The 42,357-nt window shown below is 65.7% G+C and carries 38 protein-coding genes and 4 tRNA genes (1 of these 42 running past the window's edge); 22 read left to right on the top strand and 20 right to left on the bottom strand.

The features are described from left to right. Positions 1-91: 91 nt before the first annotated feature. From PKE80_RS01955 to PKE80_RS01935, 5 genes are all read right to left on the bottom strand, one after another. Positions 92-901 carry an inositol monophosphatase family protein gene (locus PKE80_RS01955; RefSeq protein WP_271181054.1) on the bottom strand — a complete coding sequence of 270 codons (810 nt, stop codon included), beginning with the start codon at positions 899-901 and terminating at the stop codon, positions 92-94. After that, entirely contained in the window at positions 898-1,536 is a 639-nt protein-coding gene (locus PKE80_RS01950; protein ID WP_271181053.1) for a glutathione S-transferase family protein, read from the bottom strand. Before PKE80_RS01950 ends, PKE80_RS01955 begins: the two co-directional genes overlap by 4 nt. 2 nt (positions 1,537-1,538) lie before the next feature. Further along, positions 1,539-2,765, bottom strand: a complete 1,227-nt coding sequence (gene argJ, locus PKE80_RS01945; protein WP_271181052.1) for a bifunctional glutamate N-acetyltransferase/amino-acid acetyltransferase ArgJ — start codon at positions 2,763-2,765, stop codon at positions 1,539-1,541. A 247-nt stretch (positions 2,766-3,012) separates the two neighbouring features. Continuing rightward, positions 3,013-3,537 carry a hypothetical protein gene (locus PKE80_RS01940; protein WP_271181051.1) on the bottom strand — a complete coding sequence of 175 codons (525 nt, stop codon included), beginning with the start codon at positions 3,535-3,537 and terminating at the stop codon, positions 3,013-3,015. 135 nt (positions 3,538-3,672) lie between these two features. Beyond that, entirely contained in the window at positions 3,673-4,644 is a 972-nt protein-coding gene (locus PKE80_RS01935; RefSeq protein ID WP_271181050.1) for a phosphatase PAP2 family protein, read from the bottom strand. A 149-nt stretch (positions 4,645-4,793) separates the two neighbouring features. Here PKE80_RS01935 and PKE80_RS01930 point away from each other — a divergent pair, with 149 nt between their 5' ends. The 5 genes from PKE80_RS01930 (at position 4,794) to PKE80_RS01910 (ending at position 13,059) form a co-directional block, all read left to right on the top strand. Then, positions 4,794-5,108 carry a hypothetical protein gene (locus PKE80_RS01930; protein ID WP_271181049.1) on the top strand — a complete coding sequence of 105 codons (315 nt, stop codon included), beginning with the start codon at positions 4,794-4,796 and terminating at the stop codon, positions 5,106-5,108. Positions 5,109-5,237: 129 nt separating this feature from the next. Continuing rightward, positions 5,238-7,988 (top strand): preprotein translocase subunit SecA, encoded by a 2,751-nt coding sequence (gene secA / locus PKE80_RS01925; RefSeq protein ID WP_271181048.1) that lies wholly within the window; start codon positions 5,238-5,240, stop codon positions 7,986-7,988. Between the two features lie 233 nt (positions 7,989-8,221). After that, positions 8,222-10,954: an autotransporter family protein gene (locus PKE80_RS01920; protein WP_271181047.1), complete on the top strand. Its 2,733-nt coding sequence runs from the start codon at positions 8,222-8,224 to the stop codon at positions 10,952-10,954. Between the two features lie 183 nt (positions 10,955-11,137). Beyond that, positions 11,138-11,719, top strand: coding sequence for a hypothetical protein (locus PKE80_RS01915; protein WP_271181046.1), 582 nt, complete (start codon positions 11,138-11,140; stop codon positions 11,717-11,719). Further along, a complete protein-coding gene (locus tag PKE80_RS01910; RefSeq protein WP_271181045.1) occupies positions 11,716-13,059 on the top strand; it encodes a PepSY-associated TM helix domain-containing protein in 1,344 nt (447 codons plus the stop codon). The genes PKE80_RS01915 and PKE80_RS01910 overlap by 4 nt, the downstream gene beginning before the upstream one ends. Positions 13,060-13,063: 4 nt before the next feature. On the opposite strand, the gene PKE80_RS01905 is transcribed toward PKE80_RS01910, so the two are convergent. Further along, the gene (locus tag PKE80_RS01905; RefSeq protein ID WP_271181044.1) at positions 13,064-14,182 is read right to left on the bottom strand and encodes a GGDEF domain-containing protein; all 1,119 of its coding nucleotides are present in this window, start codon (positions 14,180-14,182) and stop codon (positions 13,064-13,066) included. A 90-nt stretch (positions 14,183-14,272) separates the two neighbouring features. Then, the gene (locus PKE80_RS01900) at positions 14,273-15,592 is read right to left on the bottom strand and encodes a M20/M25/M40 family metallo-hydrolase (protein WP_271181043.1); all 1,320 of its coding nucleotides are present in this window, start codon (positions 15,590-15,592) and stop codon (positions 14,273-14,275) included. Between the two features lie 101 nt (positions 15,593-15,693). Here PKE80_RS01900 and PKE80_RS01895 point away from each other — a divergent pair, with 101 nt between their 5' ends. Then, the gene (locus tag PKE80_RS01895; RefSeq protein ID WP_271181042.1) at positions 15,694-16,704 is read left to right on the top strand and encodes a 2-hydroxyacid dehydrogenase; all 1,011 of its coding nucleotides are present in this window, start codon (positions 15,694-15,696) and stop codon (positions 16,702-16,704) included. Between the two features lie 85 nt (positions 16,705-16,789). On the opposite strand, the gene PKE80_RS01890 is transcribed toward PKE80_RS01895, so the two are convergent. Together PKE80_RS01890 and PKE80_RS01885 are read right to left on the bottom strand one after the other, a co-directional pair. Beyond that, a tRNA-Asn gene (locus tag PKE80_RS01890) sits at positions 16,790-16,864 on the bottom strand. A gap of 110 nt (positions 16,865-16,974) precedes the next feature. Further along, the gene (locus PKE80_RS01885; RefSeq protein WP_271181041.1) at positions 16,975-17,760 is read right to left on the bottom strand and encodes an NAD kinase; all 786 of its coding nucleotides are present in this window, start codon (positions 17,758-17,760) and stop codon (positions 16,975-16,977) included. Positions 17,761-17,867: 107 nt separating this feature from the next. Here PKE80_RS01885 and PKE80_RS01880 point away from each other — a divergent pair, with 107 nt between their 5' ends. Then, entirely contained in the window at positions 17,868-19,208 is a 1,341-nt protein-coding gene (locus tag PKE80_RS01880; RefSeq protein ID WP_271181040.1) for a GGDEF domain-containing phosphodiesterase, read from the top strand. A 355-nt stretch (positions 19,209-19,563) separates the two neighbouring features. Here PKE80_RS01880 and PKE80_RS01875 read toward each other — a convergent pair whose 3' ends face one another. The 3 genes from PKE80_RS01875 to mfd are packed head-to-tail and all read right to left on the bottom strand — an operon-like array spanning position 19,564 to position 23,669. Beyond that, entirely contained in the window at positions 19,564-19,938 is a 375-nt protein-coding gene (locus PKE80_RS01875; protein ID WP_271181039.1) for a type II toxin-antitoxin system HicB family antitoxin, read from the bottom strand. Positions 19,939-19,951: 13 nt separating this feature from the next. Beyond that, complete coding sequence (locus tag PKE80_RS01870) at positions 19,952-20,134, bottom strand: type II toxin-antitoxin system HicA family toxin (RefSeq protein WP_271181038.1); 183 nt, start codon at positions 20,132-20,134, stop codon at positions 19,952-19,954. Between the two features lie 40 nt (positions 20,135-20,174). Further along, positions 20,175-23,669, bottom strand: a complete 3,495-nt coding sequence (gene mfd, locus PKE80_RS01865) for a transcription-repair coupling factor (protein ID WP_271181037.1) — start codon at positions 23,667-23,669, stop codon at positions 20,175-20,177. 198 nt (positions 23,670-23,867) lie between these two features. On the opposite strand from mfd, the gene PKE80_RS01860 reads away from it, so the two are divergent. Next, the gene (locus tag PKE80_RS01860; protein ID WP_271181036.1) at positions 23,868-24,602 is read left to right on the top strand and encodes an SDR family oxidoreductase; all 735 of its coding nucleotides are present in this window, start codon (positions 23,868-23,870) and stop codon (positions 24,600-24,602) included. A gap of 58 nt (positions 24,603-24,660) precedes the next feature. Here the strand turns inward: PKE80_RS01860 and PKE80_RS01855 are convergent, their stop codons facing one another. Together PKE80_RS01855 and PKE80_RS01850 are read right to left on the bottom strand one after the other, a co-directional pair. Further along, positions 24,661-24,933: an FAD assembly factor SdhE gene (locus PKE80_RS01855; protein WP_271181035.1), complete on the bottom strand. Its 273-nt coding sequence runs from the start codon at positions 24,931-24,933 to the stop codon at positions 24,661-24,663. A 45-nt stretch (positions 24,934-24,978) separates the two neighbouring features. Next, positions 24,979-25,401, bottom strand: coding sequence for a baeRF12 domain-containing protein (locus PKE80_RS01850; protein ID WP_008832325.1), 423 nt, complete (start codon positions 25,399-25,401; stop codon positions 24,979-24,981). A gap of 103 nt (positions 25,402-25,504) precedes the next feature. Between PKE80_RS01850 and recG the strand changes: the two genes are divergently transcribed. Together recG and PKE80_RS01840 are read left to right on the top strand one after the other, a co-directional pair. Then, positions 25,505-27,562, top strand: coding sequence for an ATP-dependent DNA helicase RecG (gene recG / locus PKE80_RS01845; protein WP_271181034.1), 2,058 nt, complete (start codon positions 25,505-25,507; stop codon positions 27,560-27,562). Between the two features lie 120 nt (positions 27,563-27,682). Further along, on the top strand, positions 27,683-28,438 hold the full coding sequence (locus PKE80_RS01840; RefSeq protein ID WP_271181033.1) for a FadR/GntR family transcriptional regulator: 756 nt from the start codon (positions 27,683-27,685) through the stop codon (positions 28,436-28,438). Between the two features lie 67 nt (positions 28,439-28,505). On the opposite strand, the gene PKE80_RS01835 is transcribed toward PKE80_RS01840, so the two are convergent. Next, positions 28,506-28,582, bottom strand: a tRNA-Pro gene (locus PKE80_RS01835). Positions 28,583-28,761: 179 nt separating this feature from the next. Here PKE80_RS01835 and thyA point away from each other — a divergent pair. The 5 genes from thyA (at position 28,762) to PKE80_RS01810 (ending at position 34,132) form a co-directional block, all read left to right on the top strand. Next, entirely contained in the window at positions 28,762-29,718 is a 957-nt protein-coding gene (thyA, locus tag PKE80_RS01830) for a thymidylate synthase (protein WP_271181032.1), read from the top strand. A gap of 104 nt (positions 29,719-29,822) precedes the next feature. Further along, positions 29,823-31,133, top strand: coding sequence for a 3-methyl-2-oxobutanoate dehydrogenase (2-methylpropanoyl-transferring) subunit alpha (locus PKE80_RS01825; protein ID WP_008832329.1), 1,311 nt, complete (start codon positions 29,823-29,825; stop codon positions 31,131-31,133). Further along, positions 31,130-32,182 (top strand): alpha-ketoacid dehydrogenase subunit beta, encoded by a 1,053-nt coding sequence (locus PKE80_RS01820; RefSeq protein ID WP_271181031.1) that lies wholly within the window; start codon positions 31,130-31,132, stop codon positions 32,180-32,182. Before PKE80_RS01825 ends, PKE80_RS01820 begins: the two co-directional genes overlap by 4 nt. 5 nt (positions 32,183-32,187) lie before the next feature. After that, complete coding sequence (locus PKE80_RS01815) at positions 32,188-33,543, top strand: dihydrolipoamide acetyltransferase family protein (RefSeq protein ID WP_271181030.1); 1,356 nt, start codon at positions 32,188-32,190, stop codon at positions 33,541-33,543. A gap of 10 nt (positions 33,544-33,553) precedes the next feature. Further along, positions 33,554-34,132, top strand: a complete 579-nt coding sequence (locus tag PKE80_RS01810) for a YdeI/OmpD-associated family protein (protein WP_271181029.1) — start codon at positions 33,554-33,556, stop codon at positions 34,130-34,132. 128 nt (positions 34,133-34,260) lie between these two features. Here the strand turns inward: PKE80_RS01810 and PKE80_RS01805 are convergent, their stop codons facing one another. Next, positions 34,261-34,722, bottom strand: a complete 462-nt coding sequence (locus tag PKE80_RS01805) for a hypothetical protein (protein WP_069707639.1) — start codon at positions 34,720-34,722, stop codon at positions 34,261-34,263. A 178-nt stretch (positions 34,723-34,900) separates the two neighbouring features. Here PKE80_RS01805 and PKE80_RS01800 point away from each other — a divergent pair. Next, positions 34,901-34,977: transfer RNA gene (locus PKE80_RS01800), tRNA-Asp, on the top strand. 64 nt (positions 34,978-35,041) lie between these two features. Continuing rightward, positions 35,042-35,118: transfer RNA gene (locus PKE80_RS01795), tRNA-Asp, on the top strand. Positions 35,119-35,301: 183 nt separating this feature from the next. Here PKE80_RS01795 and PKE80_RS01790 read toward each other — a convergent pair. The 4 genes from PKE80_RS01790 to PKE80_RS01775 all read right to left on the bottom strand — a co-directional run bounded on the left by PKE80_RS01790 (position 35,302) and on the right by PKE80_RS01775 (position 36,890). Next, entirely contained in the window at positions 35,302-35,541 is a 240-nt protein-coding gene (locus PKE80_RS01790; RefSeq protein WP_271181028.1) for a DUF2842 domain-containing protein, read from the bottom strand. Positions 35,542-35,553: 12 nt separating this feature from the next. Beyond that, entirely contained in the window at positions 35,554-36,153 is a 600-nt protein-coding gene (locus tag PKE80_RS01785) for a 5-formyltetrahydrofolate cyclo-ligase (protein ID WP_271181027.1), read from the bottom strand. 153 nt (positions 36,154-36,306) lie between these two features. Continuing rightward, entirely contained in the window at positions 36,307-36,639 is a 333-nt protein-coding gene (locus PKE80_RS01780) for a cell division protein ZapA (RefSeq protein WP_271181026.1), read from the bottom strand. Then, positions 36,639-36,890 (bottom strand): hypothetical protein, encoded by a 252-nt coding sequence (locus PKE80_RS01775; RefSeq protein WP_271181025.1) that lies wholly within the window; start codon positions 36,888-36,890, stop codon positions 36,639-36,641. The genes PKE80_RS01780 and PKE80_RS01775 overlap by 1 nt, the downstream gene beginning before the upstream one ends. Positions 36,891-37,128: 238 nt before the next feature. Here PKE80_RS01775 and tkt point away from each other — a divergent pair, with 238 nt between their 5' ends. The 5 genes from tkt to PKE80_RS01750 all read left to right on the top strand — a co-directional run. Continuing rightward, entirely contained in the window at positions 37,129-39,117 is a 1,989-nt protein-coding gene (gene tkt, locus PKE80_RS01770) for a transketolase (RefSeq protein ID WP_271181024.1), read from the top strand. A 28-nt stretch (positions 39,118-39,145) separates the two neighbouring features. Next, positions 39,146-40,153, top strand: a complete 1,008-nt coding sequence (gap, locus tag PKE80_RS01765) for a type I glyceraldehyde-3-phosphate dehydrogenase (protein ID WP_008829032.1) — start codon at positions 39,146-39,148, stop codon at positions 40,151-40,153. Positions 40,154-40,214: 61 nt separating this feature from the next. After that, positions 40,215-40,646, top strand: a complete 432-nt coding sequence (locus PKE80_RS01760) for an MOSC domain-containing protein (RefSeq protein WP_271181023.1) — start codon at positions 40,215-40,217, stop codon at positions 40,644-40,646. After that, positions 40,643-41,842: a phosphoglycerate kinase gene (locus PKE80_RS01755; protein ID WP_271181022.1), complete on the top strand. Its 1,200-nt coding sequence runs from the start codon at positions 40,643-40,645 to the stop codon at positions 41,840-41,842. The genes PKE80_RS01760 and PKE80_RS01755 overlap by 4 nt, the downstream gene beginning before the upstream one ends. Before the next feature lie 142 nt (positions 41,843-41,984). Next, positions 41,985-42,357, top strand: the 5' end (the start) of a protein-coding gene (locus tag PKE80_RS01750) for an acyltransferase family protein (protein ID WP_271181021.1). 710 nt of this gene lie beyond the right edge of the window; 373 of the gene's 1,083 nt are visible here — the first part of the coding sequence; it begins with the start codon at positions 41,985-41,987; its stop codon lies off the right edge, out of view.

Genomic DNA, 42,357 nt, shown 5'->3' with positions numbered 1-42,357 from the left:
AACCCCGCTCAGGCTGAGCTTGTCGAAGCCCCCGCCGAAAGCACCACCTAAAGACAGCCACCGGTCCCGGAGCAAGTCCGGGGACGACGATTTACGCCAGCCTTGCCACCACTTCCGCAAACGCATCCCAGAGCGCCGGGCTGGAGGCGCCGATCAGGTCGCGGCGCTCGTATTCGTCCACTCGGTAGGCGCTGCCGTCCGGCCTTGCCGCCTTGCCGCCCGCCTCGTTGAGGAACAGGACGCCCGCCGCGTGGTCCCACGGCAGGGTGCGGTTGAACACCGAGATGTCATTCGTGCCGTCCACGAGGCGGGGATACTGCTCGGCCGCGCAGCGCGGAATGTCGACGAGGGTGTAGTGCGGCGCGATGTGCGTCAGTACCTTCTCGCGCGCGCCGTCATCGAGGAAGATCGTCGAGATCGCGGCGACCGGCGGCTCGGCCCCGGTGGTGCGCGCGGTGATCCGTTCCCCGTCGATCCAGGCGCCGCCGCCGAGGTCGGTGCGGCAGAAGCGGCCGGTCAGGCAGTCGAGGATCCAGCCGCCGATCGTCTCGCCCTTGTCCGCCAGAGCGACGAGGACGCCGAAGGGCGGCTTGCCGGCGGCGAAGTTGTTAGTGCCGTCGAGCGGATCGACGATCCAGCACAGGCGGTCCTTGAGGCGCTCCATCACCGAGGCATCGGCGAAGACCGCTTCCTCGCCCACCACGTCGGCTTCCGGCAGCAGCATGGAGAGCCGCTCGGTCAGCAGCGCTTCGGCCTGCTTGTCGGCCACGGTGACGACGTCGTCCGGGGCCTTGGCGTCGATCTGGCTGGCGGCGAGCTTCTGGTAGTGCGGGAGGATCGCGTGCTCGCTCGCCTCGCGCATGATCGTCTCGACGGCGGCGTGGAGGGCGGGCGTCATCATGTCAGGGGGATCATCACCTGCTCGGCGAAGCCGGGGCGCTTGACGATGCGCGCGTACCAGTCGGCAATGGCAGGGAACTCCGGCTGCTCGATCCCGAAGGCGTCGAACTTCAGGTTGAACCAGGTGTAGGCGTAGACCCCCATGGGAATGTCGCCGATGCCGAACTGCGCGCCCGAGAGCCAGGGCTTGCCGGTGAGGTACGTGTCCATGATCGCCAACTGCTTCGCGCAGTCGGCGATGCCCTTGGCGATGGCGGCATGGTTCCATTGATCCGGCGACTGGCGCGCCGTGGCGAGGAATGGCGCGCGCTGCGCGTCGGCATAGGTGAACTGCCAGTCCATCCAGCGGTCGGCGAGGGCGCGGTCGATGGGATCGGCGGCGAACCACGCAGCCCCGCCGTATTCGGCCGCCATGTAGCGCAGGATCGCGTTCGATTCCCACAGCACCACCTTGCCGTCCTCGATCGTGGGGATCAGGCGGTTGGGGTTCTTGGCGAGGTATTCATCGGTGAAGCCGAACTTTCCGCCGATGTCATGGCGCTGGTACTTGAGGCCGAGTTCCTCGGCGAACCAGGCCACCTTCTTGACGTTGTGCGAGTTCAGGCGGCCCCAGATCGTGAAGAACGGCGTGCTCATGCTCAGCTCCGGTAGTCCGCGTTGATCGAGATGTAGCCGTGCGTCAGGTCGCAGGTCCACACCGTCGCGGTGCCTTCGCCGAGGCCGAGGTCGACCTCGATCGAGATGTCCTGACCCTTGAGATGCGCGGAGACGGGCGCCTCGTCGTAGTCCGCCAGCGGCAGGCCCTGCTGCGCGGCCCAGGTGCCACCGAAGCCGATCGAGAGCTTGTCGCGGTCGGCGGGCTCGCCCGCCTTGCCCACGGCCATGACGACGCGGCCCCAGTTGGCGTCCTCGCCGGCGATGGCGGTCTTGACCAGCGGGGAGTTGGCGATCGCCATGCCGACCTTGCGGGCGCTCTCGTCCGACACCGCACCGCTGACCGAGACGGCGATGAACTTCTGCGCGCCTTCACCGTCACGCACGACGAGGTGGGCGAGCTGGCGGCAGACGTCATGGATCGCGGCGGCGAAGGCGTGGGCGCCGGGGCTGTCGAAGCCGGTGATCGGTGCATTGCCCGCCTTGCCGGTGGCGAAGGCGAGGACGGTGTCGCTGGTCGAGGTGTCCGAATCGACGGTGATGCACGAGAATGTGCGCAAGTTCGCGGCCGAGAGGCAGGCCTGCAGGAAGCCCGGCTCCACGGCGGCGTCGGTGAACAGGTAGCCCAGCATCGTCGCCATGTCGGGCGCGATCATGCCAGAGCCCTTGATGATGGCGCTGATCGTCACCCTGGTGTCGCCGACCATGGCGGTGGCGGTGGCGCCCTTCGCGAAAGTGTCGGTGGTGGCGATGGTGTTCGCCGCGTCTTCCCAATTGCAGGGCTCGGCGGTGAGCGCCTTGTCGACGCCCTCGCGCGCCTTGTCCTTGGGCAGCGGCACGCCGATCACGCCGGTGGAGGAGACGAAGACCTGCTCCTTCGGGCAGCCGATGTGCGCGGCGACCTGCTCCATGATCTGCTCCACCGCCTCGCGGCCGCGATAGCCGGTGAAGGCGTTGGAATTGCCCGCATTCACCACCAGCGCGCGGGCACGGCCGAGCTTCACGTTCTCGCGGCCGAGATCGACCTCGGACGAGCAGCACACGTTCTTGGTGAAAACGCCCGCGACAGCGGTGCCTTCTTCCAGCGTGACGTACGTGAGGTCGCACCGCCCCCAGTCCTTGTAGCCGGCGCGCACGACATGCGGGGTGACGCCCGCGATCTCGGGCAGGGCGGGGAAGGGCGAGGCGAGCGGGGAAACGGGGTAGGCCATGGCGGGTTGCCTAGCGCGTGGGTGTTGCAGGTCAAGGGCGGTTCGGCGGCCGCGCAAGGTGACGCAGGTTTACACGGTTGACACGGTCCAGAGGGAAAAGGCGTCACCTTAGGCCCGGAAGTGTCACCTTGGCCGCATAAGGTGACACATTTTGCACGCGATGTGTCACCTTGCGAGGGGGAGGTGTCACCTTGTGACGTAACCTTGTGCGGCCCGGGGCGATCGAAAATGGCATGGCTGCAATCACCTAGCGGCGGCGCAGGCGAATGATCAGACCGCCGTCACCCTTGACGATCCGCTCCTGACCTCGCTCGAGGAAAAGGTTTTCCGTGATCCCCGCCGTTCGGGCATTCGCCCCCTGGCAGGTGTCGCCTTCTCCCGGACGCTCCCACGTAACGCGCATCTGCACGCCGCCTTCATCCCGCCCGGCGCGATACCTGTTCAGGTTTATCGAGAGTGATGACCGTTCTCCCTGCCCATACGAGGTCTGCCCGCGGGCGCATGATGATGTGGAAGCATTCGACTGCTGCCGGGTAAAACTCGCACCCTGACGCCCGGAAACACGCATTTCACCGGCCCACAACAATTCGTTTCCGCTTCTCGCATCGACGTCGAAGATCGCGGTTTCCTGGCTGTTGTCGAAACTGTCGGGATTTTCAGTGATGCTAACAGGCGGTGCGGCGGCCGCTCTCGGTACGGTCTGTATGACGGGTGGTTGAGCCGGAGCAGCCGATACGGTCTGTGCGGCAGCAAGCATGATCATCGACAGCATTGGAGCGCCCCCAGCGGTATTATGACCTTCGAATACCCGCCATTTCATGGGGCACCAAGAGTATTCAAAATTTTAACGAGGGGTCGCCGCATGGCTGGCATCCTATCGGACTGCGCAAAGTGTAGGAAAGCGGCGCTATGCAGGCAGGGCTTCTCCCACGCCTGCCAGAATGCGCGCATCGGTGAGCGAGGCCCTATCGCGGCGACAGGTCAGTTCCGCCAGAGCCATCGCCATGGCCCAGATCACCGTGCCGCCTAGGACATCGGTGACGTAGTGCGAGCCCATCGGGATCGTCGCCACGATCGTCGCCACGCCGAAGATCGCGCCTGCCAGATGGAAGCGGGTGCCGCGCAGCCCGGTGGCGATCACCAGTCCCATGATCGTGTGGAACGAGGGAAAGACGCCGACGCCGGAGATATGCCTGTTGCCCGCAATCTGCGCCGTGCCGTGATAGTAATAGTGAAAGGCGTCGAGGTGATAGGTGCCCGCGCCGTAAGGCAGGCCGTGACCCTGAAGGTCGAAGAGTTGCGAGTACGCGATGTTGCCCATGGCAGGCGTGACGACGGAAATGATCGCGGCCGCCAGCAGTCCTCCGGAATAAGCTACGAACGGCCGCCAGTCCGGGTCCGGCAACAGGCACCGGCCCAGCACGACCGCGATGGCGGCCCAGTTCGATTGCGTATAAGCGATGCCTAGCCATTCCGTGATGCGCGGGTTTTGGGCAAAGGCGCGTACCAGCAGGGCGGGATCGAAGCCGAGCAGGTGATCGAAGGCGACCAGTCCTTCGTCGATCAGCGGCATGTGCAGGCGAAGGCCGACATTCATCGACAGGGTGTTGCAGACCGTCGCGCCCGACATCACCGCGACGACCAGCAGGAGATTGGCGACGCGCGGCGTCCCTCCGGCCAGTTTCATGGCTATCCCGGCGACCAGCGCCGCGACGCTGAAGGCGATGCAGATACCCAGCCCGGACCAGTCCAGCGTCATGCCTGAGGTCAGGATGATCGTCGCCAGCAGGGCGAAGCTGGCCAGCAGGAGAAAGGCGGAGATCGCGCACGGCGCGTCCAGTCGGCGCAAGCGCCGTTGCAGTCGATCAGTCGCAGTCATGTCGTCCTTCCGCCAAAGGCCGATCACTTCATGCCCTGAAATGGTTAACGACCCGCTGTGTGATTTGGCGGGAAGGCCGGGAAATCGAAGATCGCCAGACAGGGCAGGGTACGTTTCCGGGGCGCAATACCCTTTCGCCGCAAACGCATGTGGACACATCCCGTCATCGACCCTATCTGACGTTTCCTATGGCCCATCGCCTGATCCTGACCCTGCTTGCCCTGCTTACGGGGCTCGCCGCACAAGTCGGCCCGGCCGAGGCCTGTGTGTCGCAGGTGTCGGCGGTGCAGGTTCTGGCCGCCCATGAGGTCGCCGCCAAGGCGCCGCGTGCGCCGGTCGCCCTTGCACGGCTGCCCGAACCGGGCCTGCGCAATACGCGGCTTCATGCGCCGCAGCAGCCGGTCGCCTTCGCGCCGGTCGCCGTGCCGGCCGTGCTCACCGGAATAGACCGCGCGCGTCAATAAGCGCGCCGCCCGGCAACTTTCGCATCCTCGCGAGCTTATTCACGCGCCCGGCCGTTCGGCCGCCTCCTTGTGAGCTTGGGCCGCGTACACCGACCATATGTAATTCACGAAAAACAGGGGTTCACCGCCATGCTCGGCGCACTCGTCAAGTCCATCTTCGGCTCGTCCAACGAGCGTTACGTCAAGTCGCTCGACAAGATCGTCGCCCAGATCAACGCCTTCGAGCCTGCCATGGAGGCCATGAGCGACGAGGAACTCGCCGCCCAGACCCCCAAGTTTCGCGAGATGCTGGCCAGCGGCTCCACGCTCGACGACATTCTCCCCGAAGCCTACGCCACGGTGCGCGAAGCCTCCAAGCGCGTGTACGGCATGCGCCACTTCGACGTGCAGATGATCGGCGGCATGGTGCTCCACCGCGGCGAGATCGCGGAAATGCGCACGGGTGAGGGCAAGACCCTCGTGGCGACCGCGCCGACCTACCTGAACGCGCTGGAAGGCAAGGGCGTCCACGTCGTCACCGTCAACGACTACCTCGCCCGCCGCGACGCCGAGCAGATGGAGAAGCTGCACGGCTTCCTCGGCCTGACCGTCGGCGTGATCGTGCCTAACCTCAACGAGTGGGAACGCCGCGAGGCCTACGGCGCCGACATCACGTACGGCACCAACAACGAATTCGGCTTCGACTACTTGCGCGACAACATGAAGCACGAGCGCAGCCAGATGGTGCAGCGCCCCTTCAACTTTGCGATCGTCGACGAAGTCGACTCGATCCTGATCGACGAGGCGCGCACGCCGCTGATCATCTCCGGCCCGACCGACGACAAGAGCGAGCTTTACGTCCAGGTCGACGCGATCGTGAAGCAGCTGCTTGCCGAAGACTACGAGGCGGACGAGAAGACCAAGAACATCAGCCTCACCGAGGACGGCGTCGAGAAGGCCGAGCGCATGCTCGAGGCCGCCGGACTGCTCGAAGGCTCGAACCTCTACGATGTCGAGAACACGCAGGTCGTCCACCATCTCGACCAGGCCCTCAAGGCCGTGATGATGTTCAAGCGCGACACCGACTACATCGTCAAGGACGAGAAGGTCGTCATCATCGACGAGTTCACCGGCCGCATGATGGACGGCCGCCGCTGGTCGAATGGTCTGCACCAGGCGGTCGAGGCCAAGGAAGGCGTCAAGATCGAGCCGGAGAACCAGACGCTCGCCTCGATCACCTTCCAGAACTACTTCCGCATGTATCCCAAGCTCTCGGGCATGACCGGCACCGCCGCGACCGAAGCGCCGGAATTCTACGACATCTACAAGATGAACGTCGTCACCATCCCGACCAACGTGCCGGTGCAGCGCGTGGACGAGGAGGACGAGTTCTACAAGAACACGCTCGACAAGTTCGCCGCCATCGCCAAGCTGATCCGCGAGAAGTACGAGACCGGTCAGCCGGTCCTCGTCGGCACCGTGTCGATCGAGAAGTCGGAGCTGCTCTCGGACTTCCTCAACAAGGAAGGCGTCAAGCACTCGGTCCTGAACGCGCGTTTCCACGAGATGGAAGCGCACATCGTCGCGCAGGCGGGTTCGCTGGGCGCGGTCACCATCGCCACCAACATGGCGGGCCGCGGCACCGACATCCAGCTCGGCGGCAACGTCGAGTTCCGCGTCGAGGACGAACTGCGCGACATGCCCGAGGGGCCTGAGCGCGACGCCGCGATCGCGAAGATCAAGGCCGAAGTGGGCGAGCAGAAGCGCCTCGTCCTCGAAGCCGGCGGCCTGTGCGTCATCGGCACCGAGCGCCACGAAAGCCGCCGCATCGACAACCAGCTGCGCGGCCGTTCGGGCCGTCAGGGCGATCCGGGCCTGTCGAAGTTCTACCTCTGCCTCGAAGACGACCTGCTGCGCATCTTCGGCCCCGACACGCTGTTCTCCAAGATGATGAACAGCAATCTGGCCGACGGCGAGGCGATCGGTTCCAAGTGGCTGTCGAAGGCGATCGAGACCGCGCAGAAGAAGGTCGAGGCGCGCAACTACGAAGTGCGCAAGCAGGTCGTCGAATACGACGACGTGATGAACGACCAGCGCAAGGTGATATACGAGCAGCGCTCCGACATCATGGATGCCGAGGCGGTGGACGATGTCGTGGTGGACATGCGCCATGACACCATCAACTCGCTCGTCGCCGATGCCTGCCCGGCAGGTTCCTACCCCGAGCACTGGAACATCGCGGTCCTCAAGGAGAAGGTGCAGGACATCCTCGCCATCGACGCCCCGATCGAGGCGTGGATCGAGGAGGACGGCCTCGAGCCCGAGGACATCGAACAGCGCATCACCGAGCTGGCCGATGCCCACATGGCCGCGAAGATGGCGCAGGACGACCCGGCAATCTGGCGCCAGGTCGAGAAGTCGATCCTGCTCGACCGGCTCGATCATTACTGGAAGGAACACCTCGCCACGCTCGACGCGCTGCGCCAGGTGGTGTTCCTGCGCGCCTATGCCCAGAAGCAGCCGATCAACGAGTACAAGCAGGAAGCCTTCGGTCTGTTCGAGCGCATGCTCGACGGCATCCGCGAAGACGTGACGCGGATCATCTCGGTCAGCGAACTGCGCATGCCCGAGCAGACGCAGCTGCCTGAACTGCCCGACTTCCTGACCGGCCACATCGATCCGTTCACCGGTCTCGACAATTCGGCGGACGGCGATGGTTCGGCGCAGATGGCGCAACTGTTCGGCAACCTCGCGGGCAGCCCCGAGGGTGTCGTGCAAGGTGCTCCGGCAGGTGCTGGCGGCGAGGGCAACCCCTGGGCCGATCTCCAGATCAGCCGTAACGCGCCGTGCCCTTGCGGTTCGGGCAACAAGTACAAGCATTGCCACGGCGTACTGGCCTGAGGCGTCCGCAGGGTTTGAAAAGGGCGTCGCCGGTCTCCGGCGGCGCCCTTTTCATATGTATTTTAGAGGCTTATTATATTGAGTGTGCAGAAGTAATCATAAGTAAATATCGACTTGTTAATAATATAACTAGCCTTGTAATGTTCCTGACAGGGTTGATTACTGTTCGCCCGTATTTGGGTGGGTTAGTCCCTGTGCAGAGGCATCTTTCGCCTCTTCATGAGGGGGATATCATGTTTGGTAGTGCGACACCCAACACGCTTGCCGTGAACCCGAAGCGTGCCCGTATGGCGGTGAGCGCCATGGCACTGACCGCATCTCTGGCGCTGGCGGCGCCGGTCTGGGGGCAGGCCGTGGTCAATCCGGGCTTCGAGACCGGCGACACTTCCGGCTGGGTGCTGACCGGGGGCAGCTGGACCAGCACGGCGCAATGGCCGCCTGCGGACTCCACTTGGTCCGGAGCGCCCAATTCCTACACCATCACCAATGCCGGGGAACTCGATCCCACTACTGGTACGCCGACCGTCTTCGCGGGCAACCACGCCGTTCGGCTGAACGACATGAATCCCAACTACGGCGTCACCGCGCTTTCGCAGTCGGTCGCCAACTATACCGGCAACAAGCTCTACTACGCCTGGAACGCGGTGCTGGAGCCGTCGCACGGGGCGACGGACAGTCCTTCGTTCATCATCAAGGTGGTGGACAAGACGACCGGCAAGATCATCAACAACATCGCCTACAGCGCCTATACCGCACAGAATACAACGATCTTCCGTCAGGCCGGTTACTATGTGACCAGCGACTGGAAGGTCGAGGACATCGACATGGTCTCGGGCCATGATTACGATCTGTTGTTCGTGGCGCTTGACTGTCCTTACGGCGCGCATGTCGGCTACGTCTATGTCGATGGCTTCGGCAATGCCGTCCCCGCTGCCAACGCCAACGTGGACTTCGACCCGACTACGGACATCACGCGAGGCTCGGACGTGCTGATCCCGATCGGCGGCGATATTCCCGACATCGATCTCGCAAAAGCTTTCTACACGACGCAGGAGGTCAACGACGGGGACGTCAATCCGAACTTCGTCGGCGGTACGCTGCAGTTCGCCTCGGGCGGTGATGTGGCCACGGCTTTCACCGTCCAGAGCCAGGGCGGCACGATCGACAGCAATGGCTTCGACGTCGGGTTGACCGGCGGGCTCACCGGCGTCGGCGGCATGACCAAGACCGGCGCGGCCACGCTGACGCTTTCGAGCGCGATCAGCACTCTCAACGAAGGTTTCACCGTCGATGGCGGAGCGCTGCTGGTCAACTCGGCACTCTCGGCCGCGAGCGTCACCGTCAACGACGGAGCGCGGCTGGGCGGCAGCGGCACCATCGTGGCGGACGTCACGGTCAATTCAGGCGGCACGCTGGCCCCGGGCAACAGCCCCGGAACGCTGGTGGTCGCGGCAGGCGAGGTGACGCTGGCCGACGATGCCACTTTCGAAGTCGAGATCGACGGCCGCACCTACAACCCGGCAGGCGGCGCGGGCACTTACGATCGCCTTGCGCTGACTACCGGGGCGACGTTCCAGCCCAACGGTATTCTCGCGCCGACACTGCGCGGGATCGCCGGCGGCAACAACACCTTCACGCCGGTGGTGGGTGATACGTTCGTCATCGTCGATGGCGGCGCGGTCGGTTCGGGAGCCTTCGATTCGGTGACGCAGCCGACCTCGGGCCTCGCCGCCAACACCCGCTTCGACGTGATCTATCGCCCGACGCAGGTTCTTGCGGCCGTAACCCCCGTCAGCTTCGCGACTTTCGGGGCGGCCAATGGATGGAAGCGCAACGCCGTATGGGCGGCGGCGGGGCTCGATCCGCTTCGTCCGGCTGCCGGAGTGCGCAGCGGTACCTATTACGCGCTGTTCAATGGCCTCTATGGCTACGATGGCGATGAACTGGGCTACGCTTTCTCGCAGGTCAGCGGCGAGATCCACGCCGACACCATGCAGATGGCGCTGAACTCGGCACGTGACATCAGCCAGACGGCGCTGAGCGCGGCGCAAGAGCCTTGGGGCTGCCCTCCGGCCGTGCAATCGCCCGGCCAGTTCACCGACCCGCCGCCCCAGGGTGCCGAAGACGGGTGCGGCGTGGAATCGACCCGGAAGGGCGCTACCGCCTGGGGCCGCTACATCGGCCAGTCCACCGAAGTGGGCGAGGACGGCATCGCCTATGGCTATGACCGCAAGTCCCACGGCGTGATCGCGGGCGTGAACGCCGTCAATATCGACGGCACCCGGATCGGCGTCGGCGGCAGCTATACCGATGGCGACATGTTCAACGACGTCGGCAGTTCGGCGGACATCGAGACCTGGTCTGCCTTCGTCTATGGCGCGCATCGCTTCGGCGCTCTCTCGCTTGGCCTCGTGGCAGGCTACAACGAGGCGAGCGTGGATACGGTCCGCAATGTCGGCCTGACTACTGGCAACCTGCAGGCGACTGACAGCTACAAGATCAAGACGTTGACGGCGGCCCTGGAGGCCAAGTTGGATGTGAAGTTCGGTGATCGCTCGGTGATCCGGCCTGTGGCGGGGATCGAGATCGCGCGCAGCAAGGCCGGCTCGGTGTCCGAATCCGGCTCAACCGTTGTCGGTCTCACCATGCCGAGCGAGAAGTGGACGAGCGCGCGCACCAAACTCGGCGCGGAACTGGCGATCGGGGTCGGCAATCCGGTCGAGGTCGGCGTGTTCGGCAGTTGGCGCCACGAGTTGAAGGACGCGACCGCTGTGCGCACCGCCGAACTGGGCGCCGCAGACTGGCTGGTATCGAGCGTCGATGCCAACAAGGACTCGTTCGAGGCCGGCGGGCAATTGGGCATCAAGCTGACGAACGGCATCAAGATGCGCATCGAATACGCGATCGCGCGCCAAGGCGATTACCATACCGATCGCATGGCAGCGGGCGTCTCGATCAAGTTCTGATTGGCGGAGGAGAAGGGCGGGGCGAAAGTCGCGCCCTTCTTCGGCGTATGCTCGTTGTAATGGCCTTTGCCGCAGCGGATCGCGGCGCTTGCTTGATATTGAAAATTGCTCGCATTAGTTGCTCGGTGAGCAATTAGAGGGCCAGATGCGCGCGTTTCGATTCTTACGCCAGAGCGGCCGGCCATGACAGGTCACGATGTGCTGCTTGCCTTCGCCTCCGCGGCGGGCGTAACCGGGGTTGTAACCTTGCGGCTCGCATGGGCGCAGGCCCGGCGATCGATGCCGTTGAATGCGGCCGGCTGGGCGCTCTTGCTTATAGCGATCGTAGTCGGCTGGCTGGCCGATGGCGCCTGGGGCACATCCGTCGCAGTGCTCTGGACGATGGGCGCCGCTTTCGTGTTGTTGGCCTGGGCCGGCCTGAGGTCTGAACCCGGCAGGGCTGGCGCTTCCAACCGCCGTGCCGGGATGCTGCCGGAAAGCGGTGAGCCGCTTCGCCTTGGCGGACGCCTGCTGACGTTCACATTGGTCGGCATAGTCCCGGTACTGCCTTCAGCAGGCGGGGGGCTGGCTCTTGCTGCGCTGGGGCGGATGCTGGGCTGGAGCGAGGCCAATGCATTGGCGCTGGCCTTTTTCGCGATGCCGATCCTATGGATGCTCATCGCCTACGCCGTTCTGATGCAGCCCGTACGACGCGGACAGGTCAAGGTGCTGGCCATCGCCAGCCTGCCGACATGGCCGACGCTGGCGGCAGGATTGCTCTCATGACGACCGCTCCCGATGCTTCGACCGTCAAACGCGCGCTATGGGCGCACGCTGCGATGGGGCTTGTCGCCGGCGCCTTGCTTTACATCGTCAGCCTGACAGGGACGATCGCGGTCTTCTACGCCGAACTCCAGCGCGTCGAGCAGGACAAAGCGCCTGAGATGACCGCCATTGCGCCCGGCGCGGTCCAGCGCGCGGTAGAGGCGGCGCTGAACGCCGAGCGCGGCGGCTCGACCACCACGCACCTCTACGTGCACATGCCCGTGGAAGAATTGCCGCGCACAACGGTCACCACTGATACCCGCGCCACTCATGTCGAGTCCGACGGGCGCCTGGCCAATGCCGAGGAGATCGGCTGGTCCGATTTCCTGGTGGAGCTTCATTACACGCTGAACCTGCCCGCGCTGGTGGGCATTTCCGTGGTCGGCGTTCTTGGGGTGATGATGCTGGCCCTTTCACTCACCGGCGTCATCGCCCATCCGCGCATCTTCCGCGATGCCTTCCTGCTGCGGGCGCGCAACCAGACCGGACCCGGGCTTGCGGACTGGCACAACCGGATGAGCGTGTGGTCGCTGCCTTTCACCGTGGCGGTGGCACTGACCGGCGCGGTGATCGGGCTTGGCTCGATCACGGCCTATGCCATCGCGTCGCTGGACTATGGCGGCGATATCGAGGCGGTCTACCAGCCCCTGTTCGGAGAGGAGGGCAAGCCCGACAAGCGGCATGCTCCGGCGCCGAACGTGGCGGCAGCGCTTGAATACATGGCGCGCCGCTACCCGAAGGTGACGATTACTTACGTGACGCTCCACGATCCGCTGACGCGCGGACAGGAAATCCAGGTTTCCGCCTTACACGCAAGGCGCCTGATTTTCGGCGAGACCTATAGGTTCGATGCGGAAGGGCGCTTCCTTGGCGTTGCCGGGCTGGCAGACGGTGAACTGGGGCAGCAGGCGGCGGCATCCAATTACCAACTCCACTTCGGTAGTTTCGGCGGATTGCCGGTGAAGCTGGCCTATGTCCTGTTCGGCATGGCACTGACTGCGATCTGCGCGACAGGTACGTATATCTGGCTCGGCAAACGACGGCGGCGCGGGCACGATGAACCGCGGCTGCTCAAGGCCTGGGACGCGGTCGTCTGGGGAAGTCCCATGGCGCTCGCGCTGACGCTGGTGGCGCGTTTTGTCATAGGTAACGGAGCGCCCTTCGCGGCTGTTTTCTGGATCGGAACCTTGCTGGTCCTCACCATCGCCTTTGCGCCGATCGCACCTTCGCGCTTTCGCCGCGTTCTGCAATTCGCGCTGGTCGTATCCTGTGTCGGCGCCGGAGGATTGGCGCTGGCTTGAGATTTCAGAGGACAGGCAGGAGAGGGCGCCGGGCTGCCTTGGCCTGATAGAGCGCCGCGTCGGCCCGTTTCACCGCATCGTCCAGAGTGGTGTCCTCGGCCGCGACTTGCGCCATGCCGATGCTCACGCCCCATCCCGATCCGGCGCCGTGATCGGCAAGGAAGGCTTTCAACGCCTGCGCAAAGACTTCGGCATCCTGTGCGGGCGGCAGGAGGACGAGAAACTCGTCTCCGCCATGGCGGACGACCTGGCCCGCCGATTTCTCGGCCAGTTGCCGGGCTTCCCGTCCGATCGTCGCAAGTACTTCGTCTCCGGCGGCATGGCCGAAGCGGTCGTTGATCGACTTGAAATGATCCACGTCGAGCGCGACGATCCCTGCGCCCGCGACCAGGAATTGCGGCGAGACATGTTCCAGCCCGGCACGGTTCCATGCGCCCGTCAGCATGTCACGCAAGGCAGCGTCGCGCAGGCGGCTTTGCACCAGTTCCACCGGGATCGCCAGCAGGCCGAGGTTGAGCACGCCGAGCAGGATCTGGTCGGACAGCATGGCCAGCAGCGCCACCCACTCGTCTCCGGGCATCGCCCAAACCGTCGCGACGATCGACAGCATGTAGCCCGGCAGGTAGGCCAGCATCGACAGCCCCGCCATGCGCCGCCCGGACGATTGCGCCGCGTTGCCGGTGAAGGCCAGGATGTACCCGGAAAGCCCCATCGAGATCGACAGGCCCAGCGCATCGCCTATCGTCTGCCAGATGCCGTAGGGCTGAACGAGCCCCGCGGCGCCCAACACAAGCGGCAGGCCATGGCCCATGGCCGCGCTGGCGATGGGAATGATCATCCAGCGTACGAAGGCGCTGCGTCCCTCCAGCAGGCGAGCCCCGGCCACCGGCAGCACGTTGGTCATTCCCAGCACTGCATAGAGCAGGGTGACGATGACAGGGGTGCGCAGCGGCGCGAACGAAAAGGCGAGGATCGCGCCGCTGTAGAGCAGCGAGGACATGCCCCAGCACAGGAAGTGCCGCTCGCTGCGGGCGCGCAGGAACAGCACCGTGAAGACGATGCCGAACGCCATCGAGGCGAGGATGCTGCACAGGCGCAGCGTATCGACGTCCGGAAAGCTCATTTGCGGCCCCTTATGGCCGGGGCCGTCTGGCAGCAAATGGTTAATTTACGATGGCGCGGATCAGGGCATGCATCATGACGGAAAACGCTGTCAGCGCCCGGCAGGCTCACGGCTCAGGCGCGTCATGAGCAGGGCGGCGCGCTTGATCTGGCGTGGGAAGCTGGAAAGGTCGACGCGCTCCTCGGGTGTATGATCGCCGCTGCTCGACGGGCCGAGCCCTGCCAGTCCATCGACGTACTGTGCGACGAAGCTGATGTCGCCCGCACCGCGCTTCAGCGGGTCGAGCGCGGGCATGGCCTTCAAACCGAGGTCGGCGTTGATCGTGTTGAGCCGGTCGAGCAGCGCCTGGTTGCCGGGTGTCGGTGCCATCGGCGGATAGCTGTCCTTGAAACGGATGGCCGCGTCGGTACGCGGCAGGTGACGGGCGACGATGGCCTGCATCCTGGCCTTGACCCGCTCGACCTGCTCGGGCGTCAGAGCGCGGTAGTCGCCCTTGGCGATCGCGACGGGCGGGATGATGTTGGTCTTGCCGGTGGCGGTGACTTGCGCCTCGTCCCCGCTGAGCGCTGCCGTGGCGCCGCCGCCGACGAGGCCGATGTTGAAGGTCAGGTTGGGCTCGGGTAATTCCTCGCGGAAGGCGGTGATGATGCGTGCGAGTTCGAAGACGGCGCCGTCGCCTACCTCCGGCGAGAAGATGCCGCTCGAATGCGCGGTGATCCCGCTGGCGGTGATCGTGTAATCCCCCGCCGAGCGCCGCGCGACCGAGCCGTAGTCCTGTCCGTCGACGATCACCAGCCCCTCGAAATCGAGCGCGACGTCGGCCCGCTTGCCCGCAGCGATCAGGTCGGCGCGGGCCAGGCTGACGGGCTCGCCCGCTGCCTCTTCGTCGCCGGTGAGGACGACCTCGATGTTGGCGCCCGCCAGCGTGCCCGCCGCCTTCATCGCCTTGAGTGCGGCGAGCATCACCACGACGCCGCCCTTGTCGTCCGCCGCGCCGGGGCCGTGCAGCATGGTGCCTTCGCGCCGGGCGGTCTGGAAAGGGGAGCCTGGCTCGAACACGGTATCGAGATGGCCGATCAGCAGCATCCGGGTCGTCCCGCGCTTGCCCTTGTGCGTGGCGATGAGGTGCCCGGCGCGGCCCACCGCATCCATCGGCACCCAGCGCGTCTCGAAGCCCAGCGCCGCGAATTCGGGCGCGACCATGGCGTTCACCTTGCGCACGCCGTCAAGATTACGGGTGCCGCTGTTCTGCGCGACGAGCTTTTCGAGCAGGGCGATATCGCTTTCCGTGCCCGCATCGGCGGTGGTCACGATCTGGCGTTCGGCAGGCGACAGGGCTGCGAGGGCCGGCGCCGCGCCGAAGATCATGGGAAGCAGGGCGGAGAGGGTGGCGATGCGGATGTGAGACATGGCCTTACGATAGCCCCGATGCGGTCCGGCGCAAGGCCGCGGTGGACAGGACCTGCCGGGGCGGGCATCGTCGCGCCGGTCCATTCGAACGAGGTCGAACGATGCGCATCGCCGTCTATGGCACCCGTAGCTACGACCGCACGTTTCTGTCAGCTGCCAATGCGGATCATGGTTTCGACCTGCAGTTCCTCGATGCTCCCCTGACGCTCTCGACCGCCCGGCTCGCCGAAGGGCACGAGGCGGTCTGCGTCTTCGTCAACGACAAGGCCGACCGGGCCGTGCTCGAAGCGCTCGCGAGTGCAGGCGTGCGGCTGCTGGCGCTGCGGTGCGCGGGGTACAACAACGTGGATCTTGCCGCCGCCGACCGGCTCGGAATCGCGGTGGTGCGGGTGCCCGCCTATTCGCCCCATGCCGTAGCGGAATTCACCGTCGGGCTGCTGCTCTCGCTCGACCGCAAGATCCACCGCGCGTGGTCGCGGGTGCGGGAGAACAACTTCGCGCTGGACGGGCTTGTCGGCCGCAATCTCCGTGGCCGGGTGGCGGGCGTCGTCGGCACCGGCCAGATCGGCGCTCTCGTCGCCCGCACGCTGCGCGCCGGGTTCGGCTGCGACGTGCTGGCGAGCGATCCGGTGGTCGATGAGGGGCTGGTCGAAATCGGCGTGCGCTACGTCGAGCGCGAGGCTTTGCTGCGCGAATCGGAGATCGTCACGCTGCACTGTCCCCTGACGCCGGATACGTATCACCTGATCGATGCCGCCGTGCTTGCAGCGGCGCGGCCGGGTCTTGTCGTGGTCAACACCAGTCGCGGCGCCCTGATCGACACCGCCGCGCTGATTGAGGCGCTCAAGCAGCGCCGCGTCGGCGGCGTCGCCCTCGATGTCTACGAGCAGGAGGCGGGGGTCTTCTTCGACGACCTGTCCAGCGAGATCATCGACGACGACCTGCTGCAGCGGCTTCTGACGTTCCCCAACGTGCTGATGACCGGCCACCAGGCATTCCTCACCGAAGAAGCACTGGACGCGATCGCGCGGACCACACTGCAGAGCGTAAGCGACTTCGCAGCCGGCCGCGGGCTGCCGAACCGGATTCGATCGGAGACGGTAAGAAGCTGATCTTTGGAAGTATTATCCGCTGTCGCGCGCCCGTTTGGGGGCGAGCGGTCATCATCCTGGGATCATGATCTGGAGCGGAAGAAGTTGGCTCCCCGAGTAGGATTCGAACCTACGGCCATTCGATTAACAGTCGAATGCTCTACCGCTGAGCTATCGGGGAGCAGCCTGTCAGTGTTACCACCGCCGGGCAGGGGTGCGCCAATAACAGCTTCATCGGCCTTGGCAACCCCGTGATGCAGAAAATCTGATCTATTTTCGAAATTTCTTCCTTCAGACCTGGAACTGCTCGGCGAAGATCCGCTCCTCCAGCGTGAAGCCGGGGTCGAACAGCAGGGTCAGCTCCTTTTCCGCCGTCGCGCTGATCCGCACGATGGCGACATCGCGCACTTCCTTGTGGTCGGCGACGGCGGCGACGGGGCGCTTGCCGGGCTCGAGGATGCGCAGCTCCACGCTCGCGCTTTCCGGCAGGATCGCGCCCTTCCAGCGGCGGGGGCGGAACGGGTTGAGCGGCGTCATCGCCACCATGCGCGAACCCAGCGGCAGAATCGGGCCATGGGCCGAGAGGTTGTATGCGGTGGAGCCCACCGGCGTTGCCAGCAGGATGCCGTCGCCCGCCAGTTCCTCCATGCGTACCCGGCCGTTGATGCGGACTTCGATCTTCGCGGTCTGGCGCGTCTCGCGCAGCAGGGAGACTTCGTTGAAGGCATAGTAGCTGAAGCGTTCGCCGCTCTGCGTCACCGCGTTCATGCACAGCGGGCGCACGGGGACCGGGTGCGCTTCGGCCACGCGCCGGGCAATGGTCTCGCCATCCTCGAGCGGGCCGTTCATCAGGAATCCCAGCGTGCCCAGGTTCATGCCGTAGACCGGCTTGATCGAATCATGGTCCAGCAATTCGTGCAACACGTGCAGCAGGAAGCCGTCTCCGCCCAGCACGACCAGCACGTCGGCCTCCTGCGAGGACACCCATGGATGCGAATCGCGCAGGAGCATGGCCCCGGCCTGGGCCTTGGCGCTGTCGGAGACGATGAGCGCCAGCTTCACGTCTTTCCCCATCATGTTTTCCGAAGGTCCCATTCCGGGACCGGGGCTCGCGAATTTTGAAGGGTTTTGCAAGGGGTTTGGGTTATGGCGGCGTGATGGGCGTTAAACTGAACGATGCAGGCATGAAAGATCGGGTCCGCAATCCTGCGAAGCGGATCGAGGATCGTCTGTCAGGCATTCCCGGGCTCGACGCAGTCCACGATCGCATCGCCGCGTGGCGCGAAGACCCGGCGCTGATGCCGCACCTGGCGCATGTCCACGCCATGCTGCTCAGCCTGCGCCGCCTCGATGCGATCAACATGGCTTATGGCGAGGCCGCGGGCGACGGCGCGCTGGAGGAAGTCGCCGCGCGCATCGGCCACTTCGCGGAACAGGAACTCGACGGCCCCTGGCTGCTGGCGCGCGCAGGCGGCGGCAGCTTCCTTCTCGTCGCCAACGAGGCCTGCAGCCGCGAGCGCTGGCAGCTTGTGGCGGACCAGCTGGCCGACATGATCGCACGGCCGATCCCGGTCAGCACCGGCATGCTGCGCCTTTCCCCCCGTGTCGCGCTGATCCGCGCGCTGACCGGCGAGAGCGTCGAATCGATGCTCGACCGTCTCGGTCACGCGCTGGGCGAGGCCTACGAGCAGGCCGGAACCCGCCTCGCCTGGGCCGATGGCGAGGTGACCCCGCCCGGCCGCTCGGCGCAGCAGCTGGAGGCCGACCTCCTCGTCGCCATCGACCGCGACGAGATCGAGGTGCTGTTCCAGCCCCAGTTCAACCTTGCCGACGACCGGCTGACCGGCGCCGAGGCGCTCGCCCGCTGGAACCACCCGGAACTCGGCCGTATCGGCGCCGGTGCGCTGTTCGCCATCGCCGAGCGCGCCGACCACATCGGGCCGCTTTCCCGCCATATCGCCCGCAAGGCGATGTTCGCCGCGCGGGCATGGCCGGGCCAGCTGCGGCTCTCGATCAACGTGACGCCCGCCGACCTCGCCTTCGCCAGCTACACCCGGCAGATGTTCGAGCTGATCCGCGAGACCGGCTTCCCGCTGCGGCAGCTGACGCTGGAGATCACCGAGCAGGCGCTGATCGCCGATATCGAGATGGTCGCGCAGACAATGGCGGAATTCTCGGCGCAAGGCATCCGCATCGCGCTCGATGACTTCGGGGCTGGGTTCTGCAACTTCCGCTACCTGAAGGTGCTGCCGATCCACTACCTGAAGCTTGACCGCTCGATGATCGACGGCGTGACCACCGACCGCCGCGACGTTGCGGTACTGCGCGCGATCGTGGCGATGGCGAAGGCGCTGGACCTCGAAGTGATCGCCGAAGGGATCGAGGAAGAAGGCCAGCGTGAGGTCGCCGCGCGCGAGGGTTGCGCGTATTTCCAGGGGTTCCTGCGGGCGCAGCCCATGAGTGCGGCGATGTTTGCTAAGTTGGCCCGGGCTGAAGGGAAGAAAGAGGAAAGCAGGGGAGCATAGCCCCCCTGCACCCCCGATATCTGTCGGCGTGGCGCGTGCAGCGGGGTGCGCATTGCGGGCTGATTTGTGGCCTGCGGCGCTTTTTTTCGCTGTTTCCCTCGTCACCCTGAACTTGTTTCAGGGTCCATCGCGCCGTGTAACTCTGCCGTAGCGCAAGCAAACCGAGGGGGCAGCTCTGCGGCACTACCTTCCGGCTAAGTCTGCCTAATGGACCCTGAAACAAGTTCAGGGTGACAGGGCCTCAAAAGCGCCGCTGCCTATCTGTTCTAAACATCACAGTGAGAGCACGACGCTCCTTCGCGCGCAACCTCTGACATTTCACGGGAAGCAGGGGTGCTAAACCCCTGCATGCACCTCAATGCGCGCCCTGTATCTCGTTACGCGCGGCCTGCGCGATGAAAGCGCTGCGCGTCAGGCTGCGTTCGGCCGCGGCTTTGTCGATCGCGTCGAGTATACCGCGTTCGATCGACAGGTTTACCCGCGCCACGCGATGATCGTTGACGATCCAGGGGACCGCGATCAGCGTGCCTCCATCTTCGCTTTCGATCCCGTCGAGCGGTGTAGGTTCGCGCCAGGGCTGGTCCTCGAACCACAGTTCGAGGGCTTCGCAGGCTTTCGGCAGAATGTCCTCGGCGCGATCGGCGGCGGCGAAGCAGCCGGGCAGGTCGGGGAAGGTCAGGCCGTAGGCACTGTCCTCGTCCTTGTGCATGATGGCGTAGAAGTATTTCACGGCAATCGTCCTGTCATAGCCAACCTGCCATTTTCGCGATCGAACGCGCGGTGCCGATCGGCAAATCCTTCTTCGGATGCGGTACGATCAGTGTGCGGTCGTCCTTGCGGTACTTGGCATGTGAGCCTCGGGTCGAGACATGCTGCCATCCTTCGGCCTCAAGCCGTTTGATGATGGCTTTGCTGTCACGATGCATGTGTAAATAAATACACACTGATTGCGGTCAGGACAAGGGGTCACCCCTTGCGCGCCACTGCACTCAGCCCCTTGGTCAGCTGCAGCAAACCGTTGAGCCTGCTTTTTGGATCGCCCCATGCGCGCTGCAGCACCAGCTTGTTGTCCGGCCGCAGCTTTACCGCGCCGTTCAGCCGCTCGGCATAGGCGATCAACCCAACCGGGTTCGGGAAGCTGTCGTTGTGGAAGCTCACCAAAGTCCCGCGCGGGCCCACGTCGATCTTGGCGATGTGCGCCTCGATCGCCTGCCGCTTGATCTGGATAAGCTGGACGAGGTTCGCGGTCGGCTGGGGCAGGGGGCCGAAGCGGTCGATCATCTCGGCGGAGAGCGATTCGATCTCGGCGCGCGAATCCGCATCGTTCAGGCGGCGGTAGAGCGCCATGCGGACGGCGAGGTCTGGTACGTACTCTTCCGGGATCATGATCGGCGCTTCGACGGTGATCTGCGGGGACAGGCCCGAGGTGTCCTTCTCCAGCCCGACACCGCCCGCGCGCGCGGCGAGGATCGCGTCCTCCAACATCGACTGGTAGAGTTCGAAGCCGACTTCGCGGATGTGGCCGGACTGCTCGTCACCAAGGAGATTGCCCGCGCCGCGAATATCGAGGTCGTGGCTGGCGAGCTGGAAGCCCGCGCCCAGCGAATCGAGATCGCCCAGCACCTTGAGGCGCTTTTCGGCCACTTCGGACAGCGCGCGGTCGGGCGGCGTTGTCAGGTAGGCATAGGCGCGCAGCTTGGAGCGGCCCACGCGGCCGCGCAGCTGGTAGAGCTGGGCGAGGCCGAAGCGGTCGGCGCGGTGGATGATGATCGTGTTGGCGCGCGGGATGTCGATGCCGCTTTCCACGATCGTGGTGGAGAGCAGCACCTCGTACTTGCCCTCGTAGAAGGCGCTCATGCGCTCTTCCACGTCGCCCGCGCTCATCTGGCCGTGGGCGGAGATGTACTTCACCTCGGGCACGTTCTTGTGCAGCCAGTCCTCGATCTCGGGCATGTCGGAGATGCGGGGGACGACGATGAAGCTCTGGCCGCCGCGGTGGTGTTCGCGCAGCAGGGCCTCGCGCATCACCATCTCGTCCCATTCCATCACGTACGTGCGCACCGCAAGGCGGTCGACCGGCGGAGTCTGGATGGTGGAGAGTTCGCGCAGGCCCGACATGGCCATCTGCAAGGTGCGCGGGATCGGCGTGGCGGTGAGCGTCAGCACGTGCACGTCGGCGCGAAGCTGCTTGAGCTTCTCCTTGTGGTTCACGCCGAAACGCTGTTCCTCGTCGACGATGACGAGGCCAAGGCGCTTGAAGCTGACCGTCTTGGAGAGGATCGCGTGGGTGCCGCAGACCACATCCATCGTGCCGTCGGCCAGACCGTCGCGGGTGGCCTTGGCCTCCTTCTCGGGCACGAGGCGCGAGAGGCGGCCGACGTTGAGCGGGAAGCCCGCGAACCGGTCCGCGAAGCCGGAGAAGTGCTGGCGCGCCAGCAACGTGGTCGGCGCGACGACAGCGACCTGCTGGCCCGCCATCGCCGCGACGAAGGCGGCGCGCAGGGCCACTTCGGTCTTGCCGAAGCCAACGTCGCCGCAGACGAGGCGGTCCATCGGGCGGCCGCTGGAGAGGTCTTCCAGCGTATCGGCGATGGCGGCTTCCTGGTCCTCGGTTTCTTGCCAGGGGAAGCGGTCGACGAACTGGTTGAAGCTCGATTCCTCGGCGACGAGCGCGGGCGCCTCGCGCAGCGCGCGTTCGGCGGCGGTCTTCATCAGTTCGCCCGCGATCTCGCGGATGCGCTCCTTCAGGCGGGCGCGGCGCTTCTGCCAAGCCTCGCCGCCCAGCTTGTCGAGCGCGACGCCTTCCGCCTCGCTGCCGTAGCGGGAGAGGACGTCGAGGTTCTCGACCGGGATATAGAGCTTGTCGCCGCCGGAGTAGGTCAGCATCACGCAGTCGTGCGGGCTCTTGCCGACCGGGATCGACTGCAGGCCTTCGTACCGGCCGATGCCGTGGTCCATGTGGACGACGAGATCGCCCGGCGTCAGCGCCGCCAGTTCGGCGAGGAAGGCGTCGGAATCCTTCTTCTTTTTCTTCCGGCGGACAAGGCGGTCGCCCAGAATGTCCTGCTCGGTGATGACTTCGACGGAATCGTTGGAGAAGCCGGTCTCCAGCGGCAGCACCAGCGCGGCGGAGCGGCCCTGCACGGCAAGGCCCAGCGCTTCCTGCCAGGTCTCCGCGACGCGCGGCTCTGGGCCTTTCGCTTCGCCGAGTATCGAGACGAGGCGGGCGCGGCTGCCGGGCGAGTAGGCGGCGAGGATCGCCTTGCGGCCCGACTTGGCGATGGCGTGGAGGTGCTTGGCGGCCGCCTCGTAGGCATTGTCTCCGCGGGCGCGCTCGGGGGCGAAATCGCGCGCGTTGCCGAAGCCGAAGTCGATCACCTTGCCGCTTTCCGGCTGGGCGAAGGGATCGGCGCGGTGGACCGGGTGGGCGGCGATCAGTTCGTCCAGCTCGTCCTTGCCGAGATAGAGCGAATCGGTTGCCAGCGGGCGGTAGGAGCCGGCCTTCTGGCCCGAGGTTTCGAGGCGGGCCTTGTGATAGTCCGCGATATCGGTGACGCGCTCGTCCACGGCGCCGATCGCGGCGGTGTCCATCACGATCAGGTCATCGGGGCCGAGGTGGTCGAACAGGGTGACCAGCCGGTCCTCGAACAGCGGCAGCCAGTGCTCCATGCCCGCAAGGCGGCGGCCGTCGCTGACCGCCTGATAGAGCGGATCGGCCGTGGCGTTGGTGCCGAACATCTCGCGGTAGCGGGTGCGGAAGCGCTTGACGGTATCCTCGTCCATCAGAGCTTCGCTGGCGGGCAGCAGTAGGTGGTCGGGCACGGTGCCGCTGGAGCGCTGGGTGCCGGTGTCGAACAGGCGCAGCGTTTCCAGCTCGTCCCCGAAGAAGTCGAGGCGCAGGCCGCCCCCCGATCCTTCTCCGGCATTTAGGCCCGAGGGCACGATGTCGAAGATCGAGCCGCGCACCGCGAACTCGCCCGCGTCGATCGCGGTGTCGGTGCGCTGGTAACCCTGGCGGCGCAGCAGGCCGATCAGGCTTTCGTGGCCGATCTCCATGCCGGGCTTGAGCAGGCGCACCGATTCGCGGATTCGGAACGGGGTGAGCACGCGCTGGAGCAGGGCATTGGTGGTGGTGACGAGAAGCTGCGGCCCCTGTCGCTTCAACTGCAACGCATGGAGCGCGGCGAGGCGGCGGGCGCTGACCGACAGCGCGGGGCTGGCGCGGTCGTAGGGCAGGCAGTCCCACGCGGGGAACTCGATGACCTCCAGTTCGGGCGCGAAGAACTGCGCGGCGCTGGCGACGGCGCTCATCGCCTGGTCGTTGTCCGCGACGAAGACGGCGCGGCCTTTCGGAGCAATGGCGCGGGCAAGGTCGGCCATGACCAGCGGCTGCGAACCGCGAGTGACCGAAGCGAGGGTCAACGGCGCCGAGGCCGTGATGATGCGGGAGAAATCAGTCATGACAGGGGTGATTGGCGGGATATGCGGGGCGAAGGGGAAATACAATCATCTTCCCGCGCAAGGTGTCATGTCTGCGGATCGCTCCCACTCTCGTCATTGCGAGCGTAGCGCAGCAATCCAGGGCAGTGTTACGCTGGCCCTGGATTGCTGCGCTACGCTCGCAATGACGAACGGTAGCTGCGAGAAATGGAGAGCATCATGACCACCCTCGAAGGCAAGCGCGTACTGATAACCGGCGCATCCAGCGGCCTCGGCCGCCATTTTGCGCAGGTGCTGAGCGTCGCCGGTGCCCATGTCGTGCTCGCGGCCCGGCGCATGGATGCGCTGGAGGAACTGGCCGCCGAGATCGGCGATGCCACCTGCGTATCCCTCGACGTCACCGATCCTGCCAGCATCCGCGAGGCCGCCGGGCAGGCAGGCGCCATCGACGTGCTGGTCAACAACGCGGGCGTATCCAGCGCCCAGCCGGTGCTCGATGCGACGGTGGAGGACTACGACCACATCATGAACGCCAACCTGCGCGGCGCCTTTCTCGTCGCTACCGAAGTCGCGAGGGGCATGCGCGATCGCGGTGAGGGCGGGGCGATCGTCAACATCGCGTCGATCTTAGGGCTCGCGCAAGGCGGGCAACTAGCGGTCTATGCTATGAGCAAGGCGGGCGTGGTGCAGATGACCAAACAGATGGCGCTGGAACTGGCGCGCTACGGTATCCGCGTGAATGCGCTGGCGCCGGGTTATTTCGCCACGGACATGAACCGCGATTTCCTCTCCAGTACGCTGGGCGATGCGATGGCGAAGCGCATTCCGCAGCGGCGCTTCGGTAATTTCGAGGATCTCGACGGGCCGCTCATGCTGCTGTGCTCGGATGCCTCGCGCTACATGACCGGGGTGGTGATCCCGGTCGATGGCGGGCACCTGCTGGGCGGGCTGTAAAGTCCGACGGCCTCACTTCAGTCGTCATTGCGAGCGCAGCGAAGCCGGATCGTTCCGATCAGTCCCTCGGAATCTCGACGTAATCGAGCTTCATCATCCTATCGATCATCGGCCCGCGATATTCCTCGGGCACCGACATAGTGCCGAGCGCCCAGCCCATGATATCGACGTCTTCCTCTTCGATGATGGTCTCGAACAGGGTGATGTCCGCATCCGACCATTCGGCGTGGAAGCGGTCGAAGAAGCAGCCGATCATGTAGTCGGCCTCGCGGGTGCCGCGATGCCAGGCGCGGAACTTGAGGCGGGCGAGGCGGGGTGAAAGTTCGCTCATGCCCGCGCCGTTACAATGCGGCGCGGGCATGGGCAAGTTCGCGCATTAGCCATGCAGGATGCGGGTGATCTCCTGTGCGGGACGACCGGCGAGGTTCTTGGGCACTTCGGCCACCAGCACGTCCTTGAGCTGCTTATGGTAATGCCTGCGCATTTCGCCCAGCGAGCGCGGGTCCGCGACGACCACCAGCTGGTCGATCTCGCGCGAGAGCACCTGGCTGTTCAGCCATCCCGTCACCGCCGCGACGTGGGCGCTTTCATCGAGCGCATCGTTGCTGCCGTCGCCGGTGCGGGCCTGATGGCGGGTGGGGCCGTCGAGGCGGCGGGCGCCGGCGCTGAAGTTGGTCGCCTCCAGTTCGGGTACGTCCATCGCCGCCAGTCGGGGTTCGGCTTCCGCCCCCGTGTTGCGATAGAGTTCGAAGTTCTCTCCGTCGACGATCGCGAACACGGTTCCGTTCGGCAAGAGCATGGGCTTCTCCTTCATTGTTACAGGGGAGCCAACCGCACGATGACGGACAAGGTTCCGCCTGCTCTGGCGAAACGGTCCCCACTCGCGCTAAGAGGCGCTCGTCATGCGGCCTGAAGCTCTCAATTCCCTGTTCGTCGAAGTCGAGGCGCTCGAAGGCGTCGGTCCCAAGCTGCGCAAGCCGCTGGAAAAGCTGGGGCTTACCCGGATCAGGGATCTTGCGTATCACTTGCCCGACCGCTTCGTGGAACGGCGCGCGATCACCAACCTCGACGAGGCGGGCGTGGGCGAGAACGTCATCGTCGCGCTCACCGTGCGTGAACACCGCTCGCCCAGCGGGCGCGGCCCGTTCCGCGTGATCGCCGAGGACGCGGTGGGGAACATCTGCACCGTCACGTACTTCGGCCGCGCCTCCTATACGGGCAAGAAGCAGTTGCCCGTCGGCGAGACGCGCTGGGTGGCGGGGCGGATCGACCAGTACGGCCAGATGCTCCAGATCGTGCATCCCGAACATGTGTCGGAGGATTCGTCCGCGCCGATCGGGCAGTTGTGCGAGGCGGTCTATCCTCTGTCCGAAGGGCTGACGCAGGGCCGCGCAGCGTCGCTGGTGGCGCAGGCGCTGAAGGCGCTACCCGAGCTTCCCGAATGGATCGAGCCCAGCCTCACCGCCAAGACCGGCTGGCCGCTCTGGCGCGAGGCGCTGACCGAGGCGCATCGCGGCGTCAACGACCCCGCGCGCGACCGGCTGGCCTACGACGAACTCTTCGCCAATGCGCTGGCGCTGATGCTGGTGCGCGAAAGCAACCGCTCGCAGCGCGGCACGCCGCTGGTCGGAGATGGCTCGCTGCGGGCTAAGCTGAAGTTGCCGTTCGCGCTGACCGGCGCGCAGGCCCGCTCGATCGGCGAGATCGAGGGCGATCTGGCGCAGCCTTCGCCGATGCTGCGGCTGCTGCAGGGCGACGTGGGTTCGGGCAAGACGGTGGTGGCGCTGTCTTCGATGCTGATCGCGGTGGAGGCAGGCGCGCAGGCCGCGCTGCTGGCTCCGACAGAAATCCTCGCCCGCCAGCACTACGAGACGCTCTCGCGCATGCTGCAGGGCACCGGCGTCGAGATCGCGCTGCTGACCGGGCGCGACAAGGGCAAGGCGCGCGAGGCGATCCTGATGGGGCTGCTGGGTGGCTCGATCCAGATCGTCGTGGGCACGCATGCGATCTTCCAGGACAGCGTCGCGTACAAAAACCTCGCGCTGGTGGTGATCGACGAGCAGCACCGCTTCGGCGTCGGCCAGCGACTGATGCTGGCGCGTAAGGGACGCCGCGCGCCGCATACCCTGGCGATGACCGCGACCCCCATCCCGCGCACGCTGACTCTGGCGCAGTACGGCGAGATGGAAGTCTCCAAACTCGACGAACTGCCGCCGGGCCGTCAGGCGATCGATACCCGCGTCGTCGCGGTGGAGCGCATGGACGACGTCGTCGGCGCGCTGACGCGCCATATCGAATCGGGGCAGCAGGCCTACTGGGTCTGCCCGATGGTTAACGAGAGCGAGACCGACGACCTTGCCGCCGCCGAGGCCCGCTATGCGGCGCTCAAGGAGCGCTTCGGCGATACCGTGGCACTGGTCCACGGCCAGCTCCGGCCCGAGGTCAAGGACGCGGCGATGGAACGCTTCGCCCGGGGCGAGGCCAAGCTGCTGGTTGCGACCACGGTGATTGAGGTCGGCGTCGACGTGCCCAATTCCACGTTGATGGTGATCGAACAGGCCGAGCGCTTCGGCCTTGCCCAGCTGCACCAACTGCGCGGGCGCGTGGGGCGCGGTTCGGGAAAGTCCACCTGCCTGCTGCTGCGCGGCAACCAGTTGTCCGAAACCGGCCGCCAGCGCCTCGCCCTGATGCGCGAGACGCAGGACGGCTTCCGGCTTGCCGAGGAAGACCTGCAACTGCGCGGCGGCGGCGAACTGCTCGGCACGCGCCAGTCGGGCGACACGCCGTTCCGCATCGCCAGCCTCGAACAGATAACCAAGCTGCTGCCGCTCGCCCACGACGATGCGCGCCTGCTGATCGAGCGCGACGGCGGCCTTGCCGGTCCGCGCGGCGAGGCGGCCCGGCTGCTGCTCTATCTGTTCGAGCGCGACTGGGGCGTGCAACTGCTGCGCTCGGGCTGAGCCTGCGTCGGCAACCTCTCTTGCCTGTGGCGGAGCACCGCTTGTCCCGGCTTACGGGCGACTGGTAAGACAGATTTCGCGAAACCGGAATAACCGGTCGGACCGCAGGGAGGGATAGCGTTGGACCGTGCACAGGACGAATCGCCGTCGCCGCGCCTCTATCGCAAGGTCGCGGCGCGACTGATGGACGAGATTCGCGCCGGGCGCCATCCGGTCGGCGCGCGCATGCCGGCCGAGCGGGACTTGTCGCTCACCATGGGCGTCAGCCGCCCCGTCGTGCGCGAGGCGCTGCTGGCACTGGAGGTCATGGGCGTGGTGGAGGTCCGCATCGGGTCGGGCGCCTATGTCCTGCGGCTGCCGGAGGACGAGCCTCGCTCCCCGGCCGAAGTGACGCCGATGGAACTGGTGCAGGCGAGGCTGATCTTCGAGGGCGAAGCCGCCTCGCTCGCCGCCGCCAACATCACCGACGAGGAACTGGCGCGACTGGACAGCGCCGTCGCCGCGATGCGTCGGGAGGACGGCTCGTTCGAGGACTGGCAGGCTGGGCTGACCGATTTCCACATGACTATGGCGCATGCCACCCGCAACCTCGCGGTGGAGCGCAGCGTGCGCGACTTGTGGGACATGCGCTCGCGCTCGACGGAATGTCGCCGGATGCTGGAGGAAGCCCGTAGCCGCAATTACCGCTACAGTCTGCAGCAGCACGTGGAGATTCTTGCCGCGCTGAAGGCGCGCGACCCGGGACGGGCGCGAGCGGCGGTGCGGATGCATCTGGAGGGCTCGATCGAACACGTCCTGATGGCGATCGAGGAACGCGCCGTCGCGGATGCGCGGGCGCGGGTGGCGGAAATGCGCTCGCGCTATTTTTCGCGCTGAGACGTGTAAAAGTCGGGGCCTGAAACGACGAACGGCGCGTCTTGCGACGCGCCGTTCTCGTATAAAGTGGTCGGGGAAAGAGGATTCGAACCTCCGGCCCCTGCCTCCCGAAGACAGTGCTCTACCAGGCTGAGCTATTCCCCGACCGGAGGGGCAATCCGAAGACCGCCCCGGGCAGGAGGGCGCCTATATAGGGCACTTCCGGGGGTGGCAAGGGGCTTTTCGGCAAAAACTTCAACCTTGTGAAAATGGTGGCTGATTGCGCTGGGGAGCATCGCGCGCGGGTGCTTTCGCCGGCGCGCGCGGGCGGATAGTCTGATGCCATGACCACGACCGCGCTTCGCACCGCCTCCACCGCAACCCCGCATTGGGAATGGCAATACCTCGACCTCATGCGCCGCATCTGGGAGCAGGGCGACGAGCGGCAGGACCGCACCGGGGTCGGCACGCGCTCGGTCTTCGGCGCGACGATCCGGTTCGACCTTTCGGGCGGTGCGATGCCGCTGCTCACCACCAAGCGCGTCTACTGGAAGACCGCCACGCGCGAGATGCTGTGGTTCCTGACGGGCAACACCAATATCCGTCCGCTCTGCGCGCAGGGGGTGGAAATCTGGACCGACTGGCCGCTCGACCGCTACCGCCGCGAAACGGGCGAGGAGATCAGCCGCAAGGACTTCTCCGCGCGAATCGTGGCGGACGAGGTGTTCGCCGAGGCCTGGGGCGATCTCGGTCCGGTCTACGGCAAGCAGTGGGTGGACTGGGACACGTACGAGCCGGTCGGCGAGGGTCTGTTCCGGCGCGGTCCCGGCATCAACCAGGTGGCGCAGGTGGTCGAGAGCCTGCGCAAAAATCCAGGTAGCCGCCGCCATATCATCGAGGGATGGAACGTCGCCGAACTCGATTCGATGGCGCTACCGCCTTGTCACAAGACCTATCAGTTCCATGTCGCGGACGGGCGGCTCTCATGCCTGCTCTATCAGCGCAGCTGCGACCTCGGCCTCGGCTTCGCCTTCAACATGTGGTCGCTGGCCCTGCTGACGCGGATGATGGCGCAGCAATGCAACCTCGAGCCGGGTGAGGCCGTTTGGACCGGTGGTGATGTCCACTTGTACCTCAACCATGCGGCGCTGGTCGAAGAACAGCTCTCGCGCGAGCCGGAAGGCGAGGCGACTATGGCGATCGTCCGGCGTCCCGATTCGATCTTCGACTACCGGATCGAGGACTTCGAAGTCGCCGGATATGCCCCCCAGGCGCATATCGCCGCGCCGGTTGCGGTGTAATTGACATTACCAAGGTTTGAAATAATATGACTTAACCGTGGAATTTTGCTTCGCCTGTTGCGGGGCGGGTTCCGACGGCCCGACCTTGGCGGGAGAGCATTGAAATGGCCGAAAAAACGGCACCAGATACGGGAAGGGCGCGCGGGAATCTCCCGCCGCTGGAACTCTACGTACCCGAGCCACGCTACCGGCCCGGCGACGTCGTCGATTATTCGCACCTCCCGGTGCCGCCTGCAGGACAACTGGGGCGCCCGGACGAGAATTGCCCGGCCAGCGAAACCTGGCCGATGACCACCGACATGATTCGCGTCCTCGATGAAGAGGATCGCGCGGTCGGCCCCTGGAACCCGGGCCTCGATGCCGAGACGCTGCGGCGGATGCTGCGCACGATGGCTCTGACCCGCGCGTTCGACGACCGGATGTACCGTGGGCAGCGGCAGGGCAAGACCAGCTTCTACATGAAGTGCACCGGCGAGGAGGCGATCTCGGTCGCCCATGCCCATGCGCTCGCGCATGACGACATGGTGTTCCCGACCTATCGCCAGCAGGGCATCCTGATCTCGCGCGGGTATCCGCTGGTGGAGATGGTCAACCAGATCTACTCCAACCGCGCGGACAAGTTGAAGGGCCGCCAGTTGCCGGTCATGTACTCGGCCAAGGATTACGGGTTCTTCTCCATCTCGGGCAACCTCGCCACGCAGTACCCGCAGGCGGTGGGCTGGGCGATGGCCAGCGCGATCAAGGGCGATACCCGCATCGCCACCGCCTTCGTCGGCGAGGGATCGAGCGCCGAGGGCGACTTCCACGCGGCGATGACGTTCGCTGCGGTCTACAACGCGCCGGTGGTGCTGAACGTCGTCAACAACCAGTGGGCGATCTCCAGCTTCTCGGGCTTTGCCGGGGCGGAGCGCACGACCTTCGCGGCACGCGCGGCCGGCTACGGCATTGCCGGGCTGCGGGTGGACGGCAACGATGCGCTGGCGGTCTATGCCGCCTCGCGCTGGGCCGCTGACCGTGCCCGCGCCAATCAGGGGCCGACCCTGATCGAGCACTTCACGTACCGCGCCGAGGGGCACTCCACCTCCGACGATCCCAGCGCCTATCGCTCCGCGCAGGAGCGCGAGGAATGGCCGCTCGGCGATCCGATCATGCGCCTCAAGAAGCACCTCATCGCACTTGGCGAGTGGTCGGAGGCGCAGCAGGAGGCGATGGACCGCGAACTGGTCGAGCAGGTGAAGGTGGCGACCAAGGAGGCCGAGAAGAACGGTGTCCTCGGCCACGGGTTGCACCATCCGTTCCACACCATGTTCGAGGACGTCTTCGAGGAACTGCCCTGGCACCTCGAGGAGCAGGCCGCGCAGGCCATCCGCGAGCGTGAGATCAAATGGCCCGAATGGAAGGGAGAAGGCGCATGACCGAAGAGAATGCGTTGAGCCTCCAGGACGCGCCGACCCGTTCGATGAACATGATCGAGGCGATCAACGACGCGCTCGACATCATGATGGCCCGCGATCCCGACATCGTCATTCTGGGCGAGGACGTCGGCTATTTCGGCGGCGTGTTCCGCGCTACCGCCGGTCTGCAGAAGAAGTACGGCCGCAACCGCGTGTTCGATTCGCCGATCAACGAATGCGGGATCGTCGGCGCGGCGGTCGGCATGGCAGCTTACGGCCTGCGCCCGGTGCCGGAGATCCAGTTCGCGGACTACATCTATCCCGGCCTCGACCAGCTCGTCTCCGAGGCGGCGCGCATGCGCTATCGTTCGGCGGGCGAGTTCACCTCGCCGATCACCATCCGCTCGCCCTTCGGCGGTGGTATTTTCGGTGGCCAGACGCACAGCCAGAGCCCGGAGGCGATGTTCACGCACGTCGCGGGCCTCAAGACGGTGATCCCGGCGACCCCGCACGATGCCAAGGGCCTGCTGATCGCGGCGATCGAGGACAACGACCCGGTCATCTTCTTCGAGCCCAAGCGCATCTACAACGGCCCGTTCGACGGCTATTACGACAAGCCCTCGCGGACGTGGAAGGGCCATCCCGGCAGCCTGGTGCCGGAGGGCTACTACAAGATCCCGCTCGGCAAGGCGCGCATCGTGCGCGAAGGTGCGGCGCTGACGGTGTTGTCCTACGGCACCATGGTTCACGTCGCCGAGGCGGTGCTGGCCGAGAAGGGCATCGATGCCGAGATCATCGACCTGCGCACGCTCGTCCCGCTCGACATGGCGACTGTGGAAAAGTCGGTGGAGAAGACGGGGAAATGCCTGGTGATACACGAGGCGACCCGCACCTCCGGCTTCGGCGCCGAACTGGTGACGCTGGTGCAGGAGCGCTGCTTCTATCACCTCGAAGCCCCCGTGGAGCGCGTGACCGGCTTCGACACGCCGTATCCGCACAGCCTCGAGTGGGCCTATTTCCCCGGTCCCGTCCGCATCGGCGAGGCGGTCGATCGGCTCATGAAGGAATAACTGGGATGGGACGCTATATTTTCCGCCTGCCCGACATCGGGGAAGGCATCGCCGAGGCCGAGATCGTCGCCTGGCACGTCAAGGTCGGCGATACCGTCGAGGAAGACGGCCGCCTTGCCGACATGATGACCGACAAGGCCACCGTCGAGATGGAAAGCCCGGTTTCGGGCAAGGTCGTCGAAGTGGCGGGCGAGGCGGGCGACGTGATCGCCATCGGCTCGCCGCTGGTGGTGATCGAGATCGAAGGCGCGGGGAACGAGGAGGCCGATCGAAAACAGAGCGCGCCTGCTCCGAAGGCCGAGGTGGTCGAGGAGCGGATCGAAGTCGAGACGCCGGATGCGGGCGATGTTGAGAAGGTGGTGGCTGGTGCTTCGACAAGCTCAGCACGAGCGGAGGTGGTTGTAGAGCCTCTTCCGACTCCCACACCCGCTCAGGCTGAGCCTGCCGAAGCCCGCGCGCCCACGCCCGCGACAAAGCCCGCCCCTCACGCCAAGGTTCTCGCCAGCCCCGCCGTGCGCCAGCGTGCCCGTGATCTCGGCATCGACCTTGGCGAAGTGCGCCCCGCCGAGGATGGCCGCGTGCGCCATGCCGACCTCGACGCCTTCCTCTCCTACAACGCCAGCGGCGGCTTCCAGCCCGCAGGTATGAAAGGCAAGGACGAGCAGGTCCGTGTCATCGGCCTGCGCCGCCGCATCGCCGAGAACATGGCCGCCTCCAAGCGCAACATCCCGCACTTCGCCTATGTCGAGGAGTACGATGTCACCGCGCTGGAGGAGACGCGCGCGCAGCTCAATGCCGGGCGCGGGGACAGGCCGAAGCTGACGATGCTGCCGTTCCTGATCACGGCGATCTGCAAGCTGCTGCCGAAGTACCCGATGCTCAATGCCCATTACGACGACGAGGCAGGCGTGGTGACGCGCTACGGCTCGGTGCATCTGGGCATGGCGGCGCAGACCCCGGGCGGCCTGATGGTCCCGGTGATCCGCGATGCGCAGGACCGCAATCTGTGGCAGCTGGCGGCGGAGATCACCCGTCTCGCCAACGCCGCGCGCGATGGCTCGGCGAAGTCGTCGGAGCTTTCGGGCTCGACGATCACCCTGACGTCGCTTGGTCCGATGGGCGGGGTGGCGACCACGCCTGTCATCAACCGCCCCGAAGTCGCCATCATCGGCCCCAACCGCATCGTCGAGCGGCCGATGTTCGTGAAGGGCGCCGACGGCATCGAGCGCATCGAGAAGCGCAAGCTCATGAATATCTCGATGAGCTGCGATCACCGTGTGGTAGATGGCTGGGATGCGGCGAGCTTCGCGCAGGACCTCAGGAAACTGATCGAGGCCCCGGCGCTGATCCTCGCGGGGTAGGAGAGGGCAGATGGGCAGCGATCCGCGCGTAGACGAGTATATCGCCAAAGCCGCGGATTTCGCCCGCCCGATCCTCGAACATCTGCGTGAACTGGCTCACCGCGCGCTCCCCGATGCCGAAGAGGCGATCAAGTGGGGGATGCCGCACTTCCTCGTGAACGCAAAGAACGTCGCCGGGATGGCGGCGTTCAAGGCGCACTGTACTTTCGTCATTCACGGAGACGGGCGCCAGGGTGATGCGATGGGCCAGTTCGGGCGCATCACCGCGATTGCCGACTTGCCGGACGAAGCCGAGCTTGTACGGAAGCTGCAGGCTGCGCGTGGGCGGGTGCAAGCCAAAGGCACGGCGGTAAAACAGGCCCGCAAGCCCAAGCCCGAAATCGCCATGCCGGATGACTTCGCGGCGGCGCTGGACGGGGTTCCCGCTGCAAGGACGCATTACGAGGCGTTTACGTCTTCGGCACGGCGCGACTATCTCGAATGGATCACCGAGGCGAAGATCGCCGCGACGCGCGAGAAGCGCATGGCTCAGGCGGTTGAGTGGATCGCCGAGGGCAGAAAGCGCAATTGGAAATACGAAAAGTGCTAACGTCGTCCCGGACTTGATCCGGGACCGCTGGCGGCCTTTAGGCGAGAGCCCGGATGAGCGCAGCAAGGTGGATTGCTCACGGCCAGCGGTCCCGGATCAAGTCCGGGACGACGGTTCGATCGTCGCCTTTACCGCACCACGCCCGCATAGGCGATACGTCCCTGACCGAGCGCCGCGTAGCTCGCGGGGATGCGCCAGCGCACATGCGTGACGTCCTCGGGCGTCGCCTGGCGTCCGTCGACGCGCATCGCCTCCAGACGGCCCCACGAGCGACCGCCATCGACCGACACTTCCTGCATGTCGCTGGCGCTGCGCTGGTAGGCGAGACGGGCGGGCAGGGGGTTGGTCAGGACGAAGCCGCCGGTGCCGCGCATGCGCCGCCACGTCACTACGGTCACGACCCGGTCCCCGCGTGTGAGCATGCTGGCAGGTTCCAGCCTGCGCCCGTTGAGCGCATCGACACGTTCCACGAAGACGGCGCTGTCGGTGGCGACTGCGCTGGTGCTGCGGGCCTCGGCGGAAAGAGTGCTGCCGGTGAAGGCGGCGGCCGTCAGGGATAGCGTGCAGAGGATGCGCTTGGCTGTAATCACGGGCGATTCTCCCCCGGCCGCCCAGCGCGGCCCCGGTGCAAGACTGCGTCGCCACTCGCGAAAATAAGGTTAATTTCCACTGTCGCCGAAAAAATGAAAAAGCCTTCCGCAAAGCCGTTGACAGCCCTGCGAGGCTGGCCTAGTGGCGGCGCTCCCAAGCGGACGCAACCGCAAGAACGCGGGTGTAGCTCAGTTGGTTAGAGTGCCGGCCTGTCACGCCGGAGGTCGCGGGTTCGAGCCCCGTCACTCGCGCCACTTGGGAAAAATGCTGGTAATCCAGTGACTTGAGGTAGTCCAAAAACCTCACATATATTGCTGCGCGGGTGTAGCTCAGTTGGTTAGAGTGCCGGCCTGTCACGCCGGAGGTCGCGGGTTCGAGCCCCGTCACTCGCGCCACTTCTCATGGAAGTGGTTCCAGCAGCGATCGAATGAAGAGGCCGGGCTCACGCTCGGCCTTTTTCGTTTCTGGATATATTCCGGCCGTTCCCACCCTTCGTCATTGCGAGCGTAGCGAAGCAATCCAGGGCGGTTTGCGCGGCTCTGGATTGCTTCGCTACGCTCGCAATGACGGCGGCGGGATCAGTTGGCTTTGGTCGTAACCGGAGCGCTCCAGCGTCCGGTTTCCATCCAGATCAGGAAACGCTTGAGCGGCAGCAGCCACACCACGCCCAGCACGATGTACACCGGCGTCTGGGCAAGGGCATTCCACTCACCGATCAGCGCGGCCACGTAGCTGGCGATGAGCATGGCATAGAGCCCCAGCGCGACGACCAGCAGGAGCACCCCGAAGGGGATTCGCCAGGTCGGTGTTTCGCGCATGTCAGGTCCTCTTTATATGCTATATATCCGCGTCGGCGTGACCACGGCGGCGAGCGGCCGGTCGTGGGCTTCGACGGGCAGTTCCTCGGCCAACTGGCAGTCCCATGCAAGCCCGATCGCAGTGGCCTGCGGATGGGCCGCCAGCCAGCGGTCGTAATGCCCGCCGCCTTGGCCGAGGCGATGGCCCTCGGCGGTGAACGCCACCAGTGGCACGATCACGACATCCGGCACCACGCTCTCGCTCTTGCCCGTAGGCTGAAGTGCCCGCCACGGCCCCGGTTCGAGGGCTTCGTCGTCCCAAGGATTGTCCCAGAAGCGGAACTCCATGGCCGCTGCGCGCGCGGGGAAGAAGGGCAGGGCGATACGGCGGCCGTTCTCCGACAGCCAGCGCGCCCAGCCCAGCGACGGCGCTTCGGAAGTCGCCGGATGATAGAGGCCGACGGTCGCGCCTTCGGGCACCAGTGCAACGGCCGGTGCGGGGGGGCGGTTGAGAATCAGCGCGCGCAGGCCCTGCGGCAGGGCTTCGACATGCTCGGCCCGCGCTTGCCGAAAGTGCTTGCGCAGGGCAGCTTTCTCATCGGTGATCTGGATGGGGGGTGACGGGTCCACCATGGGTCGTTTCCTAGAAATCCTCTGACGCCTCGACGTCAGGTGGGGACCATGTGTTCCGGACCAGGATCCGGGCAGGGACAGCCCCCCATGGATTGCTTATAGCCTCAGGGATGTTCGAACGGCACGTGCCGGGCAGATCCCGTCAGGCCCTATCTAGGCGTTTGCTGCTTCAGTCTCAAGAAGGTCGGCAAGATTTTCGACACGCGAGGCGATGCGCGCCAGTCTTTCCGCGAATTGTGCCGGAATCGCCGGAACCTCGATCGGCAGGACCGCCTGCGGTTCGGGGCGAGAGCGCAGTTCGTGCAATTCGTCCGCCATCATCAGCGCGGCGAAGAGCAGCATCCGCGTCTCGGTCTGCCCGACCGCGCCCGAGGCGGTGGCCTTCGAATCGATCAGCCGGGCGAGGCGCAGGATATGCGCTTCCTCTCCGTCCGCGCAGGCGAGCATGAATTCGCGCCCGCCGATCCCGAGTGTCACGTTGCCCATCAGGCGTCCTCCGCCTGGGTGCGCTGGGCGAGGAGATCGTCGAGGCCCGACAGCGACTGGCTGATGCTGGCCTTCAGATCCTCATGGCGGCGGCGCAAGTCCGCGCCCTTGGCAATGCAGGTGGGGGCCGCGTTCTCTATCCGCGTTAATGCGGCCTCGATGCGGTCGAGCGCAAGCAGGGAGATGGAGCGCGTGGATGCGCTTTCCTCGGTGGCCGCGCCGATCGCCCGGCCCTTGAGCGGGTTTTCCATGGCCAAGCGCTGCGCCGGTTGTGGCGGCCGGGCAAGCAGTTGGCGCGGGTTGTTCACAATCTTGTCACTTGCCTGCGCTTGAATAGTGCGGAAGATACGACGGACTGCAGGACAATATCCGATCTGCGCGTGAAGAGGGTGAAATCGGGCGGTGAACTTGACGGGAGGCGACCTCTGCCTAAAGGGGGTCGCGAAATTCGAATCGTCCCGCATTTTTGCGCGTACCCGGAGTAATCCCATGACCCTCGCTTCCGACCGTCTTGCGCCGATGGCCAACGCCATCCGGGCGCTTTCGATGGACGCGGTTCAGGCGGCGAACAGCGGCCACCCCGGCATGCCGATGGGCATGGCCGACGTCGCCACGGTGCTCTTCGCCAAGTTCCTCAAGTTCGATCCCTCGGCGCCCAAGTGGGCCGACCGCGACCGCTTCGTGCTGTCGGCAGGCCATGGCTCGATGCTGATCTACTCGCTGCTGCACCTGACCGGCTACGCCAGCCCGACGCTGGACGACATCAAGAACTTCCGCCAGCTCGGTTCGGTCTGCGCCGGTCACCCCGAGAACTTCCTGATCGAAGGCATCGAATGCACCACCGGGCCGCTGGGCCAGGGCGTGGCGATGGCCGTGGGCATGGCAATGGCCGAGCGTCACCTGGCCGCAACCTTCGGCGACGACCTCGTCGATCACAACACGTGGGTCATCGCCGGTGACGGCTGCCTCATGGAAGGCGTCAACCACGAGGCGATCGGCCTGGCCGGCACGCTGAAGCTGGGCCGCCTCAAGGTGCTGTGGGACGACAACAAGATCACCATCGACGGCGACGCCTCGCTGTCGACTTCGGAAGACATTCCGGCACGCTACCGCGCTTCGGGCTGGGACGTGTTCGAGTGCGACGGCCACGACTTCGCCGACATCGAGCGCGCGCTGGGCCAGGCTGCCGCTTCGGACAAGCCCACGCTGGTCGCCTGCCGCACGCTGATTGGCAAGGGTTCGCCCAACAAGCAGGGCGGCCACGACGTCCACGGCTCGCCGCTGGGCGATGCCGAGATCGCCGCGACCCGCGAGAACATCGGCTGGGCCCACGCTCCCTTCGAGATCCCGGCCGAGATCCTCGCCGACTGGCGCTCGCTGGGCGAAAAGGGCGCGAAGCTGCGCGCCGAGTGGGACGCCCGCCTTGCCGCTTCGGACAAGGGCGCGGAACTGACCCGCCGCATGAACGGCGAACTGCCTTCGGGCGACGAAGCCGCGAAGACTTTCGCAGGCTGGCTGGAGAGCGAAACCACCGTCGCGACCCGCAAGGCGTCGGAGAACGTGCTCAACGTCCTCGCGCCGCTGGTGCCCGAGATGGTCGGGGGCTCCGCCGACCTCACCGGTTCGAACAACACCAAGGCCAAGTGCCAGTCGGCGTTCTCGGCCAAGGACTACGCCGGCCGCTACGTCTACTACGGCATCCGTGAATTCGGCATGTCGGCGGCGATGAACGGCATGGCGCTGCATGGCGGCGTGATCCCCTACGGCGGCACCTTCCTGATCTTCTCGGACTATGCCCGCAACGCGATCCGCATGTCGGCGCTGCAGCAGACCCGCGTGATCTACGTGCTGACCCACGATTCGATCGGCCTCGGCGAAGATGGCCCGACTCACCAGCCGGTAGAGACGGTCATGTCGCTGCGCCTGATCCCGAACCTCTACGTGTTCCGCCCGGCCGACGTCATCGAGACCGCCGAGTGCTGGCAGATCGCGCTGGAAAGCGCCGAGACGCCTTCGGTCCTCGCGCTGACCCGCCAGAACCTGCCGCAGCTTCGCACCTCGGGCGAAATGCTCTCTGCCCGCGGCGCCTACACGCTGCGCCGCGCCGAGGGTGACCGCAAGGTGATCCTGATCGCCACCGGTTCGGAAGTCGAACTGGCCGTGAAGGTGCAGGGCGCACTGCAGGCCCAGGGCATCGGCGCCGACGTCGTCTCGATGCCGTGCATGGAGCTGTTCGAGGCGCAGGACGCGGCGTACAAGCACGAAGTCCTGCCGAACGACCCGTCGATCCTGCGTGTCTCGATCGAGGCGGGCGTTACGCACGGCTGGGAGCGCTTCACCGCATTCAGCCGCAATGGCGGCCTCAACATCGGCCTCGACCGCTTCGGCGCCTCGGCCCCGGCCAAGGTTCTGTTCGAGCGCTTCGGCTTCACCGTCGATGCGATCGTGCCGCAGGTCCTGGAAAAGCTCAGCAGCTAAGAATACCACCTAAGAGGAGATTAGGATTATGGCGACCAAGGTTGCGATCAACGGTTTCGGACGTATCGGGCGCAATGTCGCCCGCGCCATTCTCGAGCGTACCGACCATGACCTCGAGCTGGTGTCGATCAACGACCTCGCCAGCGCCAAGGCCAATGCCCTCCTCTTCAAGCGCGACAGCGTCCACGGTGCGTTTGCGGGCACCGTGGAAGTCGACGGCGATGACCTCATCATCAACGGCAAGCGCATCAAGGTGACCGCCGAGCGCGATCCCGCGAACCTGCCGCACGCCGCCAACGGCGTCGACATCGCGCTGGAATGCACCGGCTTCTTCACCGACAAGGCCTCGGCCTCGAAGCACATCGAAGCCGGCGCCAAGCGCGTGCTGATCTCGGCGCCTGCCAAGAACGTCGACCTCACCGTCGTCTACGGCGTCAACCATGACGCGCTCACCGCCGAGCACACCGTCGTGTCGAACGCTTCGTGCACCACCAACTGCCTGGCGCCCTTCGCCAAGGTCCTGCACGAGAAGATCGGTATCGAGCGCGGTCTGATGACCACGATCCACTCGTACACCAACGACCAGAAGATCCTCGACCAGATCCACTCCGACCCGCGCCGCGCCCGCGCTGCCGCGATGAACATGATCCCGACCAGCACCGGCGCCGCCGTTGCCGTCGGCCTCGTTCTGCCGGACCTCAAGGGCAAGCTCGACGGTTCGTCGATCCGCGTGCCGACCCCGAACGTCTCGGTCGTCGACCTGACCTTCGTGCCGAGCCGCGACACCACCACCGAGGAAGTCAACGCGCTGCTCAAGGCCGCTGCGGAAGGCGAACTCAAGGGCGTGCTCGGCTACACCGAGGAGCCGCTGGTCTCGATCGACTTCAACCACGATTCGCACTCGTCCACCATCGACAGCCTCGAAACCTCGGTTCTCGAAGGCAAGCTGGTGCGCGTTCTTTCGTGGTACGACAACGAGTGGGGCTTCTCCAACCGCATGGTCGACACGGCCGGCGTGATGGGCGGCCTGCTCTGAGACCTTGATGGGGACGGGCCGCCTTATCGGTATCGCGCGAAGGCAACGCCCTCGCGCGCCGATGGAGGAACTGCGGTCCGTCGCCGTAACTGCCGCCGCGGGAGTCCATGGGGACTTTCGCGGCGCGGTGCGTCCGGGCAAGCGGCCGCGCCGGCAGGTCTCCCTGATGGAGATCGAAAGCTGGCGGGCGGCGCTGGGCGAACTTGAAATCTGCGGCGGCCTGTTCGGTTTCGAAGAGCCGCCATGGCATGCGCGGCGGGCGAACCTGCTGGTCGAAGGACTGCGTTTCCCGAGGGAAACCGGCTATGTCCTGGCGATCGGCAATACCCTGCGCATAGCAGTCACGATGGAATGCGATCCGTGCAGCCGCATGGAGGAAGTGGCACAGGGCCTCAAGGGCGCGCTCCTGCCGGATTGGCGGGGCGGTGTGCTGGGCACGGTGCTTGACGACGGCGATATCGCCCTGGGCGACGAGATAAGGATCGAGAGATGACGGCATTCAAGACCCTTGATGACCTTGGTGATGTGACCGGCAAGGTCGCGCTGGTGCGCGTGGACCTCAACCTGCCGATGCAGGACGGCGCCGTCACCGACGACACCCGCATCCGCGCCGCGGCGCCCACCGTGCTGGAACTCGCCGAGAAGGGCGCCAAGGTCCTCCTCCTCGCCCACTTCGGTCGCCCCAAGGGCGAGCGCGTGCCGAGCCAGTCGCTCTCGATGGTGGTCGGCGCGGTCGAGAAGACGCTGGGCAAGGAAGTGATGTTCGTGCCCGAGATCGCGGGCGACATCGTGAAGCAGGCCGTCGGCATCCTGCGTGCCGGCGACATCGCCATCCTCGAGAACACCCGTTTCTGGAAGGGCGAGGAAAAGAACGACCCCGAACTCGCCGCTGCGATCGCGGCGAATGCGGACTTCTACGTGAACGACGCCTTCTCCGCCGCGCACCGCGCCCATGCCACCACCGAAGGTCTCGCCAAGGTGCTGCCCGCTTACGCCGGTCGCTCGATGCAGGCGGAACTGGAAGCGCTCGAAAAGGCACTCGGCACGCCCGAGAAGCCGGTCGCGGCGGTCGTCGGCGGGGCCAAGGTTTCGTCCAAGCTCGAAGTGCTCAAGCACCTCGTCCGCCAAGTCGATCACCTCATCATCGGTGGCGGCATGGCGAACACCTTCCTTGCCGCCAAGGGCGTGGACGTGGGCAAGTCGCTTTGCGAGCATGACCTGACCGATACCGCGAACGAAATCCTTGCCACGGCGGATGCCTCGGGCTGCACCGTCCACCTGCCGTACGACGTGGTCGTGTCGAAGGAATTCGCGGCCAACCCGCCGTCGCTGCGCATCTGCAACGTCCATGAAGTCGCGGCCGACGAGATGATCCTCGATGCCGGTCCGAACGCGGCGGAAACGCTGGGCGACGTGCTCAAGAACTGCCGCACGCTGGTGTGGAACGGCCCGCTCGGCGCGTTCGAGATGGAGCCGTTCGACGCCGCCACCGTGGCGCTGGCGAAGACCGCCGCCGCGCTGACGGCGGACGGCTCGCTGGTCTCGGTGGCGGGCGGCGGCGATACCGTAGCGGCGCTCAACCATGCGGGCGTGGCGCAGGACTTCTCGTACATCTCGACGGCGGGCGGTGCCTTCCTCGAGTGGATGGAAGGCAAGGTGCTGCCCGGCGTCGCGGCGCTGGAAGCCTGACGCAAAACAACCCCGTCATCCCCGCGAAGGCGGGAACCCATCTCCTGACCTGACCTATTGCACGGGCATCAGATGGGTCCCCGCCTTCGCGGGGATGACGGACATATTGATCGTAAGGGATGACTTTGGGGCTCGCAGGGGAATGACGGATCGAAACCTTGCTCCCGCACCGCCCTGGCAGGGCCGGTACGTCACGCTCGACGGCATGCGCGGCATCGCGGCGCTCGCCGTGGCGCTGTTCCATTACAACATCTCGCAGGCCCCGCACGGCTATGTCGCGGTGGACTTCTTCTTCGCGCTCTCCGGCTTCGTGCTGTGCCGTACTTACCTGCCGCGCTGGCAGAACGGGCTGACCACCTGGGCCTTCATGAAGCAGCGCGTGGTGCGGCTCTATCCGCTGTTCCTCGCAGGGATCGTCATCACGACGCTCTCCGCGATCTCGAACCACTGGACCGGCAAGGGCGACGTCTACAGCTACGCCAAGATCGCCAAGTCGCTGCCGCCCAATCTGCTGA

The sequence above is a fragment of the Novosphingobium resinovorum genome (genome assembly GCF_027922145.1).
Lineage (GTDB): Bacteria > Pseudomonadota > Alphaproteobacteria > Sphingomonadales > Sphingomonadaceae > Novosphingobium > Novosphingobium resinovorum.
Note: the sequence above shows the minus strand (reverse complement) of the source record. Positions and strands in the feature narration are given on the sequence as shown.

Bases quoted from the DNA above. Each gene is read 5' to 3' on its own strand.
- PKE80_RS01955 (WP_271181054.1), bottom strand. From the start codon at position 901: ATGATGACGCCCGCCCTCCACGCCGCCGTCGAGACGATCATGCGCGAG.
- PKE80_RS01950 (WP_271181053.1), bottom strand. From the start codon at position 1,536: ATGAGCACGCCGTTCTTCACGATCTGGGGCCGCCTGAACTCGCACAAC.
- argJ (WP_271181052.1), bottom strand. From the start codon at position 2,765: ATGGCCTACCCCGTTTCCCCGCTCGCCTCGCCCTTCCCCGCCCTGCCC.
- PKE80_RS01940 (WP_271181051.1), bottom strand. From the start codon at position 3,537: ATGCTGTCGATGATCATGCTTGCTGCCGCACAGACCGTATCGGCTGCT.
- PKE80_RS01935 (WP_271181050.1), bottom strand. From the start codon at position 4,644: ATGACTGCGACTGATCGACTGCAACGGCGCTTGCGCCGACTGGACGCG.
- secA (WP_271181048.1), top strand. From the start codon at position 5,238: ATGCTCGGCGCACTCGTCAAGTCCATCTTCGGCTCGTCCAACGAGCGT.
- PKE80_RS01920 (WP_271181047.1), top strand. From the start codon at position 8,222: ATGTTTGGTAGTGCGACACCCAACACGCTTGCCGTGAACCCGAAGCGT.
- PKE80_RS01915 (WP_271181046.1), top strand. From the start codon at position 11,138: ATGACAGGTCACGATGTGCTGCTTGCCTTCGCCTCCGCGGCGGGCGTA.
- PKE80_RS01910 (WP_271181045.1), top strand. From the start codon at position 11,716: ATGACGACCGCTCCCGATGCTTCGACCGTCAAACGCGCGCTATGGGCG.
- PKE80_RS01905 (WP_271181044.1), bottom strand. From the start codon at position 14,182: ATGAGCTTTCCGGACGTCGATACGCTGCGCCTGTGCAGCATCCTCGCC.
- PKE80_RS01900 (WP_271181043.1), bottom strand. From the start codon at position 15,592: ATGTCTCACATCCGCATCGCCACCCTCTCCGCCCTGCTTCCCATGATC.
- PKE80_RS01895 (WP_271181042.1), top strand. From the start codon at position 15,694: ATGCGCATCGCCGTCTATGGCACCCGTAGCTACGACCGCACGTTTCTG.
- PKE80_RS01885 (WP_271181041.1), bottom strand. From the start codon at position 17,760: ATGATGGGGAAAGACGTGAAGCTGGCGCTCATCGTCTCCGACAGCGCC.
- PKE80_RS01880 (WP_271181040.1), top strand. From the start codon at position 17,868: ATGAAAGATCGGGTCCGCAATCCTGCGAAGCGGATCGAGGATCGTCTG.
- PKE80_RS01870 (WP_271181038.1), bottom strand. From the start codon at position 20,134: ATGCATCGTGACAGCAAAGCCATCATCAAACGGCTTGAGGCCGAAGGA.
- mfd (WP_271181037.1), bottom strand. From the start codon at position 23,669: ATGACTGATTTCTCCCGCATCATCACGGCCTCGGCGCCGTTGACCCTC.
- PKE80_RS01860 (WP_271181036.1), top strand. From the start codon at position 23,868: ATGACCACCCTCGAAGGCAAGCGCGTACTGATAACCGGCGCATCCAGC.
- PKE80_RS01855 (WP_271181035.1), bottom strand. From the start codon at position 24,933: ATGAGCGAACTTTCACCCCGCCTCGCCCGCCTCAAGTTCCGCGCCTGG.
- PKE80_RS01850 (WP_008832325.1), bottom strand. From the start codon at position 25,401: ATGCTCTTGCCGAACGGAACCGTGTTCGCGATCGTCGACGGAGAGAAC.
- recG (WP_271181034.1), top strand. From the start codon at position 25,505: ATGCGGCCTGAAGCTCTCAATTCCCTGTTCGTCGAAGTCGAGGCGCTC.
- thyA (WP_271181032.1), top strand. From the start codon at position 28,762: ATGACCACGACCGCGCTTCGCACCGCCTCCACCGCAACCCCGCATTGG.
- PKE80_RS01825 (WP_008832329.1), top strand. From the start codon at position 29,823: ATGGCCGAAAAAACGGCACCAGATACGGGAAGGGCGCGCGGGAATCTC.
- PKE80_RS01820 (WP_271181031.1), top strand. From the start codon at position 31,130: ATGACCGAAGAGAATGCGTTGAGCCTCCAGGACGCGCCGACCCGTTCG.
- PKE80_RS01815 (WP_271181030.1), top strand. From the start codon at position 32,188: ATGGGACGCTATATTTTCCGCCTGCCCGACATCGGGGAAGGCATCGCC.
- PKE80_RS01810 (WP_271181029.1), top strand. From the start codon at position 33,554: ATGGGCAGCGATCCGCGCGTAGACGAGTATATCGCCAAAGCCGCGGAT.
- PKE80_RS01790 (WP_271181028.1), bottom strand. From the start codon at position 35,541: ATGCGCGAAACACCGACCTGGCGAATCCCCTTCGGGGTGCTCCTGCTG.
- PKE80_RS01785 (WP_271181027.1), bottom strand. From the start codon at position 36,153: ATGGTGGACCCGTCACCCCCCATCCAGATCACCGATGAGAAAGCTGCC.
- PKE80_RS01780 (WP_271181026.1), bottom strand. From the start codon at position 36,639: ATGGGCAACGTGACACTCGGGATCGGCGGGCGCGAATTCATGCTCGCC.
- PKE80_RS01775 (WP_271181025.1), bottom strand. From the start codon at position 36,890: ATGGAAAACCCGCTCAAGGGCCGGGCGATCGGCGCGGCCACCGAGGAA.
- tkt (WP_271181024.1), top strand. From the start codon at position 37,129: ATGACCCTCGCTTCCGACCGTCTTGCGCCGATGGCCAACGCCATCCGG.
- gap (WP_008829032.1), top strand. From the start codon at position 39,146: ATGGCGACCAAGGTTGCGATCAACGGTTTCGGACGTATCGGGCGCAAT.
- PKE80_RS01760 (WP_271181023.1), top strand. From the start codon at position 40,215: ATGGAGGAACTGCGGTCCGTCGCCGTAACTGCCGCCGCGGGAGTCCAT.
- PKE80_RS01755 (WP_271181022.1), top strand. From the start codon at position 40,643: ATGACGGCATTCAAGACCCTTGATGACCTTGGTGATGTGACCGGCAAG.